Source organism: Pseudomonas putida NBRC 14164, from assembly GCF_000412675.1.
GTDB lineage: Bacteria > Pseudomonadota > Gammaproteobacteria > Pseudomonadales > Pseudomonadaceae > Aquipseudomonas > Aquipseudomonas putida.
In genome coordinates this window covers 5,708,302-5,765,015 of sequence record NC_021505.1, presented here as the reverse complement: position 1 = coordinate 5,765,015, position 56,714 = coordinate 5,708,302, and the positions used below count along the sequence as shown (strand labels likewise).

At 63.4% G+C, this 56,714-nt stretch carries 51 protein-coding genes and 1 pseudogene (2 of these 52 only partly in view); 18 read left to right on the top strand and 34 right to left on the bottom strand.

Annotated elements, in window-relative coordinates; all coding sequences use genetic code 11:
• The 4 genes from mdoH to PP4_RS25650 form a co-directional block, all read left to right on the top strand.
• Window positions 1-1,036: the final stretch of a glucans biosynthesis glucosyltransferase MdoH gene (gene mdoH, locus PP4_RS25665; protein ID WP_016501999.1), read on the top strand. The gene continues 1,538 nt to the left of window position 1, outside the view; only the last 1,036 of its 2,574 coding nucleotides appear in the window; the start codon falls outside the window, past its left edge; the stop codon is at window positions 1,034-1,036.
• Between the two features lie 280 nt (window positions 1,037-1,316).
• Window positions 1,317-2,114: a transporter substrate-binding domain-containing protein gene (locus PP4_RS25660; protein WP_024717349.1), complete on the top strand. Its 798-nt coding sequence runs from the start codon at window positions 1,317-1,319 to the stop codon at window positions 2,112-2,114.
• Between the two features lie 77 nt (window positions 2,115-2,191).
• On the top strand, window positions 2,192-3,154 hold the full coding sequence (locus PP4_RS25655; RefSeq protein WP_016501998.1) for an amino acid ABC transporter permease: 963 nt from the start codon (window positions 2,192-2,194) through the stop codon (window positions 3,152-3,154).
• Window positions 3,147-3,881, top strand: a complete 735-nt coding sequence (locus tag PP4_RS25650) for an amino acid ABC transporter ATP-binding protein (RefSeq protein WP_041168148.1) — start codon at window positions 3,147-3,149, stop codon at window positions 3,879-3,881. Before PP4_RS25655 ends, PP4_RS25650 begins: the two co-directional genes overlap by 8 nt.
• Window positions 3,882-4,001: 120 nt before the next feature.
• Here PP4_RS25650 and PP4_RS25645 read toward each other — a convergent pair whose 3' ends face one another.
• The 12 genes and pseudogenes from PP4_RS25645 to ubiE all read right to left on the bottom strand — a co-directional run bounded on the left by PP4_RS25645 (window position 4,002) and on the right by ubiE (window position 14,263).
• Window positions 4,002-5,945, bottom strand: coding sequence for a methyl-accepting chemotaxis protein (locus tag PP4_RS25645; RefSeq protein ID WP_016501996.1), 1,944 nt, complete (start codon window positions 5,943-5,945; stop codon window positions 4,002-4,004).
• A 263-nt stretch (window positions 5,946-6,208) separates the two neighbouring features.
• Entirely contained in the window at window positions 6,209-6,967 is a 759-nt protein-coding gene (locus PP4_RS29955) for a methyl-accepting chemotaxis protein (RefSeq protein WP_370529845.1), read from the bottom strand.
• A gap of 150 nt (window positions 6,968-7,117) precedes the next feature.
• A pseudogene (locus tag PP4_RS29950) lies at window positions 7,118-8,062 on the bottom strand (methyl-accepting chemotaxis protein); the annotation flags it as partial.
• A 218-nt stretch (window positions 8,063-8,280) separates the two neighbouring features.
• On the bottom strand, window positions 8,281-8,988 hold the full coding sequence (locus tag PP4_RS25635) for a 16S rRNA (uracil(1498)-N(3))-methyltransferase (protein ID WP_016501994.1): 708 nt from the start codon (window positions 8,986-8,988) through the stop codon (window positions 8,281-8,283).
• A complete protein-coding gene (gene tatC / locus PP4_RS25630) occupies window positions 8,985-9,773 on the bottom strand; it encodes a twin-arginine translocase subunit TatC (protein ID WP_016501993.1) in 789 nt (262 codons plus the stop codon). Before tatC ends, PP4_RS25635 begins: the two co-directional genes overlap by 4 nt.
• Window positions 9,770-10,147 carry a Sec-independent protein translocase protein TatB gene (gene tatB, locus PP4_RS25625; protein ID WP_016501992.1) on the bottom strand — a complete coding sequence of 126 codons (378 nt, stop codon included), beginning with the start codon at window positions 10,145-10,147 and terminating at the stop codon, window positions 9,770-9,772. The genes tatC and tatB overlap by 4 nt, the downstream gene beginning before the upstream one ends.
• Window positions 10,148-10,150: 3 nt before the next feature.
• Entirely contained in the window at window positions 10,151-10,423 is a 273-nt protein-coding gene (locus PP4_RS25620; protein ID WP_016489564.1) for a twin-arginine translocase TatA/TatE family subunit, read from the bottom strand.
• A gap of 25 nt (window positions 10,424-10,448) precedes the next feature.
• Entirely contained in the window at window positions 10,449-10,784 is a 336-nt protein-coding gene (locus tag PP4_RS25615) for a phosphoribosyl-ATP diphosphatase (protein ID WP_016489563.1), read from the bottom strand.
• 1 nt (window position 10,785) lies between these two features.
• Window positions 10,786-11,178: a phosphoribosyl-AMP cyclohydrolase gene (gene hisI / locus PP4_RS25610; protein WP_016501991.1), complete on the bottom strand. Its 393-nt coding sequence runs from the start codon at window positions 11,176-11,178 to the stop codon at window positions 10,786-10,788.
• A 72-nt stretch (window positions 11,179-11,250) separates the two neighbouring features.
• Window positions 11,251-12,873, bottom strand: coding sequence for a ubiquinone biosynthesis regulatory protein kinase UbiB (ubiB, locus tag PP4_RS25605; RefSeq protein ID WP_016501990.1), 1,623 nt, complete (start codon window positions 12,871-12,873; stop codon window positions 11,251-11,253).
• On the bottom strand, window positions 12,870-13,493 hold the full coding sequence (locus PP4_RS25600; protein WP_016501989.1) for a ubiquinone biosynthesis accessory factor UbiJ: 624 nt from the start codon (window positions 13,491-13,493) through the stop codon (window positions 12,870-12,872). Before PP4_RS25600 ends, ubiB begins: the two co-directional genes overlap by 4 nt.
• Window positions 13,493-14,263 (bottom strand): bifunctional demethylmenaquinone methyltransferase/2-methoxy-6-polyprenyl-1,4-benzoquinol methylase UbiE, encoded by a 771-nt coding sequence (gene ubiE, locus PP4_RS25595; protein ID WP_016501988.1) that lies wholly within the window; start codon window positions 14,261-14,263, stop codon window positions 13,493-13,495. Before ubiE ends, PP4_RS25600 begins: the two co-directional genes overlap by 1 nt.
• Window positions 14,264-14,387: 124 nt before the next feature.
• On the opposite strand from ubiE, the gene PP4_RS25590 reads away from it, so the two are divergent.
• Window positions 14,388-14,663: a polyhydroxyalkanoic acid system family protein gene (locus tag PP4_RS25590; RefSeq protein ID WP_003249289.1), complete on the top strand. Its 276-nt coding sequence runs from the start codon at window positions 14,388-14,390 to the stop codon at window positions 14,661-14,663.
• Between the two features lie 18 nt (window positions 14,664-14,681).
• Here the strand turns inward: PP4_RS25590 and PP4_RS25585 are convergent, their stop codons facing one another.
• Window positions 14,682-19,442, bottom strand: coding sequence for a DUF6543 domain-containing protein (locus PP4_RS25585; RefSeq protein ID WP_231859009.1), 4,761 nt, complete (start codon window positions 19,440-19,442; stop codon window positions 14,682-14,684).
• Between the two features lie 180 nt (window positions 19,443-19,622).
• Between PP4_RS25585 and PP4_RS25580 the strand changes: the two genes are divergently transcribed.
• Window positions 19,623-20,042: a phasin family protein gene (locus PP4_RS25580; protein ID WP_016501986.1), complete on the top strand. Its 420-nt coding sequence runs from the start codon at window positions 19,623-19,625 to the stop codon at window positions 20,040-20,042.
• A gap of 10 nt (window positions 20,043-20,052) precedes the next feature.
• On the top strand, window positions 20,053-20,841 hold the full coding sequence (locus PP4_RS25575; RefSeq protein ID WP_016501985.1) for a phasin family protein: 789 nt from the start codon (window positions 20,053-20,055) through the stop codon (window positions 20,839-20,841).
• A 121-nt stretch (window positions 20,842-20,962) separates the two neighbouring features.
• Here the strand turns inward: PP4_RS25575 and PP4_RS25570 are convergent, their stop codons facing one another.
• The 14 genes from PP4_RS25570 to gshB form a co-directional block, all read right to left on the bottom strand.
• On the bottom strand, window positions 20,963-21,577 hold the full coding sequence (locus PP4_RS25570) for a TetR/AcrR family transcriptional regulator (protein ID WP_016501984.1): 615 nt from the start codon (window positions 21,575-21,577) through the stop codon (window positions 20,963-20,965).
• Window positions 21,578-21,590: 13 nt separating this feature from the next.
• Window positions 21,591-23,273 (bottom strand): class II poly(R)-hydroxyalkanoic acid synthase, encoded by a 1,683-nt coding sequence (phaC, locus tag PP4_RS25565; RefSeq protein ID WP_016501983.1) that lies wholly within the window; start codon window positions 23,271-23,273, stop codon window positions 21,591-21,593.
• A 42-nt stretch (window positions 23,274-23,315) separates the two neighbouring features.
• Complete coding sequence (gene phaZ, locus PP4_RS25560) at window positions 23,316-24,167, bottom strand: poly(3-hydroxyalkanoate) depolymerase (protein ID WP_016501982.1); 852 nt, start codon at window positions 24,165-24,167, stop codon at window positions 23,316-23,318.
• Window positions 24,168-24,229: 62 nt separating this feature from the next.
• Window positions 24,230-25,909 carry a class II poly(R)-hydroxyalkanoic acid synthase gene (gene phaC / locus PP4_RS25555; protein WP_016501981.1) on the bottom strand — a complete coding sequence of 560 codons (1,680 nt, stop codon included), beginning with the start codon at window positions 25,907-25,909 and terminating at the stop codon, window positions 24,230-24,232.
• Window positions 25,910-26,177: 268 nt separating this feature from the next.
• Window positions 26,178-26,555: a gamma-butyrobetaine hydroxylase-like domain-containing protein gene (locus tag PP4_RS25550; RefSeq protein WP_041168147.1), complete on the bottom strand. Its 378-nt coding sequence runs from the start codon at window positions 26,553-26,555 to the stop codon at window positions 26,178-26,180.
• 189 nt (window positions 26,556-26,744) lie between these two features.
• Window positions 26,745-28,088 carry an ATP-dependent protease ATPase subunit HslU gene (hslU, locus tag PP4_RS25545; RefSeq protein ID WP_016501979.1) on the bottom strand — a complete coding sequence of 448 codons (1,344 nt, stop codon included), beginning with the start codon at window positions 28,086-28,088 and terminating at the stop codon, window positions 26,745-26,747.
• A 76-nt stretch (window positions 28,089-28,164) separates the two neighbouring features.
• On the bottom strand, window positions 28,165-28,695 hold the full coding sequence (gene hslV, locus PP4_RS25540; protein WP_003249309.1) for an ATP-dependent protease subunit HslV: 531 nt from the start codon (window positions 28,693-28,695) through the stop codon (window positions 28,165-28,167).
• A gap of 212 nt (window positions 28,696-28,907) precedes the next feature.
• The gene (locus tag PP4_RS25535) at window positions 28,908-30,179 is read right to left on the bottom strand and encodes a dihydroorotase (protein WP_016501978.1); all 1,272 of its coding nucleotides are present in this window, start codon (window positions 30,177-30,179) and stop codon (window positions 28,908-28,910) included.
• Window positions 30,176-31,180, bottom strand: coding sequence for an aspartate carbamoyltransferase catalytic subunit (locus PP4_RS25530; RefSeq protein ID WP_016501977.1), 1,005 nt, complete (start codon window positions 31,178-31,180; stop codon window positions 30,176-30,178). The genes PP4_RS25535 and PP4_RS25530 overlap by 4 nt, the downstream gene beginning before the upstream one ends.
• 12 nt (window positions 31,181-31,192) lie before the next feature.
• Window positions 31,193-31,711: a bifunctional pyr operon transcriptional regulator/uracil phosphoribosyltransferase PyrR gene (pyrR, locus tag PP4_RS25525; RefSeq protein ID WP_016489547.1), complete on the bottom strand. Its 519-nt coding sequence runs from the start codon at window positions 31,709-31,711 to the stop codon at window positions 31,193-31,195.
• Between the two features lie 49 nt (window positions 31,712-31,760).
• Window positions 31,761-32,186 (bottom strand): Holliday junction resolvase RuvX, encoded by a 426-nt coding sequence (gene ruvX, locus PP4_RS25520; protein ID WP_016501976.1) that lies wholly within the window; start codon window positions 32,184-32,186, stop codon window positions 31,761-31,763.
• Window positions 32,186-32,755 carry a YqgE/AlgH family protein gene (locus PP4_RS25515; RefSeq protein WP_016501975.1) on the bottom strand — a complete coding sequence of 190 codons (570 nt, stop codon included), beginning with the start codon at window positions 32,753-32,755 and terminating at the stop codon, window positions 32,186-32,188. The genes ruvX and PP4_RS25515 overlap by 1 nt, the downstream gene beginning before the upstream one ends.
• 169 nt (window positions 32,756-32,924) lie before the next feature.
• Window positions 32,925-33,830, bottom strand: a complete 906-nt coding sequence (locus tag PP4_RS25510; protein WP_016501974.1) for an energy transducer TonB — start codon at window positions 33,828-33,830, stop codon at window positions 32,925-32,927.
• A gap of 91 nt (window positions 33,831-33,921) precedes the next feature.
• Complete coding sequence (gene gshB / locus PP4_RS25505) at window positions 33,922-34,875, bottom strand: glutathione synthase (protein WP_016501973.1); 954 nt, start codon at window positions 34,873-34,875, stop codon at window positions 33,922-33,924.
• Window positions 34,876-35,027: 152 nt separating this feature from the next.
• On the opposite strand from gshB, the gene PP4_RS25500 reads away from it, so the two are divergent.
• The 7 genes from PP4_RS25500 (at window position 35,028) to trhA (ending at window position 44,674) form a co-directional block, all read left to right on the top strand.
• Window positions 35,028-35,429 carry a response regulator gene (locus PP4_RS25500; protein WP_016501972.1) on the top strand — a complete coding sequence of 134 codons (402 nt, stop codon included), beginning with the start codon at window positions 35,028-35,030 and terminating at the stop codon, window positions 35,427-35,429.
• A gap of 47 nt (window positions 35,430-35,476) precedes the next feature.
• The gene (gene pilH, locus PP4_RS25495; RefSeq protein ID WP_016489541.1) at window positions 35,477-35,842 is read left to right on the top strand and encodes a twitching motility response regulator PilH; all 366 of its coding nucleotides are present in this window, start codon (window positions 35,477-35,479) and stop codon (window positions 35,840-35,842) included.
• Window positions 35,839-36,393: a chemotaxis protein CheW gene (locus PP4_RS25490; RefSeq protein WP_016489540.1), complete on the top strand. Its 555-nt coding sequence runs from the start codon at window positions 35,839-35,841 to the stop codon at window positions 36,391-36,393. Before pilH ends, PP4_RS25490 begins: the two co-directional genes overlap by 4 nt.
• A gap of 47 nt (window positions 36,394-36,440) precedes the next feature.
• On the top strand, window positions 36,441-38,465 hold the full coding sequence (locus PP4_RS25485) for a methyl-accepting chemotaxis protein (protein ID WP_231859038.1): 2,025 nt from the start codon (window positions 36,441-36,443) through the stop codon (window positions 38,463-38,465).
• Window positions 38,466-38,488: 23 nt separating this feature from the next.
• On the top strand, window positions 38,489-43,432 hold the full coding sequence (locus PP4_RS25480; RefSeq protein WP_016501970.1) for a hybrid sensor histidine kinase/response regulator: 4,944 nt from the start codon (window positions 38,489-38,491) through the stop codon (window positions 43,430-43,432).
• The gene (locus tag PP4_RS25475; RefSeq protein WP_016501969.1) at window positions 43,425-43,898 is read left to right on the top strand and encodes a chemotaxis protein CheW; all 474 of its coding nucleotides are present in this window, start codon (window positions 43,425-43,427) and stop codon (window positions 43,896-43,898) included. Before PP4_RS25480 ends, PP4_RS25475 begins: the two co-directional genes overlap by 8 nt.
• A 158-nt stretch (window positions 43,899-44,056) precedes the next feature.
• The gene (trhA, locus tag PP4_RS25470) at window positions 44,057-44,674 is read left to right on the top strand and encodes a PAQR family membrane homeostasis protein TrhA (RefSeq protein ID WP_016501968.1); all 618 of its coding nucleotides are present in this window, start codon (window positions 44,057-44,059) and stop codon (window positions 44,672-44,674) included.
• Here trhA and PP4_RS25465 read toward each other — a convergent pair whose 3' ends face one another.
• From PP4_RS25465 to PP4_RS25455, 3 genes are all read right to left on the bottom strand, one after another.
• Complete coding sequence (locus PP4_RS25465; RefSeq protein ID WP_016501967.1) at window positions 44,675-45,394, bottom strand: 16S rRNA (uracil(1498)-N(3))-methyltransferase; 720 nt, start codon at window positions 45,392-45,394, stop codon at window positions 44,675-44,677.
• Window positions 45,395-45,557: 163 nt separating this feature from the next.
• Complete coding sequence (locus PP4_RS25460; RefSeq protein ID WP_016501966.1) at window positions 45,558-46,964, bottom strand: adenosylmethionine--8-amino-7-oxononanoate transaminase; 1,407 nt, start codon at window positions 46,962-46,964, stop codon at window positions 45,558-45,560.
• 79 nt (window positions 46,965-47,043) lie between these two features.
• Entirely contained in the window at window positions 47,044-47,535 is a 492-nt protein-coding gene (locus PP4_RS25455) for a hypothetical protein (RefSeq protein WP_041167919.1), read from the bottom strand.
• Between the two features lie 210 nt (window positions 47,536-47,745).
• On the opposite strand from PP4_RS25455, the gene PP4_RS25450 reads away from it, so the two are divergent.
• The 3 genes from PP4_RS25450 to PP4_RS25440 all read left to right on the top strand — a co-directional run bounded on the left by PP4_RS25450 (window position 47,746) and on the right by PP4_RS25440 (window position 51,011).
• On the top strand, window positions 47,746-49,590 hold the full coding sequence (locus PP4_RS25450) for a flavin monoamine oxidase family protein (protein ID WP_016501964.1): 1,845 nt from the start codon (window positions 47,746-47,748) through the stop codon (window positions 49,588-49,590).
• A gap of 256 nt (window positions 49,591-49,846) precedes the next feature.
• Complete coding sequence (locus PP4_RS25445; RefSeq protein WP_016501963.1) at window positions 49,847-50,398, top strand: cytochrome b; 552 nt, start codon at window positions 49,847-49,849, stop codon at window positions 50,396-50,398.
• A 34-nt stretch (window positions 50,399-50,432) separates the two neighbouring features.
• Entirely contained in the window at window positions 50,433-51,011 is a 579-nt protein-coding gene (locus tag PP4_RS25440; RefSeq protein WP_016501962.1) for a YceI family protein, read from the top strand.
• 155 nt (window positions 51,012-51,166) lie between these two features.
• On the opposite strand, the gene PP4_RS25435 is transcribed toward PP4_RS25440, so the two are convergent.
• Both PP4_RS25435 and PP4_RS25430 read right to left on the bottom strand, forming a co-directional pair.
• Entirely contained in the window at window positions 51,167-53,062 is a 1,896-nt protein-coding gene (locus PP4_RS25435) for a DEAD/DEAH box helicase (RefSeq protein ID WP_016501961.1), read from the bottom strand.
• Window positions 53,063-53,279: 217 nt separating this feature from the next.
• On the bottom strand, window positions 53,280-54,068 hold the full coding sequence (locus PP4_RS25430; RefSeq protein WP_016501960.1) for a substrate-binding periplasmic protein: 789 nt from the start codon (window positions 54,066-54,068) through the stop codon (window positions 53,280-53,282).
• Window positions 54,069-54,448: 380 nt separating this feature from the next.
• On the opposite strand from PP4_RS25430, the gene PP4_RS25425 reads away from it, so the two are divergent.
• The gene (locus PP4_RS25425; protein ID WP_016497637.1) at window positions 54,449-55,402 is read left to right on the top strand and encodes an IS110 family transposase; all 954 of its coding nucleotides are present in this window, start codon (window positions 54,449-54,451) and stop codon (window positions 55,400-55,402) included.
• 53 nt (window positions 55,403-55,455) lie between these two features.
• On the opposite strand, the gene PP4_RS25420 is transcribed toward PP4_RS25425, so the two are convergent.
• Entirely contained in the window at window positions 55,456-56,532 is a 1,077-nt protein-coding gene (locus tag PP4_RS25420; protein WP_016501959.1) for a hypothetical protein, read from the bottom strand.
• 91 nt (window positions 56,533-56,623) lie between these two features.
• Window positions 56,624-56,714, bottom strand: partial view of a methylenetetrahydrofolate reductase [NAD(P)H] gene (metF, locus tag PP4_RS25415; RefSeq protein ID WP_016501958.1) — the 3' end only. 755 nt of this gene lie beyond the right edge of the window; 91 of the gene's 846 nt are visible here — the last part of the coding sequence; its start codon lies off the right edge, out of view — the gene reads right to left on this strand; its stop codon occupies window positions 56,624-56,626.

Here is a 56,714-nt window from a genome sequence, read left to right as displayed (position 1 = left end):
TGCGGTGTTCCTTACCGGGGTGATGTCGTACCTGTCGGCGCCGCTGTGGTTCCTGTTCCTGGTGCTGTCGACCGCGTTGCTGGCGACCAACACCCTGATGGAGCCGCAGTACTTCATCGAACCGTACCAGCTCTACCCGCTATGGCCGCAGTGGCACCCGGAGAAGGCCGTGGCGCTGTTCTCCACTACCATCGTGTTGCTGTTCCTGCCCAAGCTGCTGAGCATCATCCTGATCTGGGCCAAGGGCGCTGTCGAGTTTGGCGGACGGGTCAAGGTCACCCTGTCGATGCTGATGGAGATGCTGTTCTCCATGCTGCTGGCCCCGGTGCGCATGATCTTCCACACCCGCTTCGTGCTGGCCGCGTTCCTCGGCTGGGCTGCGACCTGGAACTCGCCGCAGCGTGACGACGACTCCACGCCGTGGGGCGAGGCTATGCGTCGCCACGGCCCGCAAACCTTGCTGGGTATTGCCTGGGCTGGGTTGGTGGCCTGGCTGAACCCGGCCTTCCTGTGGTGGCTGGCGCCAATCGTTGGCTCGCTGATGCTGTCGATCCCGGTTTCGGTGATCTCCAGCCGCACCCGTCTAGGCCTGGCCGCCAAGGACGAGAAGCTGTTCCTCATCCCCGAGGAATACGCCACCCCGCAAGAGCTGCTGGCTACCGACCAGTACACCCACGAAAACCGCTGGCATGCCCTGCATGACGGCTTTGTGCGGGCTGTGGTCGACCCACGGCAGAACGCCCTGGCTTGCGCCATGGCCACTGCCCGTCATGGCCAGGCGGCGCCGATTGAAGCGCTGCGTGCCGAGCGCGTGGCCAAGGCCATGGAAGTCGGGCCTCAAGGGCTGGACCTCAACACCCGCCTGGCCCTGCTCAGCGACCCGGTGGCGCTGGCCCGCCTGCACGAGCAGGTGTGGGCAGAGCACAACGCGGCGTGGATCGATGTGTGGCGCGCTTCTATCAAGAACGACCCGCACTCGCCGCTGTTGCCGCTGCACCCCGAGAACGAAGGCCAACCGGCACTCGTCGGCGCCTGATCGGCCTGGGGCCGCTTTGCGGCCCATTCGCCGGCAAGCCAGCTCCCACAGGTATTGCGCAAGCCTCTGGCCTATGTGAATCCTGTGGGAGCTGGCTTGCCGGCGATGAAGGCTCCCCAATCTTCCTGCCTAATCGGATTTTGGCCAACAAAGTCCCCCCCGGCGCTAGGTCCCCGAGCCGCCATGCGTTAGCATCCCATTCCGATACGACGCCTCGGCCGGTACGGCCGTGCCAACACAATAAGATTCGCTACTTTTCTTGCTAGGGGACTTGGTGATGATCAAGCAATACCTTTCGCGACTGCTGGTCGGTGTAACCGCCCTGGTCGCTGTAACTGCGGCCCAGGCAGGCGCCATCGATGACGCGGTCAAGCGCGGCACCCTCAAGGTGGGCATGGACCCGACCTACATGCCGTTCCAGATGACCAACAAGCGTGGCGAGATCATCGGCTTCGAAGTCGACATTCTCAAGGCCATGGCCAAGTCCATGGGCGTCAAGTTCGAAGCGGTCTCCACGGCTTATGACGGCATCATCCCGGCCTTGCTGACCGACAAGTTCGACATGATCGGCAGCGGCATGACCCTGACCCAGGAACGCAACCTGCGCCTGAACTTCAGCGAACCCTTCATCGTGGTTGGCCAGACCCTGCTGATCCGCAAGGAACTGGCGGGCGAGATCAAGTCGTACAAAGACCTGAACAACGAGAAGTACCGCCTGACCTCCAAGCTGGGCACCACCGGTGAAATGGTCTCCAAGAAGTTGATCGGCAAAGCCAAGTACCACGGCTACGACAACGAACAGGAAGCGGTGATGGACGTGGTCAACGGCAAGGCTGATGCCTTCGTCTACGACGCCCCATACAACGTGGTAGCCGTGGAGAAAGCCGGTGCCGGCAAGCTGCTGTTCCTCGAAGAGCCCTTCACCTACGAGCCGCTGGCCTTCGGCCTGAAGAAAGGCGACTACGACAGCATCAACTTCATCAACAACTTCCTGCACCAGATCAAGCATGACGGGACCTACGATCGTATTCACGACAAGTGGTTCAAGAACAAGGACTGGCTGAAGGACATGGAATAAGGCCCAGGCCACAAGCCCGGCTTTGACCCCGACGCGCAGGCAAACCCTGCGCGTTCGCATTTACGGAAGTACCCCACGTGATCAAACACAAGAAAGCCCAGTGGCCCTGGCACGGGCTGACCGCCCTGGTGCTGGTCGGCCTGGCGATCAGCCTGTACATGGCCACCTCGATGATGTCCTACGAGTGGCGCTGGAACCGCGTACCGCAGTACTTCGCCTACAAGGCTGAAGACGTTCAGCGCGCTGCCGGTTATGGCACCGTGCAGGAGATTGTCATTGCCGGCGATAACGCCCGCGTCACGCTGAAGGACGAGCAAGGTGACGAGCAGGTGCTTGAAGTGGCCAAGGACAGCCTGCAACTGAGCCGCGGCGACGATGTGGCCGAAGGCGACCAGATTGGCGTCACCCGCCATTGGGCAGCCGGCCCGCTGGCCTGGGGCCTGTGGACCACGTTGTGGCTGTCGGTGGTATCCGGCGCGCTGGGCCTGGTCATCGGCTTGTTCGCGGGCTTGTGCCGGTTGTCCAGCAACCCGACCCTGCGTGACCTCTCGACCGTTTATGTCGAACTGGTGCGCGGCACGCCGCTGCTGGTGCAGATCTTCATTTTCTACTTCTTCATCGGCACCGTGCTCAACCTGTCCCGCGAGTTCGCCGGGGTGGCGGCGCTGGCACTGTTCACGGGCGCCTACGTGGCTGAAATCGTCCGTGCTGGCGTGCAGTCCATCACCAAGGGCCAGAACGAAGCCGCGCGCTCGCTGGGCCTGAACGCTGGCCAGTCGATGCGCCACGTGATCCTGCCGCAGGCTTTCAAGCGCGTGCTGCCGCCGTTGGCTGGCCAGTTCATCAGCCTGGTCAAGGACACCTCGCTGGTTTCGGTGATCGCGATCACCGAACTGACCAAGAGCGGCCGCGAGGCCATTACCACCTCGTTCTCGACCTTCGAGATCTGGTTCTGCGTGGCAGGTCTGTACCTGCTGATCAACCTGCCGCTGTCGCACCTGGCCAGCCGGCTCGAGCGGAGGCTTGCGCAAAGTGATTGAAGTCCGTGACCTGCTGAAAGTCTTCGACACCCGTGGCCAAGTGGTACGGGCTGTGGACAATGTCACCACCCAGGTCGCCAAAGGCGAAGTGGTGGTAGTGCTCGGCCCATCGGGTTCGGGCAAGTCCACCTTCCTGCGCTGCCTCAACGGCCTGGAGCATTTCGACCAAGGCCATGTGGCCATCGACGGCCTGCAACTGGCCGACCCGAAGACCGACATCAACGCCTACCGCCGCGAAGTCGGCATGGTGTTCCAGCACTTCAACCTGTTCCCGCACATGACCGTGCTGGAAAACCTGTGCCTGGCGCAGAAGGTGGTGCGCAAGCGCAACAAGGCCGAGCGTGAAGCCAAGGCCCGGGCGTTGCTGGAGAAGGTGGGTATTTCGCAGAAGGCCAACGAGTACCCGTCGCGCTTGTCGGGCGGTCAGCAACAGCGCGTGGCGATTGCCCGTGCCCTGGCGATGGACCCGAAAGTGATGCTGTTCGACGAGCCGACCTCGGCGCTTGACCCGGAAATGGTCGGCGAAGTGCTGGACGTGATGAAGACCTTGGCCCAGGAAGGCATGACCATGGTCTGCGTCACCCATGAAATGGGCTTTGCCCGCGAAGTGGCGGACCGGGTGCTGTTCTTCGACCACGGCAAGCTGCTGGAAGATGCCGCGCCAGGGGCGTTCTTCGATGCGCCGAAGGACCCGCGCGCGCAGGCTTTCCTGCGCCAGGTGCTGTAAAAAGCGGGGGCGCTTTGCGCCCCAATCGCCGGCAAGCCAGTTCCCACAAAAAGCAGGTCAGCGTCATGCCTGTGGGAGCTGGCTTGCCGGCGATTGGGCTGCAAGGCAGCCCCTGTAACCTCAAATGCTGAACCGCCCAACCATCCCCCGCAACTGCTGCCCCAACTGCTCCAGCTCCCCGCTCGAGGCCGCCGTCTGTTCGCTGGCCGCACTGGTCTGATCCGACACATCCCGCACATTGATCACGCTTCGGTTGATTTGCTCGGCCACCACGCTTTGTTCTTCGCTGGCCGTGGCGATTTGCTGGTTCATGCCCTGAATGTTCGACACCGTGTCGGCGATCTGGCTCAGCGCATGCCCGGCCCTGCGGCTCAGCTCCACGCTCTGCTCGGTCAGGTTCTTGCTGCTGTCCAGCAAGCGGGTCACCTCGTCGGTACCGTTGTGCAGGCTGTCGATTAGCTGGCCAATCTCTTCGGTTGCAGTCGAGGTACGCTTGGCCAAACCGCGCACTTCATCGGCCACCACGGCAAATCCGCGTCCGGCTTCTCCCGCCCGTGCCGCCTCGATAGCCGCGTTCAGGGCCAGCAAGTTGGTCTGTTCGGACACCGACTTGATCACATCGAGGATGCTGCCAATACGCTGGCTTTCGCCTGCCAGGTGCTGCATGGCCGTCAGGCAATGGTCCATCTGCCCGGCCAGTTGCTCGATACGGCCGATGGCTTCGGATACGACCTGGTCGCCCACCTGGGCCTGCTGGTCGGCGTTGGTTGCAGCCAGCGAGGCCTGCTCGGCGTTCTGTGCCACTTCCTGAACGGTGGCGCTCATCTGGTTCATGGCGGTGGCCACCTGGTCGGTTTCCTCGCGCTGCTGGTTGATCTTCATTTTGGTGTCCTCGCTGCTGGCTGCCAGCTGTGTGGCGGCCTGTGACAGTTGGCCGATGCCTTGGTCGATACCCCCGATAAGCTCGCGCAGGCTCAAGGTCATCTCGCGCATGCGGCTTTGCAACTGGCCCATCTCGTCACGACGTTGCACCGCGTCAACCTGGCTCAGGTCGCCGTTGGCTATGCGTGCAGCCACGGCCAGCGTCTGGCGCAACGGCTGGGTGATCTGCAAGGTGATCAGCCAGGCGGCCAACACCCCCATTGCGAGTGCCAGCAGCGCTACGCCGGTCAGCAGCGAGCGGGCGGCCAAGGCTTCGCTGTCGCGCTGTTCGATCTTGCGTTCACCCAGTTGCACGCTCACTGCGGCCAGTTCATCACCCATTTGCTCCATCGCATTCTGCAGTTGCTCAACCCGCACGGCCGCGCGGCGGTATTGGTCCAGGCTGGCCCGGTATTTGGCCAACTCGGTACCGGGTTGCTCGGTGAGCGCGTGTGGCAAGCCCAGCGGCTCGAGGTTTTGTAGCAATTGCCCAAGGCTGGTATCGGCGGCGTCCAGCGCACGTTCGCCCACCCGCGTGAATTCCTCGACGGGGGAGAAGGTATAGGCCGGCATCAGGCTTTGCTGGTTAGCGCCATCGACATGCCGGGTGAGGTTATCCATCAGGCTCAGTACGGCACTGCGCTGGCCGTCGGCCGACATGTTCAGCAGGGCCTGGGTCTGTAGATTCTCGATGACCTCGTTCAGCTTATGTTCCTGTGCCTGCATGGTTTCGCGCAGGGCAGTACGTTTGATGACGCTGCTTTGCAGCTCGCTGAAGGTGTCGCGCAGGCGCTGCAGCATCGCCAGCTTCTCGCTCAGTAACTGGCGAGACTCATCAACGTTGCTGCGTTGCTGCAGCGTGGACAGCATGGCGTCCAGCTGGTCAAGGATGCGGGTAACTTGTGCTTTGCTGGCGTCGTCGTTAAGCACGCGATACGTGATGCGCTCTGCGCGCAGGTCTTTGGTGAGGTCGTTGATCAGGCCGATCTCGCTCAGCTGTTCCGAGCGGGTAATGGCGCCATCCAGTGCGCGCCAGCCGCTGAGGGTGGTGGCCAGGGTAAGCAGCAGGACCACCGCAAAGCCGAGGGCCAGCTTGGCAGCGACACTGATGTTGCCGAGCTTGCGGTTGAGGTATCCGAGCATGATGAGTCTCCGTCCATTCAAGAAAGGGGATGCAAGCGCATTGCTGGCATCTCACCTCTGCCAATCGGCAGCGGAGCTGTAGGACTTGACCTGAAAGCCAGGTAGGAAATTTCGCTGCGAACTGTAGGAGGGTTCTGCCCGCACTGGCCTCTTCGCGGGTAAACCTGCTCCTACAGGTACTGCTCAGCCCTTGAAACCTGCGCGATACCTGTGGGAGCGGGTTTACCCGCGAAGAGGCCAGTGCAGGTGATCCATCCCTCAGATCAAAGCTTGAACCGCCCCACCAACCCCTGCAGGTGGGTCCCCAGCCGCGCCAGCTCCACGCTGGAACTGGCCGTCTCTTCACTTGCCGCCGAGGTCTGGTCGGATATATCCCGCACATTCATCACGCTACGGTTGATCTCCTCGGCCACGGCTGTCTGTTCCTCGGCTGCCGTGGCAATCTGCTGGTTCATCGCCTGGATCGACGACACGGTGCGGGTAATGGTCTCCAGCGAGCTGCCGGCGCGGCGGGTCAGCTCGACGCTGCTGTCGGTCAGCTGGCGGCTGTTGTCCATCACGCTGGCCACCCGTTGGGTGCCGCTTTGCAGGCCGGCAATCAGCTCTTCGATCTCTTCAGTCGACTGCTGGGTGCCGCTTTGCAGGCCGGCAATCAGCTCTTCGATCTCTTCAGTCGACTGCTGGGTGCGCTGGGCCAGGCTGCGGACTTCATCGGCCACCACGGCAAAGCCACGCCCGGCCTCGCCGGCGCGGGCGGCTTCGATAGCCGCGTTCAGGGCCAGCAGGTTGGTCTGCTGAGCCACCGATTTGATCACGTCGAGCACGCTGCCGATCTTGTCGCTCTCGGCCTTGAGCTGGTTCATCGCTTCGCTGGAGTTGATCACTTCACCCGCCAGCCGCTCGATCTGTGCCACAGCCTCACCCACCACCCGGTCGCCTTCGCGGGCTTGCTGGTCGGCCATCAGCGCGGCTTCCGAGGCCTGCTCGGCGTTACGGGCTACCTCGTGCACGGTGGCCGTCATCTGGTTCATGGCGGTCGCTACCTGGTCGGTTTCGACCTTCTGGTTGTTGACCCCGGCGCTGGTCTGCTCGGTTACCGCCGACAGCTCCTCTGCGGCACTGGCGATCTGAGTGACACCGTCACCGATGCCGCCGATCAGTTCGCGCAGGCCTTGGGTCATGCGCTGCATGCTCGCTTGCAACTGGCCCAGTTCGTCGCGGCGGTTTACCTGCAGGTTCTGGGTCAGGTCGCCACTGGCGACCCGCTCTGCGGCGCGCAGGGTCTGGCGCAGGGGGATGATGATCTGCCGGGTAATTGCCCATGCCGCCAGCAGGCCGAGGGCCAGGGCCAGCCCGGTGGCCACGGCGAGCAGGGTCTTGGCCTGGGTCGCGCCGGCGTCACGTACGGCGGTTTGCGAAGTGGTCATCGCCTGGCTGGTCTGTAGCAGCAGCGTACCTTGCTCTGCCATGTGCTGCAGGGCCTGCTCGCTGGCGGCCTGGGCATTGCCGAACTGGGTGACCGCATCGCGGTAGCCGCCCATGGCGGTGGCGGCATCGTCGAGACCGGCGGCATGCTCGGCCGGCACTTTGGCCGGCAATGCGCGCAGCTCGGCGAGGGCCTGGTCGATGGCTTTCAGCGCCGTTTGCTGGAACTCGGCATTGCCGCTGTAGGTGTAGCCCCGCACCTGGAAACGCGCTTGTTGCAGCAGGGCGCTGACGTCCACCGCGTGCTGGTACTGGTTGATATCGCCGCCTTGCAGCAGGCCCCGCTGCACGCGGCCGATCAGCTCTGCAGCCTTGTCAGCGCTGTCGCCGAGCACGCTACGGCTGGCCTCGCGGCGCTGGCCGGCATGTTTCAGCTCGTTGAATGCCTGCTGGTAAATGCGCACGGCCTCGCGCTGCTGCTCCAGGCGCTGGCGGTCGGCGGGGTGTTCGATTTGCCCGAGCATCAGCTGCACCTGGCGGTCGAGGTTGGCCAGGGCTTTTTCCAGCTCGGCCACCGACGCGTCATCACTGCGGCGCTCGTAATGCTGGCGGACGATGCGCAGTTCCTGGGTGTACTGCTGGATAACCGAGATGTTACCCAGCTTGTCGCCACGGTCGATGATGCTGTCCATGCCGTGCCAGCCGGCCAGGGTAATAGCCAGGGTCAACAGCAGCACCAGGCCGAAACCCAGCCCCAGTTTGCGATTCACGCTCACATTGCCCAGCGATTGGGCTAACCATTGGTACATGTACGACTCCCCGGCGGCTTGGCAGCACAAATAATTGTTGTGTTGCCAAGGCCATCGGCCCGGGAGGGGGAAACTTGATGGGCGAAAAAACGGCGTTTACGTCAGAAAATACGCGAAAGCAGCGCAGTGACGGCGGTCTCTACCCGCAGGATGCGATCACCCAGCTGCACCGGTGCCAGACCAGCCTTGCCCAGCAGGTCAATTTCGTAGGGGATCCAGCCGCCTTCGGGGCCGATGGCCAGGGTTACGGCTTGTTCCACGGCACGCGGGCAGGCGGGGTAAGGGCCGGGGTGGCCCACAAGGCCCAGGGTACCAGCGGCGATGGCGGGTAGGCGGTCTTCGACGAAAGGCTTGAAGCGTTTCTCGATGATCACCTCGGGCAGCACCGTGTCACGCGCCTGTTCCAGGCCGAGGATCAGGTTGTCGCGAATGCTCTCGGGCTGCAGGAAAGGCGTTTGCCAGAAGCTTTTCTCGACCTTGTAACTGTTCACCAGGATCAGCCGCGATACGCCCAGGGTGGCCACGGTCTGGAACAGCCGTCGCAGCATTTTCGGCCGCGGCACCGCCAGCACCAGGGTCAACGGCAGCTTCGCCGGTGGTTGCTGGTCGAACGCCACTTCAAGTTCGGCCTCGTGCTGTTCCAGGCGCAGCACTGTGGCCTTGCCCATCAGGCCGTTGATACGGCCCACGCGCAGGTTGTCGCCCACCGCTACGCGGTGGATTTCCTGCATGTGGGTAAAGCGCCGATCAGCAAGAACGACGCGGTCGGCCGAGACGAAATCGGCCTCTTCAAGGAGCAACAGATTCACGGTTGGGTCGCTGGTGGCTGGTCGTTGTGGTCGTTGGCTTCTTCGTCGTGGGCACTGCGCTTGCGGATCAGGCTACCGCACAGCACGCCGACCTCGAACAGCAGCCACATGGGCACGGCCAGCAGGGTCTGGGAGAAGATGTCCGGCGGGGTGAGGATCATGCCGACCACGAAGCAGCCGATGATCACGTAAGGGCGGACCTTCTTCAGGTACTTCACGTCGACCACGCCAATCCACACCAGCAGCACCACTGCCACCGGGATTTCGAAGGCGACGCCAAAGGCGAAGAACAGCGTCATCACGAAGTCGAGGTAGTTGGCGATGTCGGTCATCATTGCCACGCCTGCCGGGGTGGCGGCGGCAAAGAAACTGAACATCAGCGGGAACACCAGGAAATAGGCAAAGGCCATACCGGCGTAGAACAGCAGAATGCTCGACACCAGCAGCGGAATGGCGATGCGCCTTTCATGGCGGTACAGACCCGGTGCGATAAAACCCCAGATCTGCTGCAGGATGAACGGGATCGCCAGGAACAGCGAGACGATCATGGTCAGCTTGAACGGCGTCAGGAACGGCGAGGCCACGTCGGTGGCGATCATCGTCGCGTTGGCCGGCAAATGGTCGCGCAGCGGCGCCGAGACCAGGGTGTAGATCTGCTGGGCGAAGGAAAACAGCCCGGCAAAGATCAGGAAAATGACGGCAACACAGCGCAGCAGGCGGGTGCGCAGTTCGGTCAGGTGCGAGACCAGCGGCATCGGCTGGTCGTGTTCCGGATTCTCGCTCATGGGGCTCGCGGCGGTTGAGGCGGTTCAGAGGATGCGACCGGGGTTGCAGGTGCTTCGACCGGCCTGGCCTCAAGCCCGGCAGGTGGCTGCACGCTGGCCGTGGTTACCGGCGGCTGGGCAGGGGGTGTCATCGGGTTGAGGATGCGCTTGGCTTCCTCTTCCATCTGCAGGATGTGCTCGTTGTGCAACTGGCGTCGGATGTCGTCGGCGCCGATTTCGCGCTCGACTTCCATCTTGATGCTGTTGAAGCTGCGTTTGAGCCGGCCGATCCACAGGCCTGCGGTGCGCGCGGCACCGGGCAGGCGCTCGGGGCCGAGCACCAGCAGGGCGACCAGACCTACGAGTAGCAGCTCGCTGAAACTGATGCCGAACATGGGTCAGTCTTTCCGCTGCGGCTCTTGGACCGGTTGGGCCTGGCCTTCGATGGTGTGGCCTTGTTGCGGCTGGGCAGTGTTTTGCACCGGCGGCACAGGCTGGGCAGGCGGCGGAGTCTGCTCGGCCGGCTTGGTCTCTTCTTCGTTCATCGCCTTGCGGAAGCCCTTGATCGACTCGCCCAGGTCACTGCCGAAGTTTTTCAGCTTCTTGGTGCCGAACACCAGGACCACGACGACCAGCAGGACGATCCAGTGTTTCCAGTCAAAAATACCCATGATGCTCTCCTAGAATGCGTTGTGCTCAAGCCGAAGGCTGTCGAGCGGCCTTTTCATCATGCCCGGACAAGCCGAAACGGCGATCCAGTTCGTCGAGCACGGCTTGTGGATGCTGGCCCAGCGCGCTGAGCATCACCAGGCTATGAAACCACAGGTCGGCGGTTTCGTAGATGACATCGCTGTAATCCTTGCTGACGGCAGCGTCCTTGGCGGCAATGATCGTTTCGACCGACTCTTCGCCGAGCTTTTCGAGGATCTTGTTCAGGCCCTTGTGGTACAGGCTGGCGACGTAGGAGCTGTCAGGCGCCGCTTGCTTGCGTTCTTCAAGCACTTCGGCCAGGCGGTTGAGGGTGTCGCTCATGTCAGTGTCCTGCGCTGTAGATGGCTTCCGGGTCCTTCAGGACCGGGTCGACGATTTTCCACTGGCCGTCTTCAAAGACGCGGTAGAAGCAGCTTTCACGGCCGGTATGACAGGCGATATGGCCCAGTTGCTCGACCATCAGGATGATCACGTCGGCGTCGCAGTCCAGACGCAGCTCATGCAGCTTCTGCACGTGCCCGGATTCTTCGCCTTTGCGCCACAGCTTGCCACGCGAACGCGACCAGTAGATGGCGCGCTGTTCGGTGGCGGTCAGCGCCAGCGATTCGCGGTTCATCCAGGCCATCATCAGCACGCGTCCGGTCTTGTGGTCCTGGGCGATTGCCGGCACCAGGCCGTCGCTGTTCCACTTGATCTCGTCCAGCCAGTCTTTCATCGTCGACTCCAAAGCGGGCCCGCTCCTGTATCGGGCCCTTTGCGCTAGTGTGCCAGCCACAGGCGCGGCTGGCTATTGGCGCACGATCAGGTAAAGGCCTGCGGCCAGCATCAGCCAGGCCGGCCAGGCAGCAGGGGCGGCCAGGCTGGCGGCCTCAGCGGCGCCTGCGGCCAGCACCGCGCCACCACCGAGCAGGCCGGCGCCCAGCAGGCGCAGGGCCCAGCGGTCACCCTGGCGGCGGCGTTCCGGCAGTTGCGGATCGTTCAGGTGCGGTTGCGACAGGCGTTCGAGCAGGTCGCGGGCCATGTTGGTCAGGTGCGGCAACTGCTCGACCTGCCCATGAATGTTGCCAAGCACGGCCTTGGGGCTGTAGCGGTCGCGCATCCAGCGTTCGAGGTAGGGTTTGGCGGTGCTCCACAGGTCCAGGTCGGGGTACAGCTGGCGGCCCAGGCCCTCGATGTTGAGCAGGGTCTTCTGCAGCAGCACCAGCTGCGGCTGCACTTCCATGTTGAAGCGCCGCGCGGTCTGGAACAGGCGCATCAGCACCTGGCCGAAGGAAATATCCTTTAACGGTTTTTCGAAGATCGGCTCGCACACGGTGCGGATCGCCGCTTCGAATTCGTTGACCTTGGTATGCGCCGGCACCCAGCCCGAGTCGATGTGCAACTCGGCGACGCGGCGATAGTCACGCTTGAAGAAGGCAAACAGGTTACGCGCCAGGTAGTCCTGGTCCTCGGCGGTGAGGCTGCCGACGATGCCGCAGTCGATAGCGATGTACTGCGGGCTCCACGGCTTGACCGTGCTGACAAAGATATTGCCCGGGTGCATGTCGGCATGGAAGAAGCTGTCGCGGAATACCTGGGTGAAGAATACCTCCACGCCTCGCTCGGCCAGCAGCTTCATGTCGGTACGCTGGTCGGCCAGGGTGGCCATGTCGGTCACCGGTACGCCATAGATGCGCTCCATCACCAGCACTTTAGGGCGGCACAGGTCCCAGTACACCTGGGGCACGTACATAAGCTCGGAGCCTTCGAAGTTGCGCCGCAGCTGGCTGGCGTTGGCAGCCTCGCGCAGCAGGTCGAGCTCGTCGTAGATGGTTTTTTCGTAGTCACCGACGATTTCCACCGGGTGCAGGCGGCGGGCATCGGCCGAGGCGCGTTCGGCGGCCTTGGCAATCAGGAACAACCAGGCCAGGTCCTGGGCGATCACCGGCTTCAGGCCCGGGCGTACCACCTTGACCACCACCTCTTCGCCGGTTTTCAGGCGTGCGGCGTGCACCTGGGCCACCGAGGCCGAGGCCAGCGGTTCGACGTCGAAACGGCTGAACACCTCGCCAACCTTCGCGCCCAGTTGCGCTTCAATCAGTGCCACGGCCTGTTTTGGGTCGAACGGCGGCACACGGTCCTGCAACAGCATCAGCTCGTCGGCGATGTCGGTGGGCAGCAGGTCGCGGCGGGTGGACAGCAACTGGCCGAACTTGATGAAGATCGGCCCCAGGTCCTGCAGCGCCAGGCGCAGGCGCGCGCCACGGCTGAGTTCGGTGGGCTTGCGTGGCAGCCAGCGCCACGGCATCAGCAGGCGCAGACTGGCCAGCCACCAGGGCAGCAAGGGCTGTTCGAACAGCAGGTCATCGAGACGGTAGCGAATCACCACGCGCTGGATGCGAAAAAGACGGCGGACGGCGAGCAGCTTCATGCGTTTTCGCTGGTATCAAGGGATCGGGAGAGGCGCTTGATGCGCGCCTCGAGGCGTTCTGTATCGAGCTTCAGGGCATCGAGTTCACTGAAGGCGGCTTCGGCTTCGCGCTTGCCTACCAGGGTGCGGGACTCTTCGGCCAGGTACTCGGAAAGGTTCTGGCTGAAGCGCGCCAGGCCCTGGCGGGTCCAGCGTGCACGCAGGCGAATGTGGCCTGCCAGCATGGCCGTGGCGACCGGGCCGAGCCAGCGTTGCAGCTCGTGCTCCCAGTCCAGCTCCAGGTCCTGCAGCACGCCGAACAGGTCGAGCAGCACGGCGCTGTCGCCATGCAGTTCTACCTGCGGGCTGTGCAGCACGGCGGTCTTGTCCCTGGCCAGGGCAAGTTGCACCAGGCTGCCGGCCGGTGCGCGCAGGCTGCAGTCGACCCCGCCTTCCCAGTGGGCGGCAAGCATCAGGCCGTCTTCATCGGGCAGGATGAAGACCTGCAGGGCCGGTTGGCGGCAGTCGATCTCGATGACCTTGCCTTCCAGCGCGGCCAGCCGCGGCAGGGCCGTGCTGTCCATGCGCAGGACGCGGTTCAGGCCATGTTCGACGCTGGCGAGCAGCCCGGCCAGCAGCATCAGGGTTTGATCCCCCGGTGCACGGCAACGATGCCGCTGGTCATGTTGTGGTAGGTGACGCGGTCGAAACCGGCCTCGACCATCATGCTCTTCAGGGTTTCCTGGTCCGGGTGCATGCGGATCGATTCGGCGAGGTAACGGTAGCTTTCCGAGTCGTTGGTGATCAGCTTGCCGGCCAGCGGCATGAAAGCGAACGAATAGGCGTCGTAGGCCTTGGACATCAGCTTGCTGGTCGGTTTGGAGAATTCCAGGATCAGCAGACGGCCACCGGGCTTGAGCACGCGTAGCATCGAACGGATGGCTTCGTCCTTGTGGGTGACGTTGCGCAGGCCGAAAGCGATGGTCACGCAGTCGAAGTGGTTGTCCGGGAACGGCAGTTTTTCGGCGTCGGCCTGGACGAACTCGATGTTGCCGGCCACACCGCGGTCCAGCAGGCGGTCACGGCCAACCTTGAGCATCGACTCGTTGATGTCGGCCAGTACCACCTGACCCGTCGGGCCGACCAGGCGCGAGAACTTGGCGGCCAGGTCACCGGTACCGCCGGCGATGTCCAGCACCCGGTTGCCGCTGCGCACGCCCGACAGCTCGATGGTAAAGCGCTTCCACAGGCGGTGCATGCCGCCGGAAAGCACATCGTTCATCAGGTCGTACTTGGCTGCCACCGAGTGGAACACTTCGGCGACTTTTTTCGCCTTCTGGCTTTCAGGTACGTCCTGGTAGCCAAAGTGGGTGGTGGGTTCGGCGTGGTCGCCTTTGCGCTGGTCGTTCATATCGCTTCACCGGAAAAAATTACCGCCATTCTAGGGCGAACGGGCGGATTTGTCTTGGCGGGGTGTGCCAGTGGGCAGGGGCGGGCATAATGCTGATTATGTCTACATCTTCAGGAACGCCCGCATGACCCAGATCAGCGTCGAACGCAAACACTCCCTCGGCCGTGATGCCGCCCGCGCCAAGGCCGAAGCGCTGGTCGACAAGCTCAGCCGTGAGTACGACCTCAAGGCCACCTGGAACGGTGACCGCGTGGACGTTGCGCGCAGTGGCGCCAATGGCAGTGTGCACATTGGCGACGACAGCATCCGTGTCGAATTGAAACTGGGCATGATGCTGTCGATGATGAGCGGCACCATCAAGGGCGAGATCGAGCGGGCGCTGGACAAGGCCCTGGCCTGAGGCAGGGCCGCTCTCTGGCTATTGCGGGGCGTCCGCCGGGAAGGGAATGATGCCAATCACCTGCTCCAGACGCAGGTCGCCGCGGTAGATCGCGATGCGCTCCCGTGCGCTTGCGGCTTGCTCAAGCAGGGCCTTGCGGCCCCTTACGCCTGCATCCCAGAATTTGAGGTGGCCCTTGACGAAGTCATGCCCCCTCGCTTCCAGGCTGGGATAGTGAAAATGCGCCTCCCACAGTAACCGCTGTGGCGCTTGCACATCGCGAATCTCGTAGACGTCGAGGTAATCATTGGCGTGACGTAGCTGCCGGCGAATCACGGTCTGCCTGATCCGAAACCGCTTCTGCTCAGCCAGGAAGCGAAGGGCCTTGCCGTCGGGATGGCGGGTGTTCAGATACGCGTCGGTGAGCAGCCGAAGCCTTTCGTGATTGACGCGGTCCACCGCTGCCCGAAGGAGGTCGACCAAGCTGGAATCCAGTGGATTGTTCAGCTCGGTCAGTTGCTGCTGCACTTCGCGCATGTCACCTGCCGGCCATTCCAGAAAGTCGGCCAGGCTGTTGGGCTCATCGGCATAGTGAGCGGCGAAGGCAATTTTCCCATCCACCTCTGCCAGCAGGCGGCTTGCTCGCTGGCGCAGCTGTGCCCGGTCGTGCCGGGCCGGCCGCGCTTGCTCAGGCACGGCATGCCATACCCCGTCGCGTTGCGCGAAACTGCCCGCAGGCTCCTGATTGAATGCACTGCGCTGGATGGCCCGATTGCCCACTTGGTCGATTTCCACCAACAGCGGTCGACCTCGGTCAACACGGATGACCCGGCGCCTGATCGTTGCGGGGCGATGATAGGGCGTTGGCGGGGGGGGACTGATGCCGCTGTCGAGATTGGTCAAGGTCGCGCTCAGTTGCTGCTCCGTGATCTGGGTAATGGTGGACAGTTCGCGTATATATTCGTCCAGCACGTCAGCGACCAGCGCAGGCGAGTCCAGTGTCTTCATGTATTGGGCGCGATCCAGCACGGTACGGTATTTCTGAAGGATATCCTCAAGCAGTTCGGCTTTGACCTGGGCCGTTTCTTCGGTGGCTTCCAGACCGTCGTGGCTCCAGATCGTACGGCTGAATTCGATGCCGCTGAGCGGCGCGCGCATCGCAAGCAAATGCTCGGCCGTGTCCGCAGAGAGCCGAGTCTTGTCCACGGCGAGGTAGGCCAGGTCACTGAGCAACTGGGCCCGAATGACCAGTGTCGAATACGTCCTGCGTCGAATGGTCTGGGCGAGTTTCGTGGCTTTTTCGGCAAATTCGATCTTGGGGTCCGGCAGTACTTGCGCCAAGGTCCGGTCCAGCCGCTGGCTGACGACAAGCAGGCGGCGGCTGGCCTGGCTGGAATCGCGTACCCGTTCGCAATAATCGAGGTATTGCTGTATCTGCTCGGCAGTCTCTGGAACGCGGGGCAGCCCGATGGACTGTGCGCTCAGTGCCTGGTGGTCGACCTGCTCCAGCAAGCGGCGGCACAGCAGCATGTCGTTTTCGATGGCTGCACCGTACCAGTTGCCGTATCGGCGTCGGCTCGGGGCTCGGGTGTCGAATTTGCTGAACCGTGGTTCGGCCATCTCCTTGAACACTTCGATATTCCCGTGTAGCAGCGTGCTTTGCCGTTCCAGGTAGAGCGCGGATGCCCTGATTTCCGGTAAGTGCCGTAGGCGCTGGGCTTTGAGTGCCTGCCTCTGAAGCTGCAAGGCTGGCGGTGGTGTATCACGCTCATGTGCAGGTAGCGCATCGACAGCCATGCTGTATTCCCGCGCGAGGTCGTCATAAACCTGCAGTTGCACTTGGCTGCGTTCCATCAGGGGTGCCATCTGATTCAGCGCTTGTTGGTTAGCCGTGGCGGTTGCGCTCAACGTGTCGAACCGCTGGCGGTTTTCCGCGTTGATGGACAGCCTGTTCCTTGGCATGCCGCCAAAGAGGGTAAGATTCAAAGTCCATTGGCCATGCCAGCGCGTCAACCAAGGGCCTTTTGGGCGTTCACGACCAACGATATGGTAGCCGTCCGGGGCGCCATCCCATTGGGACACCCATTCGCTGCTGCTCGGCTCTGGGCCGATTATCTGCATGCCGTTCCAGGTCTCGATGACCTCATAGACGTCATCGCCCAGCTTGACGTAGTAACGGCCGGCGATATTGAACAACCCACGCAAACGGCCCCTTGTCAGAGGCGCGTGCCCTTCGAGTGGCTGCGAGGCTTGCAGTTGGGCCAGTGACTGGCGCTCCTGTACCGACAGGTTGCTCAGGCGCTGCTCGTCATGCCAGCTTTCTACGCGCACCCGCTTGGGCTGCGGCGCCTCGACGGGGGCTTGCCAGGGTTTCTCCTGTGGCTGCTCGAGCGCCGGGGGCGGGGATTCTTCCTTCGGTGCAGGGCCTGAAAAACGCAACGTAACGGCCGCTTCGCTGTTGGCAGGGGGCGTTGCCGGGCGGTGGGCAAGGAGCAAGGCCAGGTTGGTGAGCAGGTCTATGGCGGCGACGATCTTGTTGTCACCGCTGCGCTTGATCAGCGCCTCCACGTCTTCCTTGGCCGCCGACAGCGCCACGACCAGCCACGCCAGGGTGGTCATCGGGCCATGCCAAAGCTGGGTGACGGTATTGAAGATCGCCCAGGCAGCCTCCTTCACCAAAGCCCGCACTTCCTGGGCATTGGATACGCTATTGCTGGCTGAGGCCAATAACATGGTGTCGATGCGGGCGTTGAACAGGTGGGTGGCCAGATCCTCCGTCCACGCCTTGAACAAGACTTGGACCGGGCGTCTGAGGCGTTGCAAAAGGCCGTCCAGCAGCTCGACCGGCACATTGAGCAGGTGCGTCAGCGCGGTAATGTTCGGGTGCAGGTGCGGGTGCTTGAACCCGTCGCTCTGGTAAATCGGACGCGCGTCATCGTCGAGCCAGGCCAGTACGCTCTCTTGCAGTGCGCCCCTGCTGCGGACTGCGTCCATCAGCAATTCGAGGCTCGGAAATTCCTGCAACGCCCTGTCGGCATAGAACGGGCGGTACAAGACCCAGCTGCTGCTTGCCGGTATTTCGATGATGAACATCCCGTGTGCCACATTGCTTGCCGAAGCGCCAGGCGCGCAAAGGAACGCCAGAGGGGCGATGCGCAGAAGGTCCACACCATTGTCCATGCCCTGGCAGAACCTGAGCATTGCCTGGCTTGCCGTTTCGCCAAGCTGTCGCTCGATCTTGGCCTTCAGGGTGCTGAACCGAAGGGCGTAACGCCACTCCCTGGCATGTTGCCTGATTCGTTCGGACCTGCGCGGTTCGGTTCTGACTTGATCCTGCAGGTAGGTGGGGTAGTGAGCGCCGATATCGACCTGATGAATCAGCGCCCTGATCTGCTCGATGCTCAGCCAGTCCTTTACGGGCGAGCCATCCTCGAAACTGAGCCCGGTCATCACCTCGCCAGCCTCAAGGCGCAGGCGGGAGATCGCCAGATCGGTCAGGGGCACCGTGCGCAAGAACAGTGACTGCCCTTGTGTGCCAGCGCCGATGATGGCCTGGGAAATGCGGATGTGCACCTCGTTCGGGTCGTGTACCGTCTTGTCTGGGTAGCTGGTCTGCAGGGTCTCACGCAAGCGGCGAGCGGCGTAATCACGGATATCTTCGACATCGCCCAGCGATGTACAGCCCTTCGACCGACCTTGGTTCGCCGCCAGATCGAGCAGTGCAGTGTGATAGGCGTAGCGGTCCTCAGCGCTGGCATTTAGCAGCCATCGCGGTGGGCTGACAGCGGGTGCAGTTCGTTCCTGCGAAGGCAGGTCGAAGAAGTGAGCTGACGGGTCGCTCACCTGACGCAGTTGTCGCTCCAGCTCGTCGACGGTTGCCAGGCCACCAATACGCAGGCGCCCGATGTCGTCCAGGATATCGTTCAGCAGTTGCCTCGCCTGGAAGGCGAAAGGGCGTCCGGTCACCGGTGTGTGCGCCCAGGACAACGCTTCGAAGCGATAGCTTTGTGCTAGCTGCCGTTGCAGCGCGGTGGCAAAGCTGGGCAGGTCGACATGGCGGTGAACCGAACCGCAGGGTTTGCATTGCAGAACCAGGTTGCGGGTACCACTTGTGGTGATGAGCAACAGATCCGGCAGGGTGACGGTGCGTGCTTCGCCATCCGTTCCGAGCGTGACTTGTATCGCCTCGACAGCCAGGCTGTCGAATACCCCGTCGAGCAAGGCGTACATTGCAGCTTTTTCATCATCTGCCAGGCCTTGGCGAGGGAGGTTCTCGAGCAATGCGGCCTTGATGGTGTGTTCCAGCCAGAGCATGCGCGAGACTTGGCTGTCTTCGTCGAGCCCGTTCCAGAAGCCGATCTGGGCTTGCTGGAAGGCGGGTATCAACGCACCAAGCACTGTATCGAAGTCATCGTTGAGCTTCGTCAGGTCCGGGATGATTTCGGGTTGGCGGATTTTGTCCGGGCCTTGCTCCTGAATTTGAAACTCATGGGGTGGGCTGATGCTCAGCTTGTCTGCGGCGCTTGGTTGCACACGTTCCTTGGTCAGAAACTGCCTGAGAAGCTCGTCCAGCAGCCCGCTCTGACGTGGGAGATCACCTGTGCTGGCCGGTGCATGCAGGATGACGAAAGGATCGAGCGATGTGATGTGAGGGTGGTTGCGTTGCAACCATGGATACCGGTCGCTGAAAGTCTGGAATGCTTCTTTTGATAGAACGTCCCGCAGGCTGGGTCGTTTGGAGAAACAGGCTGCCACGCTTTGCTTGAACGTCAGCCTCGGTGGGTTTGCTACAGCAGTCATGGCGTCGATGTCCGTGAGGTGAAGCCTGCGACGCTAGCGCTATGGCCAACTGTGCTTGCGGTATATAGATGCGACAACGACGACCTTAGGGTGAGGTTTCTAATTTTCTTCCCTACCTTAATGCTCAAGCCCAACCTCCATGGGCGGTTTTCCACCACTCATGAGCATGAGGTACACAGCATGGCCAAAGTGATTGTGAAGAAAAAAGACGAAGCCCTGGGCACGCTTGGCGAGGTGCGCGGCTATGCGCGCAAGATCTGGCTGGCCGGTATCGGCGCCTACGCCCGCGTCGGTCAGGAAGGCTCTGACTACTTCCAGGAGCTGGTCAAGGCCGGCGAAGGCGTCGAGAAGCGCGGCAAGAAACGCATCGACAAAGAGCTCGATGCCGCCAACCACCAGCTTGACGAAGCCGCTGAAGAAGTGAGCCGCGTACGCGGGAAGGTAGAAATTCAACTCGACAAGATCGAAAAAGCTTTCGACGCACGGGTCGGTCGCGCCTTGAATCGCCTGGGTATTCCGTCTAAACATGACGTTGAGGCGTTGTCGGTCAAGCTTGAACAGTTGCATGAGCTGCTTGAGCGCGTCGCGCACAAACCATAAGGAGAGCAGGATGGCTGGCAAGAAGAACACCGAAAAAGAAGGCAGCTCCTGGGTCGGCGGGATCGAGAAGTACTCCCGCAAGATCTGGCTGGCGGGGCTGGGTATCTATTCGAAAGTCGACCAGGACGGCCCGAAGCTGTTCGACTCGTTGGTGAAAGATGGCGAGAAGGCCGAGAAGCAGGCGAAGAAGACGGCTGAAGATGTAGCCGAAACCGCCAAGTCGTCGACCACTTCGCGCGTGTCTGGCGTGAAGGACCTTGCGATGGGCAAGTGGAGCGAACTCGAAGAGGCCTTCGACAAGCGCCTGAACAGCGCCATCTCGCGCCTGGGCGTGCCGAGCCGCAACGAGATCAAGGCCCTGCACCAGCAGGTGGACAGCCTGACCAAGCAGATCGAGAAGCTGACCGGTGCTTCGGTTACGCCGATTTCGTCGCGCGCTGCGGCTTCCAAGCCGGCTGCGAGCAAGGCAGCGGCCAAGCCACTGGCCAAGGCAGCGGCGGCCAAGCCTGCTGCTAAAACGGCGGCGGCCAAACCTGCAGCTAAAACGGCAGCGGCCAAACCTGCAGCAAAGCCTGCGGCCAAACCTGCAGCTGCCAAGCCGGCGGCAAAACCGGCAGCGCCCAAGCCAGCGGCAGCGAAGAAACCTGCGGTGAAGAAAGCACCGGCCAAACCGGCAGCCGCCAAACCTGCAGCGCCAGCGGCCAATGCCGCCCCGGCCGCTACCGCAGCACCGGCACCTGTAGCCGCCCCGGCCAGCAGCGCACCGTCGGCACCAAACGGCACCGGTACCCTGATCTGATACCGCGTCGTCTTCTTCGCGGGCTTGCCCGCTTCCACAGGTACAGCGCCGATCACCAGGTCAGCGCAGGCCCTGTGGGAGCGGGCATGCCCGCGAAGGCCCCGGCGCCGACAGCGCGGGCCTACCCCTCCAGATAGCGCACCGCCAACTGCTCCGCCGCCGCCCGCGCCTGTGGCTGCAGATGGGGCGCCACCAGCATCATCACCTGATACACCACAATTCCCACATCCGCCTCGCGTCCCAGCACCCGCTGGTAATCCAGCGAGAACAGCAGCGTCATTGTGATCTGCTCCACCAGTTGCCCCAGCGCCTGGGTCTCACTCTCTACCAACCCCTGGCCCTTGAGGCTGGCGAGCAACGCCGCCAGCGTACGCTTGAGTGCATTGATCAGGCTGCGCATGCCGCGCGCCAGCTTGGGCAGGCGGCCGGTGAGGTTGGACAGGTCCTGGAACAGAAAGCGGTACTGGGCCATGTGCTCGACGATAAGGTGCAGGAACAGCCAGTAGTCCTCGGCGTCCAGGCGCACGTCCAGGGGCGGGTCGAGCAGGGGCATCAGCGCTTCTTCGAAGCGCTCGAAAAGGCCCAGCACCAAGGGCTCCTTGCCATGGAAGTGGTAGTACAGGTTGCCCGGACTGATACCCAGTTCGTTGGCAATCTCTAGGGTGGATACGTTCGGTTCGCCCTGCTGGTTGAACAGTTGCAGGGCGCATTCGAGGATACGGTCGCGGGTCTTCATCCAGTCGTAGGGCTCATCGGGTCAGGACATAGGTGCCTGGCGCCGGGCCGAGCGGTGGATAGGTACTGTTGCCCAGCTCGGTACGGGGAGCCTTGAGCGGGCCGGAGCGCGGTGTGATCCATTCCAGCCACAAGGGCCACCAACTGCCGTCGCTGCGCTTGGCCTCGTAGAACCAGGCGCGCGGGTCGCCGGACAGTTTGGGGTTTTCCAGGTAGTAGGCCTTGGGGTTGCCCGGCGGGTTGATGATGCTCTGGATGTGCCCGCTGTTGGCCAGCACGAAACGCCGGTCGCCACCGAGCAGCAAGGCCGAGCGGTACACGGCGTCCCATGGCGTGATGTGGTCGTTGCTGCCGGCCACGGTAAAGCTGTCCAGGTCGACCTGCTTGAGGTCGATGGGCGTGCCGCACACTTCCAGGCCTGCCGGGTGGGTGAGCGGGTTGTGCTTGAAAAAGTCCAGCAAGTCCCCGTGCAGTGCCGCAGGCAGGCGTGTGTTGTCGGCGTTCCAGTACAGGATGTCGAACGCGGGTGGGGCTTTGCCCAACAGGTAGTTGTTGACCCAGTAGTTCCAGATCAGGTCGTTGGGGCGCATCCAGGCGAAAATCCTGGCGACTTCGCCGCCGTCCAGCACGCCCCGTTGATAGGAACGGCGCTTGGCGGCCTCTACCGTCTGCTCGTCGGCGAACAGGCTGGCCGGGCTGTCGAACTTGCTGTCGAGCAGGCTCACCAGGTAAGTGGCGCTGCGGATCTTGCGCAACTGATGCTTGGCCTGCAGGTGGCCCTGCAGTGCGGCCATGGTCAGGCCGCCGGCGCAGGCACCCATCAGGTTGGGGTCGCGGTTGCCGCTGATGCTGCGGCAGGCGTTCAGCGCTTCTTCCAGGGCCTGTACGTAGGAGGACAGGCCCCATTCGCGGTGGCGCGGGTCGGGGTTGCGCCAACTGATCATGAACACCTGCAGGCCGTTCTTGAGCATGTACTGGACGAAGCTGTTGTGCGCCTGCATGTCGAAGATATAGAACTTGTTGATTTGCGGCGGCACCACCAGCAAGGGCCTGGCGTGCTGTTTTTCGCTCATCGGCTTGTACTGGATCAGCTCCAACAGCTCGTTGCGAAACACCACCGCGCCGGGCGTTGCCGCCAGGCTGCCACCTACCTCGAAGGCACGTTCGTCCACCTGGCGCGGCAGGCCGTCGTTGTGGCGCAGGTCGTCGAGCAAGTGGGCCACGCCACGCACCAGGCTTTGCCCGCCGGTGTTCAGCAGTTCTTTGACCGCCAGCGGGTTGAGCAGCGAGTTGCTCGGTGCCAGGGCGTCATAGATCATGCCAAACAGAAAGTGCGCACGGGCGCGGTCATCGTCGTCCAGGTGACTTTCGTCGATCCACTGGCGCGTCTGCTTCTGCCAGGCCAGATAGGCCTGCAGGCCACGGCGATAAAACGGGTTCTGGCTCCAGGTCGGGTCGCTGAAGCGGCCATCGCGAGGGTTGGGCTGGTAGGGCGTGTCGCCCAGCATCACGCGACCCAGCTGGCTGCCGAACGCCAACAGGTGCCGTGCCGTGTGCAGCGGGTTGGTCAAGCCGTGGCGGCCAACCCTGCGCAGGGTCGACACCAGGTCGCGCCCGCGGAGGCCGAGTATGGCGTTCTGCACGTTCATGCTGGTGGCGGGAAGCGTTTTCGTTCCTTTGCCCGGTTTGTCTGTCATGGCAACACTCCCTCGTCTTACCCGATGCTTGGGCAGCGACAATCAACCGCCAGAGGCGGGGCGCGGATGCATGACCGCGCGCTGACGTTCTTCCTGGAGAAACTTCATGATGATCGGTGCGACGGCCTCGGCCCGGGTAATCAGGAACAGGTGGCCGTCGTCGATTATGTGTAGCTGGGCATTGGGAATCCGCCAGGCCAGCAGGCGCATGTTGATCAGCGGGATCAGCGGGTCGTCGTCACCGGCCAGCACCAGCGTTGGCTGGTGGATCTTGTGCAGCCAGTGGATGCTGGTCCAGCCCAGGCCGGCGAACAGCTGCCAGTAATAGCCCAGCTTGCCCCCGGAGCGCACCTTGGACGCATGGTGCATGGCCAGGTCCGGGTCGCGGCGGAAGGCGCCGCCGTAGATCAGCGGTGCGATGCGGATCACATGGGAGGGCTGCACGTAGCGCCTGGGGCTCGCCATCATCCACAAGACTTTAGGTTTGCCCGGCACCATCACTGCGCCGGCGGCAGTGGCGGCCAGTACCAGTTTCTTGCAGCGCTCCGGGTAGTCGTGGGCAAACTGCTGGGCCAGGGCGCCGCCCCAGGACACGCCGATGGCGCTGACCTGGCCGTAGTCCAGGTAATCGAGCATGCGCGCCGTGAGCTTGGCCAGCCCTGGAAAGCGATAGGGGTGACGCGGGGTGGATGAACCACCCACACCGGGCACGTCGAAGGCGATGACCTCCAGGTCCGGGTCCAGCGCCTCGATGAACGGGAACACCAGCTCCAGGTTGGCGCCGATGCCGTTGAAGATCAGCAACGGTGTCAGGTGTGGCTTGCCCGGGCGGACGGCGGTGCGAATGGACTGGTCGTCCAGTTCGACGGTCCTGAAGATGTAGGGTTCCGGCATGCGTTCGACTCTGTCGTGAAAAAAGCGCCGTGGCGCGCTCATCGCGGCCACGGCAACGCAACTCAGCGCTCGTGAACGTAGGTGCCTGGTGCGGCTTCGCCAGCGGCATAAGCGCGGTTGCCCAGGCGGGTTGGCGCTTTTTTCAGCTCCCCGGCACGTTCGCTCAGCCAGCTCTGCCAGTGCAGCCACCAGGAGTCGGCATGCTTGGTGGCGTTTTCCTGCCAGGCCAGCGGGTCACCCGGGCGGTCAGCGCCAGTCATGAAGCGCGCCTTGGGGTTGCCTGGCGGGTTGAGGATGCTCTGGATGTGGCCGCTGTTGGACAGCACGAACTCGATCTTGCCGCCGAACAAGTGCGCCGAGCGGTAGCACGATTGCCACGGGGTGATGTGGTCTGCAGTGCCGGCAACGCTGAAAATGTCGCACTGCACATTTTTCAGGTTGATCGGGGTGCCGCACACTTCCAGTGCATCCGGGCGGATCAGTGGGTTGCTCTTGAACATTTCGATCAGGTCGCCGTGGAAGGCGGCCGGCAGGCGCGTGGTGTCGTTGTTCCAGAACAGGATGTCGAACACAGGCGGCTCGTTGCCGAGCAGGTAGTTGTTGACCCAGTAGTTCCAGATCAGGTCGTTGGGGCGCATCCAGGCGAACACCTTGGCCATTTCGCTGCCTTCCAGCACGCCAGCCTGGTAAGAGTGGCGCTTGGCACTTTCCAGGGTTTGTTCATCGACGAACAAGGCGACCTGGTTGTCCATGGTGGTGTCCAGCACGCTGACCAGCAGGGTCAGGGCATTGACCTTGTTTTCGCCAATCGCGGCATAGTGGCCCACCAGCGCAGTGCAGGTAATGCCACCGGAGCAGGCACCGAGCATGTTCAGGTCTTTGCTGCCGGTAATCGCCAGCACCGCGTCGACGGCTTCTTTCAGCGCATCGATGTAGGTGGACAGGCCCCATTCACGCTGGGCCTTGGTCGGGTTGCGCCAGCTGATGATGAAGGTTTGCTGCTGCGAGCGCAGGCAGTAGCGTGCCAGGCTCTTTTCCGGGCTCAGGTCGAACACGTAGAACTTGTTGATCTGCGGTGGCACCACCAGCAGCGGGCGGGCATGCACCTGCTCGGTGATGGGGCTGTACTGGATAAGCTCCAGTACATCGTTGCGGTACACCACCGCGCCTTCGCTGGTGCCCAGGTTCTTGCCCACTTCGAAGGCGTCCATGTTCACCTGGCTGGGCATGCCGCCGTTGTTGACCATGTCCTTGGCGAGGTTGGACAGGCCGTCGAGCAGGCTCTTGCCGCCGGTTTCGAAGAAGCGTTTGACCGCTGCCGGGTTGGACAAGGTATTGGTCGGCGCCATGGCTTCAGTCATCAGGTTGATGACGAACTGGCCGCGGCTGATGTCCTGGGGTGGCAGGTCGCTGTTGCCGATCCAGTCCTGCAACTCGTTGCGCCAGGCCAGGTAGGTTTGCAGGTAGCGGCGGTACAGCGGGTTGTTGCTCCAGGCCGGGTCGTTGAAGCGGCGGTCGTCGCTTTCCGGGGCCAGGCTGGATTTGCCCAGCAGCACGTTTTTAAGCTCCAGGCCAAAGTGGGCCACATGCTTTGCGCTGTGCAGCGGTTGGCGCACGGCCTGGCGCAGCACGGTGCGTGCCGAGCTCAACAGGTCCTTGCGGCGAATGCCGATGACCGGGTTCAGCCCCAGGGTGTTTTCCGAGGCCTGCCGCTGCAGCTCATCGTTGTTCTTGTTACTCATCTACGACGCTCCGTTGTCCTGAGACGAGTACCGGTTGCTGTGACAAGCGCACAGCCCTGAGCCCGGTACTGCTACTCGGGTGACCAGTGATAAGGAACAGCGGTGCTGCGGGGGTTCTGACTGCCTGCAAAGTGATGCAGGGAACTTGCCACACCCATTGGTTACCCGACTTTCATGTAATGCGCAAGACAGCCCTTCACTGGGCTGTCTGCAAGTCATTCAAACAGATGAATTTAGAAAATGCGCTCTAAACCCTGCAGGCCTTGCGCTAGAGCATGAGTTTCACAACCGATTCGGCCGGGTCGCGGGATTTTCCGGCCTTGTGCAGCTCGTCGAGGTAGTCGGCCCACAGCTGTTCCTGGCGCAGGCACAGCTGTTCCAGGTATTCCCAGGTGAACAGGCCGCTGTCATGGCCGTCGTCGAAGTTCAGTTTCAGTGCATATTGGCCGGCAGGCTCCAGGCCGACCAGGCCGACGTTGATCTTGCCGAACTGCAGGATAGGGTTGCCGTGGCCCTGGACCTCGGCGGAGGGGGAGTGCACGCGCAGGAGTTCGGCGGGCAGGTGGTAGACCTCGCCGGGGGCGTAGGTGAGGGTGAGGGTTTTCGAGGCTTTGTGCAGGTTTATGGCGGTGGGCATGCGGGCCATGGCTGGAATCTCTCGGGAGCTGATGATGCACAGCTTCGGGACATTCTGGGGATTGCGCAAGGGGGGCTGCTTTGCAGCCCAATCGCCGGCAAGCCAGCTCCCACAGGTGCTCCACAGCATTCAGGATTGTGATAATCCTGTGGGAGCCGGCTTGCCGGCGAAAGGGCCGCGAAGCGGCCCCCTGCGGTCTTACAGGATGTAACGCGACAGGTCTTCGTTCTGCGCCAGTTCACCCAGGTGGCTGTTCACATACGCAGCGTCGATCTGGATTGGCGTTTCGTCATGGGCACTGGCCAGGTCGCCAGCGCTGAACGACACCTCTTCGAGCAAACGCTCAAGCAGGGTGTGCAGGCGGCGGGCACCGATGTTCTCGGTCTTTTCGTTTACCTGGTAGGCAATCTCGGCCAGGCGCTTGATGCCATCGCCGATGAACTCGATGTTCAGGCCTTCGGTCTTCAGCAGGGCCTGGTACTGCTCGGTCAGCGACGCGTGCGGCTCTTGCAGGATGCGTTCGAAGTCTTCAGGGGTCAGTGCCTTCAGCTCGACACGGATCGGCAGGCGGCCTTGCAGCTCGGGTACCAGGTCGCTTGGCTTGCTCAGGTGGAACGCACCCGAGGCGATGAACAGGATGTGGTCGGTCTTGACCATGCCCAGCTTGGTGTTGACGGTGCAGCCTTCGATCAGTGGCAGCAGGTCGCGCTGCACGCCTTCACGGGACACATCGGCACCGCCCACGTTGCCGCGCTTGGCAACCTTGTCGATTTCGTCGATGAACACGATGCCGTGCTGCTCGACCGCTTCCAGGGCCTTGGCCTTGAGTTCTTCCTCGTTGACCAGGCGGCCCGCTTCTTCGTCGCGAACCATCTTCAGCGCTTCTTTCACCTTCAGCTTGCGCGCCTTGCGCTTGCCTTTGCCCATGTTGGCAAACAGGCTCTGCAGCTGGTTGGTCATCTCTTCCATGCCAGGCGGCGCGGCAATTTCGACGCCCACGGCATCGGCCACTTCGATTTCGATTTCCTTGTCGTCCAGCTGGCCTTCACGCAGGCGCTTGCGGAACAGCTGGCGGGTGTTGGAATCGCTGCTGGTCTGCGCGGCTTCTTCGCTGAAGCTGGTGACGCGTGCCTGCGGCAGCAGGGCATCGAGGATACGGTCTTCAGCGGCGTCCTCGGCGCGGTGGCGCACGCGGATGATCTCCTGCTCGCGCAGCATCTTCAGCGCGGCGTCGGCCAGGTCACGGATGATCGACTCGACGTCGCGGCCCACGTAGCCCACTTCGGTGAACTTGGTGGCTTCGACCTTGAGGAACGGCGCGTTGGCCAGCTTGGCCAGGCGACGGGCGATTTCGGTCTTGCCGACGCCGGTAGGGCCGATCATCAGGATGTTCTTCGGGGTCACTTCGGCACGCAGCTCGGCAGGCAGCTGCATCCGGCGCCAGCGGTTGCGCAGGGCAATGGCCACGGCGCGCTTGGCGTCGTCCTGGCCGATGATGTGGCGGTTGAGTTCGTGGACGATCTCGCGGGGGGTCATGGACATGATCAATAGGGTCCTTGGGCAGGTGAGTCAGCGTGGAAAAGCCCCTTCACCGGGAAGAGGCGCCAAAGCAACTGAATCAGTCGGCCAGGTCCTGCTCCTCGATGGTCAGGTTGTGGTTGGTGAACACGCAGATGTCGCCGGCGATGTTCAGGGCAGTTTCAGCGATTTCACGGGCCGAAAGGTCGGTCTTGTTCAGCAGGGCGCGGGCTGCGGCCTGGGCGTAGGCACCACCGGAACCCATAGCGATCAGGCCGTCTTCGGGTTCGACCACGTCACCGTTGCCGGTGATGATCAGCGAGGCATCCTTGTTGGCCACGGCCAGCATGGCTTCCAGGCGGCTCAGGGAACGGTCGGTACGCCATTCCTTGGCCAGCTCGACGGCGGCGCGAACCAGGTGGCCCTGGTGTTTTTCCAGCTGGCCTTCGAAGCGCTCGAACAGGGTGAAGGCATCGGCGGTGGCACCCGCGAAGCCGGCGATGACTTGGCCGTGGTACAGGCGGCGCACTTTCTTGGCGTTGCCTTTCATCACGGTGTTGCCGAGAGATACCTGGCCGTCGCCGCCCATGACGACTTTGCCGTTACGGCGGACAGAAACGATGGTGGTCAAGGGGAGAGTCTCCACGCAGCGGGGCGAAAGTGCCTGATGCAGACTCATATGGGGGTGGGGGGAAGGATTTCAACCGTGGGGGATGAATGGTTGGTGCTCTCCTGCACAGGCCTTATCGCCGGCAAGCCAGCTCCCACAGGTCATCACAGGGCCTGAGGGCAGTGATTTCCTGTGGGAGCTGGCTTGCCGGCGATGAGGCCTGTGAGGGTTACTCAGGCCTCGTGGCAGACGTGGCCATCGACCAAGGTATAACGCACCGCACCCGGCAGGCAGTGGCCGATGAACGGGCAGTTCTCGCCACGCGAGAACCACTGCTCGCCGGCAACGGTGGAGGCTTGCGGGTCGAACAGTACCAGGTCGGCCGCACCACCCACCTTCAGCTCACCGGCCGGCAGGCGCAGGGCGGCAGCCGGGCCGCTGCTCAGGCGGGCGAGCAAGGTCGGCAGGTCGAGCAGGCCGTCCTGTACCAGGGTCATGGCCAGTGGCAGCAGCAACTCGACGCTGCTGATACCCGGCTCGGTGGCGCCGAACGGGGCCAGCTTGGCGTCGCGCTCATGGGGCTGGTGGTGGCTGGAAATCGCCTGGATCACGCCCGATTTGACCGCAGCGCGCAGGCCATCCCGGTCTTTGGCAGTGCGCAGCGGCGGCTGCACGTGGTACAGGCTGGAAAACTCGCGCAGCGACTCATCGGTGAGTATCAGCTGGTACAGCGCTACATCGGCGGTCACCGGCAGGCCGAGTTCCTGCGCCTGGGCAATCAGCTGTGCGCCACGGGCGCTGGTGATCTGGCTGAAGTGCGCACGCACGCCGCTTTGTTCCACCAGCAGCAGGTTGCGCGCCAGTGCCACGGTTTCGGCGCTTTCCGGGATGCCCGGCAGGCCGAGGAAACTGGCCATGGCACCTTCGTGGGCCAGGCCGCCCTCGGCCAGGTCGCGGTCCTGGGAGTGGAACACCACGGTCAGGTCGAAGGTGGCGGCGTATTCCAGGGCGCGGGCCAGGGTACGGTTGTTGGGGATTTGTTTCAGGCCGTTGCCGAAGGCCACGCAACCGGTGTCGCGCAGGGCCACCAGCTCGGCCAGTTGCTCGCCTTCAAGGCCTTTGGTCAGGGCGCCGATCGGGTACACCTTGCTGTTGGCAGCCTCACGGGCGCGGTCCAGGATCAGCTCGGCCACCGCCGAGGTGTCCAGCACCGGCCTGGTCTGCGGCGGGCAGCACAGGCTGGTGACACCGCCGGCCACGGCTGCGCGGGTTTCACTCGCGATGTTGCCTTTGCGGCTGTAACCCGGCTCGCGCAGGGACACGCCCAGGTCCACCAGGCCCGGTGCGGCAACCAGGCCATCGGCCTGGATCGTGCGGCTGGCGCTGAAGCCGGCTGGCGCGGCGCCGATGGCGGCAATGCGGCCACCGTCCAGGTGCAGGTCGGTGACCTGGTCCAGGCCGGTTTTGGGATCGATGACCCGGGCGCCAAGAATACTGATGGTCACTGGGCGTTCTCCTGGTCGAATTGACGTTGCGCGTTCTGCCCGCTCATGGCCATGGACAGCACGGCCATGCGCACGGCGATGCCGTAGGTGACCTGGTTGAGGATCACCGAGTGCTTGCCGTCGGCCACCGCCGACTCGATTTCCACACCACGGTTGATCGGGCCCGGGTGCATGACGATGGCGTCAGGCTTGGCGCAGGCCAGGCGCGCGGTGGTCAGGCCGAACAGGCGGTAGAACTCGCCCTCGCTGGGCAGCAGGCCGCCGGCCATGCGCTCGCGTTGCAGGCGCAGCATGATCACCACGTCGACATCCTTCAGGCCTTCGGCGAGGTCGGTGTAGACCTTTACGCCGTACTGCTCGATGCCGATCGGGATCAGGGTTTTCGGGCCGATCACCCGGATGTCCGGGCAGCCCAGCGCTTTGAGCGCCAGCATGTCGGAGCGGGCCACGCGCGAGTGCAGGATGTCGCCGACGATGGCTACCGAGAGGTTCTCGAAGCTGCCCTTGTGGCGGCGAATGGTGAGCATGTCGAGCATGCCCTGGGTCGGGTGCGCGTGGCGGCCGTCACCACCGTTGATCACGGCGACGTCCGGGCACACGTGCTCGGCGATGAAGTGCGCCGCGCCGGAGTCGGAATGGCGTACCACAAACATGTCGGCCGCCATGGCTTCGAGGTTGCGCAGGGTGTCGAACAGGGTCTCGCCCTTGCTGGTCGAGGAGGTCGACACGTTCAGGCTGATCACGTCGGCCGACAGGCGCTGGGCCGCCAGTTCGAAGGTGGTGCGGGTACGGGTCGAGTTCTCGAAGAACACGTTGCACACGGTCTTGCCGCGCAGCAACGGGACTTTCTTCACGGCCCGGGCACCGACTTCCAGGAAGGAGTCGGCGGTGTCGAGGATCTCGGTGAGCAGTTCGCGGGGCAAACCGTCGAGCGAGAGGAAGTGGCGCAGCTGGCCCTGATCATTGAGCTGCAGCGGGCGCTTGGCGTCGATTGGCGTCATCGCGGGGGACTCTTAAAGGGCGGAAGCGGAGGCGAGGTCCTGGCGCTCGAGGGCGAGCGGTGCGGGTCCGGTCAATTTTACCCGTTCATGGGCGGCCAGCGACAGGGTGGCACCGAGCACATTCGGACGGATCGGCAATTCGCCGGCATCCAGGTCCAGCAGGCAGACCAGGGTGACGCTGGCCGGGCGGCCGTAATCGAACAGTTCGTTGAGCGCCGCGCGGATGGTGCGACCGCTCATCAGTACGTCATCCACCAGCACCAGGTGCTGGCCCTCGACCTCGAAAGGCAGCTCGGACGGGCGAACTTGCGGGTGCAGGCCGTTCTGGCTGAAGTCGTCGCGGTAGAACGAGACGTCCAGGGTGCCCATGGGGCTGCTGTCGCCCATGGCTTCCTGCAGGGCCTGGGCAACCCATACACCGCCGGTGCGGATACCGATGTAACGGGGCTCGGTGATTGCCCGGCGCGCCAGGTGGGCACGAAGGTCGACAGCCATCTGCCGAATCAGGTCGGCGGGATTGGGTAGGCTCATTGCGGGCTCCTCGGAAGGGTGCGCCGGGCGGGCCCGGCGGCAAAGATGATCAGGTATTGGCCTCCAGCCAGCCTTGCAGCAACAGGGCGGCGGCGATGGCATCGACCGGGTTTTCGCGGTAGCTGCCGCGCTGGCCGCCACGGGCCATGCGCTCGCCCTTGGCCTCGAAGGTGGTCAGGCGTTCGTCGTGGGTATGCACGGGCAGGTTGAAGCGGCCGTTCAGGCGGCGGGCGAACTTTTCGGCGCGGGCGCTCATCTCGCTGGCCGTGCCGTCCATGTTCAACGGCAGGCCGACGACAATGGCATCGGGTTTCCACTCATTGATGAGCTTTTCCACCTGGGCCCAGTCCGGCACGCCGTTCTGCGCCTTCAGGGTGCACAGCTCGCGTGCCTGCCCGGTGATCACCTGGCCGACGGCCACGCCGATCTGTTTGCTGCCGTAGTCGAAACCCAGCAAGAGGCGTAGTTCGGCCATCAGGCGTGGCCCGCCTGGCTGGTCAGCAGGTGCAGGTTGATGCCCAGGCTGGCGGCCGCTGCTTCCAGGCGCAGGTCGCTGGCCCGGTCAAAGATGATTTCCGGGTCGAACGGGCAGTTGAGCCAGGCGTTGTCGGCCAGCTCCGCCTCCAGTTGGCCCGCTTCCCAGCCGGCATAACCGAGTGTGATCAGGCTCTGTTTCGGGCCCACCCCGGCGGCGATGGCCAGCAGCACATCCTGCGATGTGGTCAGCGACAGGCCTTCGAGGGCCACGGTGGCCTGGAAGCTGCATTCGCTGCTGTGCAGCACGAAGCCGCGGTCGGTCTGTACTGGGCCACCCTGGTAGATCGGCACCTGCAAGGTGCTGGCCGGCGGCGTTTCGTCCGGGCGCAGCTGCTCGAGGATATCGGCCAGGCTCAGTTCCTGCGGCCGGTTGACCACCAGGCCCATGGCGCCATGTTCATTGTGCTCGACAATGTACGTGAGGGTCTGGGCGAAGTTCGGATCGGCCATGTGCGGCATGGCGATCAGGAACTGGTGCTTGAGGTAGCTCGGGGCGAGGGTTTTCATGGGGATAGTGTGGCGCCAGGCGGCGAGGCTGACAAGGTGCGGATTTGTGTCGATTGTAGGGGCCTCTTCGCGGGCATGCCCGCTCCAACAGGTACCCCGCAGGCTTCAGATTCAATGAAGATCCTGTGGGAGCGGGCGTGCCCGCGAATGGGCCACTACAGGCAGTAAATCAGTTGCTGGACAAACGGTCCCCACGGGCAAAGCGCCAGGTGCGGATGATCTCCAGCCGGTCAAACTCGGCCAGATCCCCGGTAAACGGTGCAAACGGCGCTGCCAGCCGCACGATGCGTTGCGCCGCCTGGTCCAGCACCTGCTGCCCGGACGATTCCAGTACCAGCACTTCGTACAGCGAACCGTCGCGGTTGATCGACACCATCATCCGCAAGTTGCCGTAAATCTGTTGCCGACGCGCTTCGTCTGGGTAGTTCAGGTTGCCCACCCGCTCGACCTTCTTGCGCCACTCTTCCTTGTACCAGGCGCCCTTGTCGCGCATGGTCGAGGCGGCATTCAGGCGATGGATGCGCGGGCGCTTGGCGTACATCTGCTGCTCGTTGGACAGCTCCGCCTCCAGGCTAGCGATCTGGCTGGACAGCTGCGAGCTGTCGAAGTCGGGCGCTGGCGCCGCCGGCTTGGGCTGGGCCTTGCTTTCCTTGGGCTTGGGTTCGACCTTCTGCGGCTTGGGCGCAGTCGTCACTACTGCCGACTTTTGTGGGGTAGGGGGTGGTACCACCTCGGGCCTGGCGGCGGGTGGCGGGGTGATCTTGTTGATCTTGCTGTCCTGGAACGGCGCCAGTTCGGTGGTGGTGGGCACCGCTTTCTTGTCCAGTGTGCCGCTGCCCTGCTGGTTGTCCTGAGCCTGGAAATCGGCCTTCTCGGGCGCTTTCTCGCTCTTGAAGGTGGCCAGGGTGATGTCCATGGTGTGGCGGATTTCGGCAGGCTTGACCACGGTGAAGCCGACGCCAAGAATCAGCGCCAGGTGCACCAGGGCAGCCAGGAACAGGGTAAAGCCGAGCCGGTCCACGGGGCGAACACGGGGCGGCAGCAGGTCGGAGGGGATGTCAGCGGGCAGCGTCATCAGGTATCCAGCAACTGCTGGGCGGGGCAGCAGCTCAGTCGAATAGGACCGGCATCATACCCCACTCTGCGGCTTTGCTTCGCGTTGGCTGTCAGCGCGCCTTGAGCTGGCGATCAATGGCATCCATCAATTTGCCACCGATATCGGTGTTGTAGGCAGCATCGATCTCGCGGATGCAGGTGGGGCTGGTGACGTTGATTTCGGTGAGGTAGTCGCCGATCACGTCCAGGCCCACGAACAACAGGCCCTTCTCGCGCAGGGTCGGGCCGACCTGGGCGGCAATCCAGCGGTCGCGCTCGGTCAGCGGGCGCGCTTCGCCACGCCCGCCAGCGGCCAGGTTGCCACGGGTTTCGCCGCTGGCCGGAATACGCGCCAGGCAGTAGTCCACTGGCTCGCCGTCGATCATCAGGATGCGTTTGTCGCCGTCCTTGATCGCTGGCAGGTAAGCCTGGGCCATGATCTGCTGGGTGCCCAGTGCGGTCAGGGTTTCGAGGATCACCGACAGGTTGGGGTCGCCAGCGCGGTGACGGAAGATCGACGTACCGCCCATGCCATCCAGCGGCTTGAGGATCACGTCAACATGCTTGGCCGCGAATTCGCGAATGATGTCCGGGCGGCGGCTGACCAGGGTTGGGGTGGTGCACTGCGGGAACAGCGTGGCGAACATCTTTTCGTTGCAGTCGCGCAGGCTCTGCGGGCGGTTGACCACCAGCACGCCATCATTCTCGGCCTGCTCCAGCAGGTAGGTGCTGTAGACGAACTCCATGTCGAAGGGTGGATCCTTGCGCATCAGGATCACGTCCAGCTCGGCCAGTGGGGTGTCTTGCTCCTCGCCCAGCTCGAACCAGTGCGCCGGGTCGGCAAACACCTTCAGCGGGCGCATGCGGGCGCGGGCCTTGCTTTCGCCCTGGTACAGGTCTTGCTGTTCCATGTAGAACAGGCTCCAGCCGCGTGCCTGGGCGGCCAGCAGCATGGCCAGCGAACTGTCCTTCTTGTAGGAGATGGACGCGATGGGGTCCATGACAATGCCGAGGCGAACGCTCATGGGGTGGTTCCTCTTGGCGGCAGGTGGCCGCGATGGCGAAAGAAAAGTGGCTCAGGGTGGCGCCGCGAACGCCGCCGGTCAAGGGGCGGCGCAGATGGAATGGCCACCCGGAGTATGCTAAAAGTGCAGCTAATTTCCATTGGTAGGCGTCTATGGAACAACCCCTGAAGGTGATGGTGATCGACGATTCCCGCACGATCCGCCGCACCGCGCAGATGCTGCTCGGTGAAGCGGGCTGCGAGGTGATCACCGCCAGCGACGGCTTCGATGCCCTGGCCAAGATCGTCGACCACCAGCCCAGCATCATCTTCGTTGATGTGCTGATGCCGCGCCTGGACGGCTACCAGACCTGCGCCGTGATCAAGCACAACAGTGCTTTCAAGGACACTCCGGTGATCCTGCTGTCGTCGCGCGATGGCCTGTTCGACAAGGCCCGCGGCCGGGTGGTCGGCTCTGATCAGTTCCTGACCAAACCGTTCAGCAAGGAAGAGCTGCTCGACGCGATCCGCGCCCACGTGCCCGGGTTTACCGCGCCTCCACAACACGCACCCTGACCGCGCCCCGCCATGGCACGGCCTTACTTTCCTGATGGGGAAACAGCATGGCCCGAGTTCTGATTGTCGACGACTCGCCGACAGAGATGTACAAATTGGCCGGATGGCTTGAAAAGCACGGTCATGAGGTGCTCAAAGCCAGCAACGGTGCCGATGGCGTGGCGCTGGCGCGTCAGGCAAAGCCCGATGCAGTGTTGATGGATATCGTCATGCCTGTTCTCAACGGCTTCCAGGCGACCCGGCAACTGAGCAAGGACCCCGAGACCAGCGCCATTCCAGTATTGGTCGTTACCACCAAAGACCAGGAAACCGATCGCATCTGGGCAAAGCGCCAGGGCGCGAGGGGGTTCGTGACCAAGCCCGTGGAAGAAGACGACCTGATCGCCAAGCTCAAAGAAGTGCTAGGCGCTTGACCACCCGCCCGCAAGGCGCGTCGCTGACCGCCTTCGAGCTGTTGCTGGACATTGACCGGCGCTGTCGCCTGCTGGTCGCCGACCAACCGCCGCAAGACAACCGCCTGCAACAGTGGAGCGGTATCGGTTTTCGCATTGCCGGGCAGTGGTTTGTCGCGCCCATGGGCGAGGTGGCCGAGGTGCTGCGTGAACCGCGCAGCAGCCGCGTCCCCGGTGTGCAGCCATGGGTGTGCGGGGTAGCCAACCTGCGCGGCCGGTTGTTGCCGGTGATGGACCTGAGCAGCTTCTTCGGCCTGGGCCACGCCGCCCCGGGCAAGCAACGGCGGGTGCTGGTGCTGGACCACGAGGCCCTGTTCGTCGGCCTGCTGGTGGACGAGGTACTGGGCTTGCAGCACTTTGACCTGGACAGCCTGCAGCTCTCGCCGCCCCAGCCACTGCTGCGCGCCGCTGCACGTTTTGTGCAGGGGCATTTCCCGCGTGAACGCAATTGGGCGATCTTCAGCCCCTTCGCCCTGGCCCAGGCGCCGGGCTTTCTCGATGTGGCGTTATAGGACCTGCGAACGTGAACAAGCCTGCCACCTCCGTTACCGCAACCACCGTGAGCCTGCGTACCCGCAGCATCGCGCAGATCACTGTGCTGTTTTTGATCCTGATCCTGTCGATCATCCTGTTGTTCGCCAACTTCGCGTACCTGAACACCCAGTCCAATTACGACAAGCAGTACATCGGCCATGCCGGGGAACTGCGAGTGCTGTCGCAACGTATCGCCAAGAACGCCACTGAAGCCGCGACCGGCAAGGCCCTGGCCTTCAAGCTGCTGTCGGATGCCCGCAACGATTTTGAGCGGCGCTGGGGCTACCTGCGCCAGGGTGACAAGTCCACCGGCCTGCCGCCCGCGCCGCCCACGGTGCGTGACGAGATGGAATCGGTACGCCGCGACTGGGAAAACCTGCGCAAGAACACCGACACCATCCTGGCCAGCGAGCAGACTGTGCTGTCGCTGCACCAGGTAGCGGCGACCCTGGCCGAAACCGTGCCGCAGTTGCAGGTGGAATACGAGAAGGTGGTCGAGATCCTGCTGCAAAGCGGCGCCCCGGCCAACCAGGTGGCGGTGGCCCAGCGCCAACTGTTGCTGGCCGAGCGCATCCTTGGTTCGGTCAACACTGTGCTGGCCGGTGACGATGCCGCAGCCCAGGCGGCCGACGCTTTTGGCCGCGATGCCGGGCGCTTTGGCCAGGTGCTGGAGGGCATGCTCAGCGGCAACGCGGCAATCCAGATAACCCGCGTCGAAGACGCCGACGCCCGCGCGCGGCTGGCGGAAATCGCCGAACTGTTCCAGTTCGTCGCCGGTTCTGTGGATGAAATCCTCGAAACCTCGCCCGAACTGTTCCGCGTGCGCGAAGCTGCCGGCAACATCTTCAGCCTGTCGCAAACCCTGCTCGACGAAGCGTCGCACCTGGCCAACGGTTTCGAGAACCTGGCCGGCGGGCGCACCCTCGATACTGTGGGCGGCTATGCCCTGGGCGTGCTGGCGCTGGCCTCGATCATTCTCATCGGCCTGGTCATGGTGCGCACCACCAACCGCCAGCTGCGCGAAACGGCGGAAAAGAACGAACGCAACCAGCAGGCGATCATGCGCCTGCTCGACGAAATCGAAGAGCTGGCCGATGGCGACCTGACCGTGACCGTATCGGTAACCGAAGACTTTACCGGCGCCATTGCCGACTCGATCAATTATTCCGTGGACCAGCTGCGCGACCTTGTGGCCACCATCAACCACAGCGCCGTGCAGGTGGCTGCGGCCGTGCAGGACACGCAAAACACCGCTCGCCAGCTGGCCAAGGCGTCCGAGCACCAGGCCGAGCAGATCAGCGAGGCCTCCGAGGCCGTCGGCGACATGGTCGAGTCGATCGACCGGGTGTCCGCGCATGCCTACGAATCGGCCAAGGTAGCCGAACGCTCGGTGGCCATCGCCAACAAGGGTAACGAGGTGGTCCATAACACCATCAATGGCATGGACAACATTCGCGAGCAGATCCAGGACACCGCGAAGCGGATCAAGCGCCTGGGTGAGTCTTCCCAGGAAATCGGCGACATCGTCAGCCTGATCGACGACATTGCCGACCAGACCAACATCCTGGCCCTCAACGCGGCGATCCAGGCCTCGCTGGCCGGTGAGGCCGGCCGTGGTTTTGCCGTGGTCGCCGACGAAGTGCAGCGCCTCGCCGAACGCTCGTCCTCGGCTACCCGCCAGATCGAGGCGCTGGTGCGCACCATCCAGGCCGACACCAACGAGGCGGTGATCTCCATGGAACAGACCACCGCCGAGGTGGTGCGCGGCGCCCGCCTGGCCCAGGATGCCGGGGTGGCGCTGGCCGAGATCGAAGGGGTATCGCAGAACCTGGCCGACCTTATCCACAGCATCTCCGACGCTGCCCAGCTGCAAACTTCGTCGGCCGGGCAGATCTCCCACACCATGGCGGTCATCCAGCAGATTACCGCGCAGACCTCCGCCGGCTCCGGTGCCACTGCCGACAGCATTCGCCACCTGGCCCGCATGGCCAGCGAGATGCGCCGTTCGGTGTCCGGTTTCACCCTGCCACCACCTGCCGAGCCCAAGTGAGGCGCCGCGCCGAGGAAGTGACCATGGCATCTGCTGCTGTAAGCCCCGAGCGCCACGACACGGTGGCGCTGGCCTGGACCAAGGCTGCCATTCTCGACTGCCTGGGCCAGGCGCGCCAGGCGCTGGAGCGTTTTGCCGGCGAGCCCGGCGACCTGTCGATATTGGCCTTCGTGGTCGACAACCTGCACCAGGTGCACGGCTGCCTGCGCATGCTCGAACTGCGAGGTGCGACGCGCCTGGCCGAAGAGCTGGAACTGTTCGCCAAGGCTCTGGCCGACGGCCAGGTGAGCCCGCGGGGTGATTGCCTGGGGGCGTTGTTCCGCGGCCTGGAGCAATTGCCCTCATACCTTGAGCGCTTGCGTGGTGCGCGCCACGACCTGCCCTTGGTGATGCTGCCGCTGCTCAACCAGCTGCGCGCCTGCCGTGGCATCGAGCCGCTGGCCCAGGCCAGCCTGATCAGCGGTGCTGCGCAGCGCTTTGCCGGCTCCGATGACCTGGCCAACCTCGACCTGTCGCTGGGCAACTGGCGCGATCAATTACAGGCCGGGCCAGGCCGCGATGCGCTGCGGTCGGTGGTGACCGCGCTGTGCGACGACCTCATGCGCATAAAGGAGCGCCTCGACCAGTTCGTGCGCAGCGACCGTCAGCACAGCGAGCAGCTCGATGCCCTGCTGGCGCCCCTGCGCCACGTAGCCGACACCTTGGCTGTGCTGGGCTTCCAGCAACCACGGCGGGTGATCATCGACCAGGTGCTGGCGCTGCAGGCCCTGGCCCAGGGCGAACGGGCGGTAGACGACGCGGTGTTGATGGATGTAGCGGGCGCCCTCTTGTATGTGGAAGCCTCCCTGAACGGCATGGTCGGCCCGCTGGAGGAAAACGGCCAAGGCGGGCTGCCAGGTTCGGACCTGGCCGAGATACGCCAGTTGGTGCTGAACGAATCGCTGAACGTATTGCAGCAGGGCAAAGACCTGATCGGCGATTACCTGGAGTCCGACTGGCCCCGGCAGCGCCTGCAACCCTTGCCGGGGCTGTTGCAGCAGGTTCGCGGGGCGTTGGCCATGTTGATGCTGCCCGCCGTGGCCGAGCTGATCGCCGGCTGCGCAAGCTATGTGCAGCGTTGGTTGCAGCACCTTGAGGATGAGCCACCCGCTGACGAGCTGACCCACCTGGCCGAGGCCCTGAGCGCCGCTGAGTGCTACCTGCAGTGGCGGGTGGCCGACCCGCTGGCGGATGGCCAGCCGTTCATCGACATGGCGCGCGCCAGCCTGGCGGCGTTGGGCGTGCACTGTGCGCAGGCGGACGCCCGCGCGGGCCTGGATGCCGAGGGCGATGGCATTGATGACGAGCTGCGCGAGGTGTTCCTCGAAGAAGCGGGCGAGTTGCTGCCGGAAATCGAGCGCCACTGGTTGCGCTGGCGTGCGGACAACCAGCAGCGCGGGGCACTCGGGGAAGTGCGCCGCGCGCTGCATACACTCAAGGGCAGTGGACGCATGGTGCATGCCGAGGCGGTGGCCGAACTGGCCTGGGGCGCCGAGCACCTGCTGAACCGGGTGCTGGAGGGCCGGAGTGTGCTCAGCCCTGAAGGGGTGGTGGCCCTGCAACAGGTGTTCGTCCATCTGCCTGATCTGCTGGCCGACTTTGCCGCCGGCCAGCTGCCGCAACTGACCGAAATCGAACAACTGGCGGGGCACCTGCATGCCTTGGCTGAAAACGACGCACCCGCGGCGGCCTATATCGATGGCCTCGATCCGCAATTGCTGGATATCTTCCGCAGTGAGGCGCTGGGCCATCTGGCCAGCCTCGATGCCTTCCTGCAGGGCGCCGACGGCCATGACACGCCGGTCAGCGATGGCCTGCAACGTGCCCTGCACACGCTCAAGGGCAGCGCCGCCATGGCCGGGGTGATGCCGGTCGCCGAGCTGGCCACCGCCTTCGACCGCCTGGCCCGTGAATACAAGGGCCATCAACTGCCCCTGCAAATGGCCGAGATCGAATGGCTGGAAGCCGCGCGCTCGCTGTTCCATCTGGGCCTGGCGCAACTGGACAGCACGCCGCTGGCAGCCATCCCTGGCGCAGCGGAGCTGATCGAAACAGTTGGCCAGGCAGTAGATAACCGCCTGGCCAGCGTGCATGACGAACCGCAGCATGCCCGGCGCAGCAAGCGCGACCCGCAGTTGGTTGCCAGTTTCCTCGCCCAGGCCATGGACATTCTGCTCGATGCCGAGTCGTTGCTGTCGCGCTGGCAGCAACAGCCTGGCCAGCGTGACGCACTGGATACACTGCTCGACCAGATGACCACCCTGGGCCACGCCGCGCACCTGGCCGACCTGTGGCAGATGGATGAGGTGTGCGAGGCCTTGCTGGACCTGTATGGCGCGGTAGAAGAGGGCAGCCTGCCCGCCGATGCACGCTTTTTCGCCCAGGCGCAGCACGGCCATGAAGCCCTGCTGGACATGCTCGACGAAGTGGCGGCCGGGCAGGATATCGCGTCACGGCCAGAGCTTGTCGATAGCCTGCGCAACCTGCTGGACCAGGCCCTGGCCCCGGATGCCACCGGCCTGGTGGGCATCGACACGGTCACCCCGCTGCACCCGGACATGGACCTGACGGATACCCTGGGGCTGTCGCATACCCCTTTGCAGCCAGAGGTGGCCGAGCCACTGCCTGAAGAGCCGGAAAGCCCCGGCGAAGAGCTGCTGGAAGTGTTCCTCGAAGAAAGCTCGGACATCGTCGAGAGCGCCGCCGCATCCCTGGCACGCTGGCAGGCCGACCCGCGCAGCAGCGTCGAGGTGGACAACCTGATGCGCGATCTGCACACCCTTAAGGGCGTGGCGCGCATGGTCGAAATTGCCCCGATCGGAGATTTGGCCCACGAACTGGAGTTTCTCTACGAGCTGCTGGCGGCCGGGCGTTTGCCGCCGAGCCCGCCACTGTTCGCGTTGCTGCAGAACTGCCATGACCGCCTGGCGCACATGCTTGATGCCGTGCGCCTGGGGCAGCCATTGCATGCTGCCACGGCGCTGATCGACTATATCCGTAACTTCAGCAGCGCAGCCCTGACCGACAGCGCAGCTGGCCAAGGGCCGGTCGAAGCCGCCACCAGCGAGGTGCCGGCGACAGCGCCAGAGCGGGCGCCAGGCGACATGGTCAAGGTTGACGCCGAGTTGCTCGATGACCTGGGCAACCTGGCCGGCGAACACTCGATCATCCGTGGGCGCATCGAGCAGCAGGTCAACGATGCGCAGTTCACCCTCAACGAGATGGAAACCACCCTGGAGCGCATGCGCGACCAGTTGCTGCGCCTGGACATCGAGACCCAGGGGCGGATCTCCAGCCGCCAGCCGTTCGAAAGCGATGCCTATGATGACTTCGACCCCCTGGAAATGGACCGCCACTCGCAGTTGCAGCAACTGTCGCGGGCCTTGTTCGAGTCTGCCTCGGACTTGCTCGACCTGAAGGAAACCCTGGCCCAGCGTGCCCAGGAGGCCTACAGCCTGCTGCAGCAGCAGGCGCGGGTGAACAGCCAGTTGCAGGAAGGCCTGACCGCCACCCTGATGGTGCCCTTCGAACGCCTGGTGCCACGCCTGCAACGTGTGGTGCGGCAAGTGGCCAGCGAGCTGGGCAAACAGGTGGAACTGGTGGTCGGCAACGCCGAAGGCGAACTGGACCGCAGTGTGCTCGAACGCATGGTGGCGCCGCTGGAGCACATGCTGCGCAACGCAGTCGACCATGGCCTGGAAAGCCGCGAAGCGCGGCTGGCTGCTGGCAAGCCGGAGCAGGGCACCATCCATTTGAATTTGCTGCACGAAGGCGCCGATATCGTTATCGAAATGATTGACGACGGTGCCGGTGTACCCCTGGATGCGGTGCGGCGCAAGGCCATCAAGCGCGGCCTGCTGGACCCGCAGGCGGACTTGAGCGATCACGAGATCCTGCAGTTCATCCTGCGCCCGGGTTTTTCCACCGCCGAGAAGATCACCCAGATATCCGGGCGGGGCCTGGGCATGGACGTGGTGCACGAGGAGGTCAAGCAGCTGGGTGGCTCGATGAGCATTGAGTCGGCCCAGGGCAAGGGTGCACGCTTCTTGATCCGGCTGCCGTTCACCGTATCGATCAACCGTGTGCTGATGGTGCACTTGGGCGAAGAGCAATACGCGATCCCGCTCAACACCATCGAGGGCATCGTCCGCGTACCGCCGGCAGAGCTGGCGGCTTGTTATCAGCTGGACACGCCCCGCTATGTCTACGCCGGCCACGAATACGAGCTGCGCTACCTGGGCGAGTTGCTGCAAGGCCTGCCGCGCCCCGCGCTGCTGGGGCAGAGCGTGCCGTTGCCGGTGCTGCTGGTGCATTCCAAGGAGCAGTCGTTCGCCATCCAGGCCGACAGCCTGTCGCCCAGCCGCGAGATTGTGGTGAAGAGCCTGGGGCCACAGTTTGCTGCGGTTGCCGGATTGTCGGGGGCGACGTTGCTGGGCGATGGCCGGGTCGTGCTGATTCTCGACCTGCTTGGCCAGTTGCGCGGCCAGCAGCGGCGCCTGGCCCGCTTGCCCGGTGGTGGCACCCAGCGCCAGTTGCTCGGCCCGGCGCCGCGGCGCGCGTTACTGGTGATGGTGGTGGACGATTCGGTGACCGTGCGCAAAGTTACCAGCCGCCTGCTGGAGCGCCACGGCATGAGCGTGCTGACGGCCAAGGACGGGGTCGATGCCATGGCCCTGCTGGCAGAGCACCGCCCCGACGTATTGCTGCTGGACATTGAAATGCCACGCATGGACGGCTTCGAGGTGGCCACGCGCATTCGCCGTGACGAGCGGCTGAAGGACCTGCCGATCATCATGATTACTTCACGCACCGGGCAGAAGCACCGCGACCGTGCCATGGCCATCGGCGTCAACGAATACCTGGGCAAGCCGTATCAGGAGTCGCTGCTGTTGCAGAGCATTGCCCACTGGAGCCAAACCCATGCTTGAACTGATCTCCGGCCAGCGCAGCAGCCTGACCGGGCTGTTGCTGCCGTTGGGTGACCGTACCCTGGTGCTGCCCAACGTGGCGGTGGCCGAGCTGAGCGGCCAGCGCAACCTGGTGTGCCAGTCCGGCGACCCCGCCTGGCACTTGGGCTGGATCGACTGGCGGCAGCAGCGCCTGCCGCTAATCGGCTTCGAGGCGGCGTGCGGTGGTGAAACACCGTGCGGTGAGCGGGCTCGAGTGGTGGTGCTCAATGCCCTGGGTGATACCGGCCTGCGCTACCTGGCGCTGTTGCTGCAAGACATACCGCGCTCGTGCAAGCTCGACAGCCAGTTGAACTACGTGGATGTGGCGCTGGGCAGGCTGGAACTGGCGGCGGTGCAGGTGGGCGAGCAGGTGGCTCGGATACCGGACCTGGTTGCACTGGAAAGGCTGGTGCGTGACGCGGATCTGCAACCTGACATTGGGTAGGATGATGCTTGCGCGGGCCTCTTCGCGGGCATGCCCGCTCCCACAGGTACAGCACTGACCTTGAGTCCTGTGCATTCCCTGTGGGAGCGGGCATGCCCGCGAAGAGGCCATCAGCATCACATCAGGAACCCAGCCCACCTGAAGAGGTCTGTGTTTGCATGTATTACGGTGAACGCTTCAACGCCTGGACCCACCTGGTCGGTGCTGTCCTGGCCAGTTTCGGTGCCATCTGGCTGATCGTGCTCGCGGGCCTGCAAGGCGACCCGTGGAAGATCGTCAGTTTCTCCATCTACGGCGGCACGCTGCTGTTGCTGTACAGCATCTCCACCCTGTACCACAGCACCCGCGGGCGGGCGAAGGTGATCATGCGCAAGCTCGATCACCTGTCGATCTACCTGCTGATCGCCGGTAGCTACACGCCATTCTGCCTGGTCAGTCTGCGTGGCCCCTGGGGCTGGAGCCTGTTCGGCGTGGTCTGGGGGCTGGCGGTGATCGGCATGTTGCAGGAGATCAAGCCGCGCTCCGAAGCGCGGGTCCTGTCTATCATCATTTATGCCGTGATGGGCTGGATCGTGCTGGTGGCAGTGAAGCCGTTGCTGCACTCGCTGGGCGGCGCCGGCTTTGCCTGGCTGGCCGCCGGCGGAGTGTTCTACACCGTGGGCATCATCTTCTTCGCGCTCGACAGCCGTTTGCGCCACGCGCACGGCATCTGGCACCTGTTCGTGATTACCGGCAGCCTGCTGCACTTCGTGGCGGTGTCGTTCTACGTGCTCTAGTTAAAAATCCCCCCACAATTGCTGTGCCACCGACAGCGCCACCACTGGCGCAGTTTCGGTGCGCAGCACCCGTGGCCCAAGGCGGGCGGCGTGGAAGCCGGACGCTTTGGCCTGCTCGACTTCGGCCTCGCTCAGGCCGCCTTCGGGGCCGATCAGAAACGCCAGGGTCGCAGGTTTTTCGTGGCTGGTAAGCGGCTCGGCCACCGGGTGCAGGACCAGTTTCAGGTCCGCCTGGGTGCTGCCCAGCCATTCGGCCAGGGTCACGGGTGGGTGGATGACCGGCAGGGTAGAGCGGCCGCATTGTTCGCAGGCGCTGATCGCCACTTGGCGCCAGTGGGCCAGGCGCTTGTCGGCGCGCTCGTCTTTCAACCGCACTTCGCAGCGTTCGCTGACGATCGGGGTGATCTCGTTGGCGCCAAGCTCGGTGGCTTTCTGGATCGCCCAGTCCATGCGCTCGCCACGGGACAGGCCCTGGCCGAGGTGCACGTGCAACGGTGAATCGGCCTGGCCGGCGAGGGCCCGGTCGAGGCTGACGCGTACGGTTTTCTTGCCCACTTCAAGCAACTGGCCGAGGTATTCCTGGCCGCTGCCGTCGAACAGCTGCACGGCGTCGCCGGGGGCCATGCGCAGTACGCGGCCGATGTAGTGGGCCTGGGCTTCGGGCAGGTCATGCTCGCCAAGGCTCAGGGGGGCGTCGATGAAGAAGCGGGACAGTCTCATGGGTTTGCTCGGTAAATAGAGAGACACAGATTCCCTGTGGGAGCGGGCGTGTCGATGCGTCGAACCGCCGCGAATCAGGCGCTGCGGTGCCTGGCAAGGGCTTCGCCCTTGTTCGCGGGCACGCCCGCTCCCACAGGAAAAGTGGTGTGGCGAATTGCCGGGCCTAGCCCGGGTCGCGGAAGTCGGGGTGGAAGTTGGCCGGTACGGCAACACTGACGCTGTCGCGGGTGGCGATGTCGATGCCTTCGCTGGCAACTTCTGCAAGGAAGTCGATTTGCTCCGGGGTGATCACGTACGGCGGCAGGAAATACACCACGCTGCCCAGCGGGCGTAGCAGGGCGCCGCGGGTCAGGGCGTGTTCGAACACCTTGAGGCCACGTCGCTCTTGCCAGGGGTACGCCACCTTGCCAGCTTTGTCCTTGACCATCTCGATGGCCAGGGCCATGCCGGTCTGGCGGATTTCGGCAACGTGTGCATGATCGGCAAAGTGCGCAGTGGCAGTGGCCATGCGCGTGGCCAAGGCCTTGTTGGCCTCGATCACGTTGTCCTGTTCGAAGATGTCCAAGGTCGCCAGCGCCGCAGCGCACGCCAGCGGGTTGCCGGTGTAGCTGTGTGAGTGCAGGAACGCGCGCAGGGTCGGGTAGTCGTCATAGAACGCCTGGTAGACCTTGTCGGTGGTCAGGCAGGCGGCCAGCGGCAGGTATCCACCAGTCAGGGCCTTGGACAGGCACAGGAAATCTGGCCGGATGCCGGCCTGTTCGCAGGCGAACATCGTGCCGGTACGGCCAAAGCCCACGGCAATTTCATCGTGGATCAGGTGCACGTCGTAGCGGTCGCAGGCCTCACGCAGCAGCTTGAGGTACACCGGGTGGTACATGCGCATGCCGCCGGCACCCTGGATCAGCGGCTCGACGATCACGGCGCTGATCGAGGCGTGGTGCTCGGCCAGGGTCTGCTCCATGGCGGCGAACATGTTGCGAGAGTGCTCTTCCCAGCTCATGCCCTCTAGGCGCAGGTAGCAGTCGGGGCTGGGCACCTTGATCGTGTCCAGCAGCAACGCCTTGTAGGTTTCGGTGAACAGCGGCACATCACCTACCGACATCGCGGCGATGGTTTCGCCGTGGTAGCTGTTGGTCAGGGTGACGAAGCGCTTCTTGTCCGGTTTGCCGACGTTCTGCCAGTAGTGGAAGCTCATCTTCAGCGCCACTTCGATGCAGGACGAGCCGTTGTCGGCGTAGAACACCCGGTCGAGACCGGCCGGGGTCATGGCCACCAGGCGTTCAGACAGCTCGATGACCGGCTGATGGCTGAAACCGGCCAGGATCACGTGCTCCAGTTGGTCGACCTGGTCCTTGATGCGCTGGTTGATGCGCGGGTTGGCGTGGCCGAACACATTGACCCACCAACTGCTCACCGCGTCCAGGTAGCGTTTGCCTTCGAAGTCCTCCAGCCACACGCCTTCGCCGCGCTTGATCGGGATCAGCGGCAGCTGCTCGTGGTCTTTCATCTGGGTGCAGGGGTGCCACAGGACCTTGAGGTCGCGTTGCATCCACTGATCATTGAGGCCCATGGGCACTTCTCCTGGCTTTGCGGCGTGGTTCGACCGCGTAAGCCTAAGCAATGCCGCAAGGCAGGACAACCGCTGCCTTTCAATGGCGGTGGGTGCCGGTCCATTCGAGGCGCCGGATGTGCACGGTACCGGCCTGCGAAGTGGAGATGGTCAGGCGGCGGAAGGGGCCGTCGATCACCTGGTGGTAGGGGTTCGTGGCGATGGGGCCAGGGCGCAGGTCGCGAAACCCGCTGCCTTCCACTGTGAGCCAGTAGAAGTTGCGCGGTATCGGGGTGGCCAGGTCGCAATCTACTCTTTCAGCATCGAACAGCATGTGCAGGTCGTCGCAGAGAAAGTCGCTGACCACGTAGTATTCCAGGCGCAGGCACTCGACTTCCTGGGCGAAGACGATTTCCACGTCGCTGTGCTCCCCGATGACCAGCTCGGTACCGTCTTCACCCTTGAACGCTTCATGAAAGCCGGTCCACGAGGTGCTGTTGGAGCGGATGCTCAGGCCGGAGGCTGTATGAAGTGTCTGCTTGTGCCATAGAAACTGCCGTTCGACGTGTTGGAAGTGCTCCTCGAAGATCATGCGCATGCCCTCCTGGCGGGGCTTCTGGCCAGTTTCGCCAGCTTCCTCTGCCGCCGTGTGACATGGCTACTGGCAAAAATGTCAGTTGCCAAAAGGACTTGATGTCACTGCGCTGGCAGGGTGGTCGGACCTGACGTATTCTTAACGCATCTTCCCGGGGCATTCCTGCCTCTCCCCGTTTCTGTAACCTCTGACTCGGAGTCCGCCGACATGGCTGCTGCTTGGGTGCGCCTGTGCGCGTTGGTATTGATTGGTGTCTCCAGCGGCGCCGCGCTGGCTAAGGACAAGACGCCCACGGCGATTGTCGTGGGTGGCGGCCTGGCGGGCCTGACGGCAGCGTACGAGCTGCAGAACAAAGGCTGGCAGGTGACCCTGCTGGAGGCCAAGTCGGGCATGGGCGGGCGTTCGGGCCTGGCCACCAGCGAGTGGATCGGCAATGCCAAGGCGCAGCCGGTGCTCAACCAGTACCTTGACCGTTTCAAGCTAGAAACACTGCCAGCACCGGAGTTCGTGCGTACCCCCGGTTACCTGATCGACGGTGAGTACTTCAGCGCCACCGACCTGGCCACCAAGCAACCGGCTACCGCCGAAGCGCTCAAGCGCTACGAGAAAACCCTTGATGACCTGGCCCGTTCGATCGATGACCCGCTGAACCCGCAGGCGACCAGCACGCTGTTCGCCCTCGACCAGATCAACGTCTCCACCTGGCTGGACAAACTTCAACTGCCGGCCACCGCCCGTCAGTTGGTCAACCAGCAGATCCGTACCCGTTACGATGAACCGTCGCGCCTGTCGCTGCTGTATTTCGCCCAGCAGAACCGTGTGTACCGCGGTGTCAGCGACCGTGACCTGCGTGCCGCGCGCCTGCCCGGTGGCAGCCCGGTGCTGGCCCAGGCCTTCGTCAAGCAGCTGAAGACCATCAAGACCAGCTCGCCGGTCACCGCCATCGTCCAGGACAAGGATGGCGTAACGGTAAAAGTCGGTAGCGTTGGCTACCAGGCGGATTACCTGGTCATGGCCGTGCCGCTGCGTGCCCTGGCCAAGATCCAGATGACCCCGGGCCTGGACACCCAGCACGTGGCAGCGCTCAGAGGCACCAACTATGGCTGGCGCGACCAGCTGATGCTCAAGTTCAAGAAGCCTGTGTGGGAAAGCCGCGCGCGCATGTCGGGCGAAATCTTCAGCAACGCCGGCCTCGGCATGCTGTGGATCGAGCCAGCGCTCAAGGGCGGCGCCAACGTGGTGATCAACCTTTCCGGGGACAACGCCCGCCTGCTGCAGGCGTTCGGCGACAAGCAGATGGTCGATCAGGTGTTGATCCGCCTGCATGCGTTCTACCCGCAGGCCCGTGGTGCCTTCACCGGTTACGAGGTCAAGCGCTACAGCACTGACGCCGGTACCGGCGGCGCTTACCTGGCCTACGGCCCGGGGCAGATCAGCAAATACTGGCGCCTGTGGGAGCGCCCGGTGCAGCGCATCACCTTTGCCGGTGAACACACCGATGCCCTGTACCCGGGCACCCTGGAAGGCGCCCTGCGCAGTGGCCAGCGTGCGGCCAGCCAGGCACAGGACCTGTTGGCCGGGAAGTCGTTCGACCCCGCCAAGGCGGTGCCGGTTGCGGCGGCAGGGGCCGCGGCAGCCAAGGATAGCAAGGGCGGGTTCTTCTCCAATATGTTCGGTGGTTCGTCCGACAAGGCCGACAAGGCTGACAAACCGCCGGTCAAGGCTGAGCCGAAGCAGGCCGAAGAGGCCAGGCAGGACAAGCCAGGTTTCTTCAAACGCCTGTTTGGCGGGGCGGATACGCCAGAGGTGAAGGCTGAGCCAATCGCCAAGGCAGAGGAAGTGGCGCCGGCACCTGCGCCTGCTCCCCAGGCCGCGCCGGCTCCGGCAGCACCTGCACCTGTCATCAAGGAAGCGGCTGCCAAGCCTGCGGCAACCAAGGCCGCCCCGACCAAGCATGCGCCGGCGCACAAGCCTGCCGAAACCAGGAAGGCAACTGCCAAATCCGAGCCGACCAAGAAACCTGTGGCCAATACCCAGGCCAAGGCTGGCTGATTGATCGACAGTGCCGGCCCCTTCGCAGCACAAGGCTGCTCCTACAGGCACCGCATACCCCTGTAGGAGCAGCCTTGTGCTGCGAAGAGGCCTGTACTGGCAACCTCAACTTCCCCGACTATCGTTAATGTTTCCTTAATGGCAAGCTTACAGAATACATATCGGATTTCTCGATAAACCGAAGCAACTTTTTCCGCTTTTCTTCGATACGTTACGCGTTAGTCTGTGCACAGCTTTCACGGGGATACACGCCAACATGCAACTGCGCAATTCACCTTCTCGCTACGGCGTGGTCAGCATCATCCTGCACTGGGGCGTGGCGCTGGCAGTCTTCGGCCTGTTCGGCCTGGGCCTGTGGATGGTCGGCCTCGACTATTACAGCCCTTGGCGCAAAGCCGGCCCGGACCTGCACAAAAGCATCGGCCTGGTGTTGCTGGCGGTGATGCTGCTGCGGGTAGTCTGGCGTTTCATCAGCCCGCCACCACCTGCCCCCGCCAATCATGGCGCATTCACGCGCCTGGCGGCCAAGCTTGGCCACTTGGCCCTGTACCTGGGTCTGTTTGCAGTGATGGCTGCCGGATACCTGATTTCTACCGCCGACGGCGTCGGCATTCCGGTGTTTGGCCTGTTCGAAGTGCCGGCACTGATCAGCGACCTGCCTGACCAGGCAGATGTTGCGGGTGTGATTCATCTCTGGCTGGCCTGGGGCCTGGTGATTTTTGCCGTGCTGCATGCCCTGGCAGCGCTCAAGCACCATTTCATCGACCGTGACGCGACCCTGACTCGCATGTTGGGCCGCAAAGCTTGACTCTCAACCTCAATTGCATAGGAAGGAAATAAGGATGTTGAAAAAGACTTTTGCCGCTCTGGCGCTCGGTACCGCTCTGCTTTCCGCCGGCCAGGTCATGGCTGCCGAGTACAAGATCGACAAGGAAGGCCAGCACGCGTTCGTCGACTGGAAAATCAGCCACCTGGGCTACAGCTTCATCCACGGTACCTTCAAGGACTTCGACGGCAACTTCACTTGGGACAGCGCCAAGCCAGAAGCCAGCAAGATCAGCGTCGACCTGAAAACCGCCAGCCTGTGGTCTAACCACGCCGAGCGTGACAAGCACATTGCCAGCGCCGATTTCCTCGACGTGAAGAAGTACCCTGAAGCCAAGTTCGTCTCTACTGCCGTCAAGTCGACGGGTGCCAAGACTGCTGACGTGACCGGCGACCTGACCCTGCACGGCGTGACCAAGCCGGTCACCTTCAAGGCCACCTTCAACGGTGAAGGCAAGGACCCATGGGGCGGTGAGCGCGCTGGTTTCAACGCCACCACTACCCTTAACCTGAACGACTTCGGCATCAAGGGCCCAGGCGCGACTTCGCAGACCCTGGACCTGGATATCAGTGTTGAAGGTGTGAAGCAGAAGTAATTTGCTTTAGCTGAAAGACCGAGGGGGCCGCTTTGCGGCCCTTTCGCGACACAAGGCCGCTCCCACAGGTATTGCGCAGATTTCATGCACTGCGCGGAACCTGTGGGAGCGGCCTTGTGTCGCGAAAGGGCTGCAAAGCAGCCCCCTCTGTTGTATCAGCCTTTGCGGGTGAGCAGCGCAGGCTTCTCGCCACGCGGGCGGCTTGGCAGGTCATCCAGTTGCTCAGGCGTCGGGAAACGGTCGAGCTTGGATTCCTTGCGGATGATCACCGGCTGTTTTTCCGGCTGGCGCTGGTTGCTCACGGCCGGCTCTTGCCGGGCAGCATCGTCACGGTTCGGGCGACCACGGCCACCGCCGCCATCACGACGGGCACCGCCACCGTTGTTGGCGCGGGGCGGGCGTTTTTCGCCGCCGGCACTGCCACCATTGCGTTGCTGGCCGCCACTGCGAGCCTGGCCCTGGCCCCCGGTGTTGCTGCGTTGGCCGGTACCCTGGGCTTGGCCAGCACCACCGCCTGGGCGACGATTGCGGCCCTGGTTCTTGCCTTGGTACGGGCTGACATAGTCGGCACGGTTGCCGAAGTTGTCGACGTCGTCGTCCAGGAATACTTCCGGGTCGCGGTTAACCTGTGCTTTAGGCTCGCTGTTGCTGCTGGCCTGCTGCTGTGGCTGGCGCGGCTTTTTGTCACGCGGTTTACGCGGCTGCTGTTGCTTGTCGCCGCTCTTTTCCTTGTCGGCCGGCTTGTCGGCAGCCTGTGGCTTGGCCCTGCCTTTATCCTTGCCTTTGTCCTTGCGGCCGCCGTTGGAGTCTTTACCCCCTTCGCCACGGGCCTGCTGGTTGCGACCGCCACGGCCGTTGCCCTGTGGGCGCTCGCGTACTTCGGGTTTCTCGGCTTCCACCTGGCTGGCGTCAAAGCCCATCAGGTCGCCGTCCGCGATCTTCTGCCGGGTTACCCGCTCGATGCTCTTGAGCAGCTTTTCTTCATCTGGTGCGACCAGCGAAATGGCCTCGCCCGAACGACCGGCGCGGCCAGTACGACCGATACGGTGTACGTAATCTTCCTCGACATTCGGCAGCTCGAAGTTGACCACGTGGGGCAACTGGTCGATGTCCAGGCCGCGGGCGGCGATGTCGGTGGCGACCAGTACGCGCACGCTGTTGGCCTTGAAGTCGGCCAGGGCCTTGGTGCGGGCGTTCTGGCTTTTGTTGCCGTGAATCGCGGCGGCGGTCAGGCCTTGTTTTTCAAGGTACTCGGCCAGGCGGTTGGCGCCGTGCTTGGTACGGGTGAACACCAATACCTGTTCCCAGGCACCCAGGGTGATCAGGTGTGCCAGCAGCGCACGCTTGTGGCTGGCGGGCAGGCGGTAGACGCGCTGCTCGATACGCTCGACGGTGGTGTTCGGCGGCGTGACCTCGATACGTTCCGGGTTGTGCAGGAGCTTGTCGGCGAGGTCGGTGATGTCCTTGGAGAAGGTGGCCGAGAACAGCAGGTTCTGGCGCTTGGATGGCAGGCGTGCCAGTACCTTCTTGACGTCGTGGATGAAGCCCATGTCGAGCATGCGGTCGGCTTCGTCGAGCACCAGGATTTCTACATGGGCCAGGTCGACCTTGCCTTGGCCGGCCAGGTCGAGCAGGCGGCCCGGGCAGGCAACCAGCACGTCAACGCCTTTGGCAATCGCCTGGACCTGCGGGTTCATGCCAACGCCGCCGAAGATGCAGGCGCTGACCAGTGGCAGGTCACGGGCATAGACCTTGAAGCTGTCGTGCACCTGGGCTGCCAGCTCGCGGGTCGGGGTCAGCACCAGCACGCGCGGCTGGCGCGGGCCGTGACGCTGCGACTTGTCGGGGTGGCCGGCCGGGAACAGGCGCTCGAGAATCGGCAGGGCGAAGCCGCCGGTTTTACCAGTACCTGTCTGTGCGGCAACCATCAGGTCGCGGCCTTGCAACACGGCGGGAATCGCCCGCTGTTGCACGGGGGTCGGCTGGGTATAGCCCGCAGCCTCGATAGCGCGGACAAGAGCCTCGGAGAGACCGAGGGAAGCAAAGGACATGGGCGATCCTGTTCTCGTGTGGGCTGGGCCCGTTGGGATGTTCTGCCTGGCGCGACGGGCATCGGTGGGATGCGATCGCGTCCGGTCCAGCTGGGCTTTCACTGCACATCCGGGAAACGGAGAGGAACGCCAGGGGGCGTCGGTGCCGATCGGGATGCCTGTTGCGAGGCCGAGCGTCCGGGCGTGAGCCGGGCGGGAAGGCCCGAGTATAACAGAGCTATCGCGCTGTGCTGCTTTCCTGCTGCTCAACGGCGTTGAGAATGTTTCCGATGTCGCCTGTGTAACGGTGGCTGATGGCGGCAAAGGCCGGTTCCTGCTTGAAGCGCTGCAGTTCTTCGGCAAAGGCCAGGGCCAGTGTTTCGCGCCCCGGCTTGCGCACCAGCCCCAGGTACTGGGCCTGGCGGTTGATCACCAGCGGCAGTTCCTCGACTTGCTGTTCCATGCCCAGCTGCCGGATCAGGTAATGCCCGACCACGCGGTCGGTGATTGCCAGGTCGATACGGCCCAGCAGCAGTTTGCCGAAGTTGGCTTCCTGGGTCGGCGCTGCTTCACGTCGAAAATGTGTGGCCTGGTTGAACGCAGCGCCATAGGCATAGCCGGGCGAGGTGCCTACGGTGAGGCCTGTGAGGTCTTCGGGCCCGGCCACGGCATGGCGGCGTGCACGGGCCTGGAACAGCACGAACTCGACCTCCGACAAGGGCTCGGGGGCGTACACCAGATAGGGGCGCCGGGTTTCGCTCTGGAAGATGTCCAGAATGCCGTCGGCCATGCCTTGCTCGATCATTGCCAGGCAGCGCTTCCACGGCAGGAACTGCCATTCCACTTCGACACCCAGGCGTTTTAATACCTCGGTGGTGACTTCGTAGTCGATACCGCGTGGTTGGCCATCGTGCTGATAAATGTAGGGCGCCCAGTCATCGGATACCAGGCGCAGGCGCTCGCCCAGGGCCAACGGGCTCAGGCAGGCGAGCAGCAGGATCCAGAACAGGCGGGCGACGAGTGGCATGGCCGGAGATTACGCGCTCGGCCGAATCAAGGCCAGAGGCCTGATACTCAAAGCGGCCGCGATCCTGTGGGGCGATTCCCCTGCTCAGATACTGATCTGTGGGAGCGGGCATGCCCGCGAACACCGGCGAAGCCGGTGCCATCTACCGCGTTGCCTGCTTCGCGGGCATGCCCGCTTGTATGGTTAGACTTGAAGGGGTGGTGGGACTAAATGCCCGATTCTGACTGTTCACAGCAGTACAGACCGTGGGAGACATCGCCCCACCCCTTCCACCAAAGCGCCGATAAAGAATGCATCGTTTGCAAACGACGATAGAAGCAAGCCAGCGCCTCTTGGTGAAACCCCTTCAAGCCAAAAAACCATAACGTGAGGAGGCTCCCGTGGCAATGCAGGTTGGCAAATTGATCGTGGGTGCGGATGTCGCGAAAGCAGAATTAGTGATTCATCACGATGATCGCGACGAGATCATCAAGGTGAAAAATACCAAACCGGAAATCAAGAAATGGCTGAAGCAACAGCCTCTCAACACGGCAATTGCTGTTGAGGCGACCAATGTTTACCACCTGGACTTGGTTGAGCTGGCCCATAGCCTGGGTTTCGAGGTCTATGTCATTGATGGATTCCAACTGAGCAACTACCGCAAAAGCGTGGGTGTGCGGGTAAAAACGGACCCCACTGATGCTCGGTTGTTGTCCCGATTTTTGAGAAACGAGGGGGAAGACCTCCGCCCTTGGACTCCCCCTCCCGCCGTCTACGGCAAGCTTCAGAGCCTTCTGCGACGCCGAGCGGCCTTGGTGACTGCCCGCACGGCGATGACCCAGAGCTGGGCTAATGAAGCCCTTTTGAAAGCCGCCTTCACAACCTTTGTAAAATCGATAGACCGGCTGGATTTGTTGATCCAAAAGAAAATTAAAGAAGTGCTGCGCGAAGCAGGGCTGCACGAGCAAGTTGCTCGCTGCCAGGCGGTAGAGGGTATTGGGTTTCTCACGGCCACTGCCTTGGTAATGGCTTTTATGCGGGGCGAGTTCAAGAGCAGTGATTCGTACATTGCATTCCTGGGAATGGATCTACGAGTGATTGATTCTGGGCAGAAGAATGGACGTCGTCGCCTTACCAAGCGAGGCTGCTCAGAAATCCGTCGCCTGCTGCATAACGCGGCGATGTCAGCCAGCCGGACGGCCACTTGGAAAGGGCTCTACGAACAGCATCGCAATGCGGGTAAAGCAACAACCCAGGCGTTGGTAATCCTGGCCAGGAAGCTTGCACGAGTGGCATTCGCCCTGATGAAGAATCAGGACGAATATGTCACCAAGGGTGGGAAAGCGCCTTGCTGAAAACCATAGAATCTCCCACAGGGATGGTGTAAGGCAATGGGGTTGCGGGCGTATCAGCCTTGCGAGGTTCTCAGCAGATGCACCTCGATCTCTTTGCGCCGTTCGCCCAACGACAGGCGCAACCCCGGGTGGCGCAAGCACTGGCGCAGTTGCTCGGGCTGCACCTGGCCATGACGGGCATTGAGGTTTTCCAGGGCTTTGTCCCACCAGGCCGGCGCGCAGGCGAGGTCGAATTCGTTGGGGTAGGGGTAGCACCCATACAGCAGCTCGCGGGCAAACTGGCGTTCGTGGCGCGGCAGGGTCAGGCTCAGCGCCTTGTAGCCCAGGCGGTGCAGGGCTGGCGGCCGTGGTAGCTGGTCATTGACCAAGGCGACGTCGGCCAGCGCCGCCTGGCTCAGCGGGTCATGGCCGTGCTTGCGCAACCAGGCCTGGATCTTGGCGCGGAACTGCGCCTTGCGGCTCCAGTAGTGGTGAATGACATCGGTGCACTCGGCCAGCTCCAGTTTGCGGTAGGCCGCCACCGCCAGGCAGAACTCTTCGAGTGTGTACGCCTCGCGCGCCAGCGGGTGGAACTCGTCCATCAGGTCGATGGAACGGTCCAGGATGCTGGCGTCCGCGGCTGTGAGGCCGATTACCCCAGAATTGACCAGTGGCATCTGGCAGTCGGCCAGGCCCCGGGCTTGCAGTATGGACAGCAGGTTCTTGTACAGCAGGCACTTCTGGTTCGCACCATAGCGTGGGCCGATGGCATTGCACAGCAGCTTGCCAGGGGCCACCCGGGCGAACAGCTGCAGCGGCGATGTGCGGAAGAAGGTGTCGGTGTCGATCAGCACGGCCAGCGGGTGTTGCTGCAGCACTTGGCGCAGCAGCACATGCTTGCTGCGAAAATGATAACCGTGTGGGGCGTTCCATGCCTGGCGCGTGGCTTCGTCCAGCAAGTGGACCGTGACGGGCAGCCTGGCGTAGGGCTGCGGGTTGTCGGTGTATACCTGGATGTCCATGGCTTCGCCTGCTGCCGGGCCCAGGTGGGCGAGGGCGCTGACGATGCTGAAGCAGGCTTCCTGATGGTAGGTTGCCGGACCAAAAGCCAGGTAGACAAGTTGTGGGCGCGATGGCTGGGGATGCTGCATGGCTGGCAAGACCTGTAACCCGGAAATGAATAAGGCTTTAGTCTATGACCAAAGCCTTAATCATTTCTTAAGCAGACTTTGCCAAAAAGTTTCAGCGCGGCAGCTTCAGGTTGTTCCAGATCGCCAGGCTTGGCTCGGCCTGGTTCAAGGTGTAGAAGTGCAGGCCCGGTGCGCCGCCTTGC

Excerpts from the sequence above, each read along its gene's own strand:
- PP4_RS25645 (WP_016501996.1), bottom strand. The coding sequence starts at position 5,945 with ATGCTCGGATACCTCAACCGCAAGCTCGGCAACATCAGTGTCGCTGCC.
- PP4_RS29955 (WP_370529845.1), bottom strand. The coding sequence starts at position 6,967 with ATGACGGCCACCGTGCACGAGGTAGCCCGTAACGCCGAGCAGGCCTCG.
- tatC (WP_016501993.1), bottom strand. The coding sequence starts at position 9,773 with ATGAGCGAGAATCCGGAACACGACCAGCCGATGCCGCTGGTCTCGCAC.
- tatB (WP_016501992.1), bottom strand. The coding sequence starts at position 10,147 with ATGTTCGGCATCAGTTTCAGCGAGCTGCTACTCGTAGGTCTGGTCGCC.
- PP4_RS25620 (WP_016489564.1), bottom strand. The coding sequence starts at position 10,423 with ATGGGTATTTTTGACTGGAAACACTGGATCGTCCTGCTGGTCGTCGTG.
- PP4_RS25615 (WP_016489563.1), bottom strand. The coding sequence starts at position 10,784 with ATGAGCGACACCCTCAACCGCCTGGCCGAAGTGCTTGAAGAACGCAAG.
- hisI (WP_016501991.1), bottom strand. The coding sequence starts at position 11,178 with ATGAAAGACTGGCTGGACGAGATCAAGTGGAACAGCGACGGCCTGGTG.
- ubiB (WP_016501990.1), bottom strand. The coding sequence starts at position 12,873 with ATGAAGCTGCTCGCCGTCCGCCGTCTTTTTCGCATCCAGCGCGTGGTG.
- PP4_RS25600 (WP_016501989.1), bottom strand. The coding sequence starts at position 13,493 with ATGCTGCTGGCCGGGCTGCTCGCCAGCGTCGAACATGGCCTGAACCGC.
- ubiE (WP_016501988.1), bottom strand. The coding sequence starts at position 14,263 with ATGAACGACCAGCGCAAAGGCGACCACGCCGAACCCACCACCCACTTT.
- PP4_RS25590 (WP_003249289.1), top strand. The coding sequence starts at position 14,388 with ATGACCCAGATCAGCGTCGAACGCAAACACTCCCTCGGCCGTGATGCC.
- PP4_RS25585 (WP_231859009.1), bottom strand. The coding sequence starts at position 19,442 with ATGACTGCTGTAGCAAACCCACCGAGGCTGACGTTCAAGCAAAGCGTG.
- PP4_RS25580 (WP_016501986.1), top strand. The coding sequence starts at position 19,623 with ATGGCCAAAGTGATTGTGAAGAAAAAAGACGAAGCCCTGGGCACGCTT.
- PP4_RS25575 (WP_016501985.1), top strand. The coding sequence starts at position 20,053 with ATGGCTGGCAAGAAGAACACCGAAAAAGAAGGCAGCTCCTGGGTCGGC.
- PP4_RS25570 (WP_016501984.1), bottom strand. The coding sequence starts at position 21,577 with ATGAAGACCCGCGACCGTATCCTCGAATGCGCCCTGCAACTGTTCAAC.
- phaC (WP_016501983.1), bottom strand. The coding sequence starts at position 23,273 with ATGACAGACAAACCGGGCAAAGGAACGAAAACGCTTCCCGCCACCAGC.
- phaZ (WP_016501982.1), bottom strand. The coding sequence starts at position 24,167 with ATGCCGGAACCCTACATCTTCAGGACCGTCGAACTGGACGACCAGTCC.
- phaC (WP_016501981.1), bottom strand. The coding sequence starts at position 25,909 with ATGAGTAACAAGAACAACGATGAGCTGCAGCGGCAGGCCTCGGAAAAC.
- PP4_RS25550 (WP_041168147.1), bottom strand. The coding sequence starts at position 26,555 with ATGGCCCGCATGCCCACCGCCATAAACCTGCACAAAGCCTCGAAAACC.
- hslU (WP_016501979.1), bottom strand. The coding sequence starts at position 28,088 with ATGTCCATGACCCCCCGCGAGATCGTCCACGAACTCAACCGCCACATC.
- PP4_RS25530 (WP_016501977.1), bottom strand. The coding sequence starts at position 31,180 with ATGACGCCAATCGACGCCAAGCGCCCGCTGCAGCTCAATGATCAGGGC.
- pyrR (WP_016489547.1), bottom strand. The coding sequence starts at position 31,711 with ATGAGCCTACCCAATCCCGCCGACCTGATTCGGCAGATGGCTGTCGAC.
- ruvX (WP_016501976.1), bottom strand. The coding sequence starts at position 32,186 with ATGGCCGAACTACGCCTCTTGCTGGGTTTCGACTACGGCAGCAAACAG.
- PP4_RS25515 (WP_016501975.1), bottom strand. The coding sequence starts at position 32,755 with ATGAAAACCCTCGCCCCGAGCTACCTCAAGCACCAGTTCCTGATCGCC.
- PP4_RS25510 (WP_016501974.1), bottom strand. The coding sequence starts at position 33,830 with ATGACGCTGCCCGCTGACATCCCCTCCGACCTGCTGCCGCCCCGTGTT.
- gshB (WP_016501973.1), bottom strand. The coding sequence starts at position 34,875 with ATGAGCGTTCGCCTCGGCATTGTCATGGACCCCATCGCGTCCATCTCC.
- PP4_RS25500 (WP_016501972.1), top strand. The coding sequence starts at position 35,028 with ATGGAACAACCCCTGAAGGTGATGGTGATCGACGATTCCCGCACGATC.
- pilH (WP_016489541.1), top strand. The coding sequence starts at position 35,477 with ATGGCCCGAGTTCTGATTGTCGACGACTCGCCGACAGAGATGTACAAA.
- PP4_RS25480 (WP_016501970.1), top strand. The coding sequence starts at position 38,489 with ATGGCATCTGCTGCTGTAAGCCCCGAGCGCCACGACACGGTGGCGCTG.
- PP4_RS25475 (WP_016501969.1), top strand. The coding sequence starts at position 43,425 with ATGCTTGAACTGATCTCCGGCCAGCGCAGCAGCCTGACCGGGCTGTTG.
- trhA (WP_016501968.1), top strand. The coding sequence starts at position 44,057 with ATGTATTACGGTGAACGCTTCAACGCCTGGACCCACCTGGTCGGTGCT.
- PP4_RS25465 (WP_016501967.1), bottom strand. The coding sequence starts at position 45,394 with ATGAGACTGTCCCGCTTCTTCATCGACGCCCCCCTGAGCCTTGGCGAG.
- PP4_RS25460 (WP_016501966.1), bottom strand. The coding sequence starts at position 46,964 with ATGGGCCTCAATGATCAGTGGATGCAACGCGACCTCAAGGTCCTGTGG.
- PP4_RS25455 (WP_041167919.1), bottom strand. The coding sequence starts at position 47,535 with ATGATCTTCGAGGAGCACTTCCAACACGTCGAACGGCAGTTTCTATGG.
- PP4_RS25450 (WP_016501964.1), top strand. The coding sequence starts at position 47,746 with ATGGCTGCTGCTTGGGTGCGCCTGTGCGCGTTGGTATTGATTGGTGTC.
- PP4_RS25445 (WP_016501963.1), top strand. The coding sequence starts at position 49,847 with ATGCAACTGCGCAATTCACCTTCTCGCTACGGCGTGGTCAGCATCATC.
- PP4_RS25440 (WP_016501962.1), top strand. The coding sequence starts at position 50,433 with ATGTTGAAAAAGACTTTTGCCGCTCTGGCGCTCGGTACCGCTCTGCTT.
- PP4_RS25435 (WP_016501961.1), bottom strand. The coding sequence starts at position 53,062 with ATGTCCTTTGCTTCCCTCGGTCTCTCCGAGGCTCTTGTCCGCGCTATC.
- PP4_RS25430 (WP_016501960.1), bottom strand. The coding sequence starts at position 54,068 with ATGCCACTCGTCGCCCGCCTGTTCTGGATCCTGCTGCTCGCCTGCCTG.
- PP4_RS25420 (WP_016501959.1), bottom strand. The coding sequence starts at position 56,532 with ATGCAGCATCCCCAGCCATCGCGCCCACAACTTGTCTACCTGGCTTTT.